Origin of the sequence: Apilactobacillus pseudapinorum (assembly GCF_040369555.1) — a bacterium.
Lineage (GTDB): Bacteria > Bacillota > Bacilli > Lactobacillales > Lactobacillaceae > Apilactobacillus.
This window is the reverse complement of sequence record NZ_BAABVU010000036.1, coordinates 1-48277: the sequence shown is the minus strand read 5'-3', so window position 1 is coordinate 48277 and position 48277 is coordinate 1. Positions and strand designations below refer to the sequence as shown.

Genomic DNA, 48277 nt, shown 5'->3' with positions numbered 1-48277 from the left:
GTTCGACTTGCATGTATTAGGCACGCCGCCAGCGTTCGTCCTGAGCCAGGATCAAACTCTCATCTTAAGATGAAAAGCTTAACTTAGCTCTTCTGAATAAATTGTTATTTTATAAGCGAATTGACTTCGCAATGTTTAATTCTTACAAACTTCGTTGTAAGATTCCTTACACATCATCGATTATCAATCTTGTTCAGTTTTCAAAGATCTACCATTTTGTCTTTTTGACGACTTAATAAGTATATCAAAGTTGTGAAACATAGTCAACAACTTTTTTATTCAATTTATAAGTCGTTTTCCTTAACGACAACAATAAATATTATGCCATCTAATGACTGTAAAGTCAACATGTTTTTATATTTATTTTTTCGTTTTGTTTTTTCAAACAACATTTAATATATTATCAATTTTGTGGAACATCGTCAACCGATTTTACAAAAAAAGAACTTTAAAAATTGAAATTCAATCTTTAAAGTTCTTTTAAAAAAATTATTCTTCTACAGAGTTGTCTTCTGGTCTCATAGTTGGGAACAATAGAACGTCTCTAATTGATTCTGCATCAGTTAATAGCATTACCAGACGATCAATACCGATACCTAGTCCACCAGTTGGTGGCATACCGTATTCAAGAGCTTCAACGTAATCTAAATCGACTGGTTGAGCTTCATCGTTACCGTTTGCTTTTTCTGCAGCTTGTGCTTCAAATCTTTCCTTTTGATCGATTGGATCGTTTAATTCAGAGAAGGCATTAGCGTATTCCATTCCTTCTACGTATAATTCGAAACGATCAGTAAATCGACCATCTTCTGCATTCTTCTTAGCCAATGGAGAAATTTCTACCGGGTGACCGTAAATGAATGTTGGGTTGGTAATCTTAGGTTGAACTTCTTCTTCGAAGAATTCGTTAATGATGTGACCAACAGTCCAGAAGTCTTGGTATTGAATGTGATGTTTATCAGCAAGTTTTCTTGCTTCTTCTAAACTCATTTCTTTCCAGAAATCAATTCCAGTTTCTGCTTTAATTGCATCTACCATGTGTAGTCTTTCAAATGGCTTGTTGAAGTCAACTTCATCCCCACGGTATGAAATAATTCCATTATCAGTAACTACTTTAGCAGCTGTCTTAAAGATACCTTCTGTTTCATCCATAACATCATGGAAATCAAAGTATGCAATGTATGATTCTAATTCAGTAAATTCTGGGTTATGGTTTTGGTCCATCCCTTCATTTCTAAATACTCTACCAATTTCGTATACTCTTTCCATTCCACCAACGATTAGTCGTTTTAAGTGAAGTTCTAGGGCAATACGTAGGTATAAATCAATATTTAATGCATTGTGATGAGTAATAAATGGACGCGCACTAGCTCCACCGGCTTGGTTATGTAGCACTGGTGTTTCTACTTCTGTACAGTCCATTTCATTATCTAGATAATTTCTAATTGCTGAAATAATCTTGCTACGTTTTTGGAAACGGTTAAAACTATCTTGGTTAGAAATTAAGTCCAAGTATCTTTGACGGTATTTTTGTTCTTTGTTTTGTAGTCCATGGTATTTATCAGGTAATGGACGAAGTGCTTTTGATAAGAAAGTAACGTGAGTGGCTTTAACTGTTAGTTCACCCATGTCTGTCTTAATTAAGTCCCCTTCAATTCCTAAATGATCACCTAAATCGGCACGTTTGAAGAAGTGATAGTTATCTTCTCCAACTTCATCTTTTCTTACGTAAAGTTGAATTCTACCAGTACGGTCTTGTAGGTCACCAAAACCTACCTTACCTTTACCACGTTTAGCAACCATACGTCCTGCAATAACTACCTTAATGTCTTTTTCTTCAAGCTCTTCTTTTGAGCAATCCTTGTAGTTATCGTGTAATTGTTTAGCTAAATGAGTACGTTCAAAACGGCTACCAAATGGATCTACGCCTTCTTCTCGTAATTCATTCATCTTTTGGCGACGAACTCGCAATTGGTCATTCATTTGCTTTTCTTGTGCCACAGTAAAACCTCCATCAGAATAAATTATTATATCTATTTACATAATACCATAAAATATATCAAAAAATTAGATTTCACTTAAATCTGCATTTTTTGCTTGTCTTTTATGAGTCTTTTCAACAAATTCGTCGAAAATATCAATCATTTCTTGTTCTGTTTCTGCATTGTTTAATGCTACCTTAGCTCTAGCAGAATGTGAAATTCCCTTTAGGTAGTATGCAGCTTGTCCTCTAAATTCACGAGGACCTGTAAAGTCACCTTTAACCCCTACTAAACGGTGTAAATGTTCCTTAGCAGTTTCGATTCTTTCATCTACTGAAGGTTCTTCTAGCAATTCACCAGTTTCTAGGTAATGTCTAGTTTGTTCTAGCATCCAAGGGTTTCCTTCTGCTGCACGACCAATCATAACAGCATCAGCACCAACTTCGTCTAACATCTTTTTAGCTTCTTGTGGTGTTCTAACATCCCCATTACCCATGAAAGGAATTGTTAATGCATCCGCAACTTGTTTTAAAACGTTCCAGTCAGCATCACCAGTGTACATTTGTTTTCTAGTACGACCGTGCATAGCGATTGCAGATGCGCCGGCTTTTTCAGCCATTAAAGCATTTTGAACAGCGTAAACGTGGTCTTCATCCCAACCAGTTCTCATCTTAACAGTTACTGGTTTCTTAACAGCATCAGTAACGTATGAAACCATTTCATATACCTTGTTTGGGTCTAGTAACCATTTTGAACCTGAATCAGATCTAATTACCTTGTTTACTGGACAACCCATGTTGATATCAATAATGTCTGCTTCAGTTTCTTGGTCGATAAACTTCGCACCTTCAACTAAAGTTTCCTTAGTACCACCAAAGATTTGAATACTCATTGGGTGTTCCTTAGGATCGATATCTAACATACTTAAGGTCTTCTTATTCTTGTGCATTAGTCCACGGTCAGAAATCATTTCACAGACTACTAAACCAGCACCAGATTCTTTACAAATCATTCTAAAAGCAGTGTTAGTTACCCCCGCCATGGGTGCAACTACAACTTGATTAGGGATTGTAACGTCTCCTATTTTCCATTCCATTTTATTCACCTCTATTAAACACATCTAATATGATAAATATAATATCACACTAATTAATAAACTACCTAACAACAATTACGCATCTTTATTACTACTTAAAAGCGCTCTTAAATCATCTTCAGTATAATTATATTCACTTTGACAGAAATTACATACTACTTTTGCACCATGATCTTCATCAATCATCGCTTGAATTTCGTCATCGTTAATTCCTGAAATTCGATCAGCAAATTTTTCTTTTGAACAATCACATCTAAACTCAACTGGCATGTTTTGTAAAATATCGATGTTATCTTCACCAAAGATTAATTTCAAAATATCTTCTGGTTTTTGTTTAGATAAGAATAATTCTGAAATCATTGGAATTGATTTTAATCTTTCTTCCAACTTCGCAATTGCATCTTCAGATGCACCTGGTAATACTTGAATTAAGTATCCACCAGCAGCACCAATTGTACCATCTTCATTTACGTATACAGACACGCCCACAGCTGATGGGATTTGTTCTGATTGAGCAAGATAGAAAGTAAAGTCGTCACCAATTTCTCCAGAAACTAATTGAACGTTACTTACGTATGGTTCGTCACCACCTAGGTTCTTCATTACTTCAAGACTACCTTGACCAACAGCTCCACCTACGTCTAGTTTGTGGTGGGCATTTAATGGTAAGTCCACACGAGGGTTGTGAATGTATCCTTTCACGTGACCGTTGGCGTCAGAATCAATCACGATGCCACCAGCGGGTCCATCGCCCAAGATTTTAACGGTCATTGTTTCTTTCCCTTTAAGCACAGAAGTTGATAGTAATAAACTAGCAACCAATGAACGGCCTAATACCGCTGATGATACTGGCCATGTTTGGTGATCCTTTTGGGCTTCACTAACAACGCCAGTAGCTTCCATGGCATATGCTCTAAACATTCCATCTTTAGTTACACTTTTAGTTAAATAATCAGTCAATTTTATTCCTCCTAATCACCTAAAAAAGCGTGAGTCAAATAAATTCAACCCACGCTTTTATTAGTTAGTCTTCATCATTGTTTTCTTGATGTTGATTTTCTTTTTCTTCTAGTTTTGCTTTGCTTTCTTCAAAAGAAGAATCTTCGTTAGTTTCTTCTTCTTCAGGCATCTTACCTGTACGGTATAGACTTAAGATTTGCTTTTCGTCTAGAGTTTCGTATTCAAGTAATGCATCAGCAATTGCCTTATGTTGTTCACGGTGTTGTTCAATAATATCATGAGCTTGACCATGTGCTTCATCAATGATGCGTTTGATTTCTTCATCAATGATTGCGGCAGTCTTTTCAGAGTATCTTCTTGCGTATGGGTCATCACTTGGGTTAACTAATTGAACAGTTCCTAGTTTTTCACTCATACCATATTGAGTAACCATTGAACGGGCTAAGTTAGTAGCTTGTTCAAAGTCATTTGAAGCACCTGAATCTAGAGAGTCGAAGACGATTTCTTCAGCAGTTCTACCACCCATTAAACCAGCAAGTTGTTCCATTGCATTCTTCTTAGATAAGAAGTATTGGTCTTCTTTAGGTAGCATAATTGCGTATCCTCCAGCACGTCCACGAGGTACGATAGTTACCTTATGAACGACACGGGCATCGTTTAATACTAAACCAACAATCGCATGTCCTGCTTCGTGGTTAGCAACGATGTTTCGTTCTCTCTTACTTACCGCTTTATCCTTCTTAGCAGGACCAGCGATTACTCTATCTTCAGCTTCATCCAGTTCAGCTGGGCCAATTTCAGACTTGTTTCTTCTAGCAGCTAGTAAAGCAGCTTCGTTTAACAAGTTAGCTAAATCAGCACCTACGAAACCAGGTGTTTGTTGAGCAATTGCGTGTAAGTCAACGTTATCAGCGATTGGCTTGTTCTTAGCATGGACCTTAAGAATTGCTTCTCTACCTTTAACGTCTGGATAACTAACAAGTACCTTACGGTCAAAACGACCTGGACGAGTTAACGCAGGATCCAATACATCAGCACGGTTAGTAGCAGCAATTACGATTACACCATCATTACCTGAGAAACCATCCATTTCAACCAATAGTTGGTTCAATGTTTGTTCTCTTTCATCATGGCCACCGCCCATACCGTTTCCACGTTTTCTACCAACAGCATCAATTTCATCAATGAAAATGATGGCTGGAGAATCTTTCTTAGCTTGTTCGAATAAGTCACGAACACGGCTGGCACCAACCCCGACGAACATTTCAACGAAGTCAGAACCTGAAATTGAGTAGAATGGTACGCCTGCTTCACCAGATACGGCTTTAGCAAGTAAAGTCTTACCAGTTCCTGGAGGTCCTTCTAATAGGACACCATGTGGAATCTTAGCGCCTAACTTAGTGAACTTCTTAGGATCTTTTAGGAATTCAACAACTTCAACAAGTTCTTGTTTTTCTTCCTCTTCACCAGCAACATCACTAAATCTAACATCACTCTTAGTTGGCTTAGCTTTTGACTTACCAACACCCATGATGCCACCTTTACTACCATTCTTACCACCCATTTGGTTCATCATAATAAAGAAGAACACGATGATAATTAACATTGGTAATAATGAGAAGATTAGGTTTGACCAAAAACCGCCATCGGTATCTGCACCCTTAGCGCCCATCTTAACGCCGTTCTTCTTCGCATATTCAGTGATTTCATTGATAGTACTATTGTTCTTCAATACCTTAGTCTTGAATGAAGAAACTTTAGTTTCACTCTTAGCACCAGTAAATAAAATACTGCTGTTAGAGTCTGATTTCACGCTTTGAGCTTTTCTGTATTCACCAGAAACGGTGTATACACCATTTTCAGGTTGAATTGAGAAACTCTTAATTTTATTATCTTTTAGTTCTTGAACAAACTGGCTTGATTGTAGTTCTTGAGTTTGAGGTTGACCATTCTTAGATGTAACAAAGAAGGTAACTCCCAAGACTATTAAGAAACAAACAATGTAAAACAGGCTGTTCTTGAATAATCCTTTGTTGTTATTATGCATCAATTGCCTCCTGTGTTTAATGCTTGTCTATGTATTAAAAATTACGTGGTGAGACCGCCACTTTCTTCAATACATTACATGAAACATATATTATCATTTTTCAAACAAATACTCCATTTATTTGTCTGAATATACTTCTGGTTTTAGCACACCAACATATGGAAGATTACGATACATTCCTTTGTAATCCAATCCGTATCCAACAACGAATTCATTTGGTACTTCTAGACCAACATAATCAGCCTTGGCATCAACTACACGGCCTTCTGGTTTATCCATTAAAGTACATACCTTAATTGATTTGGCACCACGTTCAGCCAATAGATCTTCTAGATATTTTAGAGTACGACCTGTATCAATGATATCTTCCATAAAGATAACATCACGTCCTTTAACATCAAGTTCAACATCTTTAACTAGTTCAATTGATCCGCTAGATGCTGTTCCTCCGTGATAACTTGAAACATCGATAAAATCGATATCAATGTATACGTCCATTTCTCTTACAACATCAGTCATGAAGAAAATGGCACCCTTTAATACACCTATTACAATTGGCTTTTTCCCTTTATAGTCTGAAGTAATTTGTTGTCCTAATCTGCGACAAGCGTCTTGAATATCTTCTTTGCTATACAAGGTTTTTAGAATGTCGTTGTTCATTAGCTGCTCCTTCCACATCGTTATTATTTAATTATTAATGCATATTTTTGTTTCTGCACATCCGTCTTAAAAACTGACTCACGATAGCCTAAGATAGCTAATACTTGTCCATTACTGTCTACCAGCGTTTGGGACATTTTGCGATCTTCAAACGGGACTTTACTATTAATAAAGACACGTTTGGCTGCCTGATGTCCACCATTTTTAAGCGTGACTTTGTCATCGTTTTTGGTTGGCTGTACATTGATTGGAAACTGTTCATCACTAAGATAAATAGTCGCCTCTCGTTTGTTTAATTCATCATGGTAATCTGACTTATCAGTAAGCATCCACTTAAATTGATTAGCAGAATACCATTGATTCAATGTTACCACAAATCGCTCATTTTTTAATCCTGATATTTGCTTTTTAACCATTTTTTCGACAAAAAAATAGTTATATTGCTTTTTCATGACAAAATTCTGTGCTAATTGCACCTCACCCTGTGGTTTAGTTCGGTTATTGAGCAACTGCATAATTTGTTTAATTAACGCTAAATTAAATTGATTAGGAATATTTTCATTCAAAATCAAATCAATTACACCCTGCTGAATAAACTCTGGACAACTTAATAATTGATTTAAGTCATACTTATTTTCCATATTAATTTCTTGCACAATTTGCTTAATTAAGTACTCATTTTGTTTATGCATTAATTCGACTTGATTGGCAAAACTTGCGATATGGTCGACCCCCTGTGGATTTTCCATTTCAATCAGAGGCATTAGTTGGTGTCTCATCCGATTTCTCGTGATTTCTAAATCTTGATTAGTCTCATCTTCATACCATTTAATTGAATTATCGATGGCGTATTGTTTTATTGCTTGCTTCTTAAAATGCAATAACGGTCTGACTAATTGATAGCCATGAAAATCTCTAACTTCCTTAATCCCACTTAAATAATTGATAAAAGTTCCACGAATTAATCGCATCAATACCGTTTCAGCTTGATCATTTTCGTGATGCGCCGTAATTAAAGCATCTGCATCATATTTTTGTAAAACTTGTAAAAAGAAATCATATCTAAACTTGCGCGCTGCTTCTTCCACTCCGGTTTGTGGATGTTTGTTTACATCCCAAGCACTCACCTCAAGCGTTAAACCGTGTTCTGCACAAAACGTTCTAACATATTGTTCCTCTTCATCACTGACGGATCGTAACTGATGATTAACGTGGGCAACCACAATCTGTGGGCGATTCTCAGTTGGTAAGTTCATCATTAAGTTCAATAAACTCATCGAATCCACCCCAGCTGAAACACCAATTACGACGGTTTGTTTGGGAGTAAACCAATGATGATTTTTTAAATGTAAATTAAATTGTTGCTGTAATTTTTTTGGCTCATCCATCCCAAACTCATCCTCCTTTACATTTTTAGGTAAAAATAAAATGATTAAGGTTTCCCCCAATCATTTTTTATGATTAGCTACGACGACCGCCACGGCCTCCGCGCTTACCTTCTGTATTCTTCTTGATTGTTGCTAAACGACTTTCACTTTCCTTTAAGAAACTGTCCATTAAGTCGTCAAAATTAGCTTTATTATTTTTATGGTTATCATTATGATGACGATTATCACCGAACTTACCATGAGTTGAACGATTGTTGGCCATCTTAGGTTGTGCTGCTGGCTTTTCTTTTGGTGCCGGTTTATCAGTAGCTTGTCTGATTGATAATGCAATCTTACCATCATCGCCTACGCTTAAAACCTTAACCTTAACGTCGTCGCCAACCTTTAATACATCTTTAATTTCTTTGATATAGCCATCAGAAATTTCACTAATGTGAACCAATCCTGTTTTGTGTTCGCCTAGATCAACAAAAGCACCAAAATTAGTGATTCCTGATACTTTGCCGGAAACTTTTGCTCCAACTTCAATTGCCATAAAAAAAATGTTCCTCCTAGAAATGATTAGTAATTTAAGTATAGCACCATTCAAATGATAATTGTATAAAAAAAACGGTATTTTTTCATACCATTTTAATTTTGGGTTACATCTTTTGAAACATCCCCTGGAAGGCTATATACCGTTTCTCCAGGCTTCGTGTAATAGTATCTTTCGCGAATGATTTTTTGGATGTAATCATTATCATGCAACTGCTTAATATTTTCTTTTAATTTCTTATTATCAACTTTACTCTTCTTTAGTTCTTGTTGAGATTGGACTTGCTGCTCAGAAATATTTCTCACCTTTTGTTTAGTTGAGATAATTTGAAAGGTTAGAACCGCAAATATTAAGAGGAATGTTGACACTAGAATAATTCCACGTTTTTTTCTACTTTTTAGAATTTCTTTGTGTCTAGACTGTTTCATTCTAGTATATTGATTATCTAGTTGATGAACGTTGTTCACAGCCATATCGATTCCTCCTCTCAAATTACTATTTATTAGTATAATTGATTCCTTAAAAAAATAAACAAACAATTAGCTTTTTTAATGTAAATTTAATTATTCTTCAAAAAAGTCACGTTCATACTTTTCATCCAAGACAGTGTACATTCTATCGGCATCTGCTTTCTTGGTTGTTTCAAATAATTGATTTACTTGAACCGTTAAGGTTTTGTTACCAAATTTAATCACTAACACATCGTTAGACACCACATTAGATGATGACTTAGCGACACGGTCATTGATGGTAATTCGACCTTGATCAGCGATATCTTTCGCTACTGTTCTTCTCTTAATAATTCTTGAAATCTTCAAAAATTTATCTAATCTCATTTTTTAATCCCCACTTATCTATAAACTTATTTATTACTGGGACTGATTGCCATTCTTGATAAGTTAATAATTTCATCTTGATTGCGAGTCCACCAAATACTGCTGCCCCAACTGGGATAAATAATACTAACCAGATGATGGCTTGTAATCTACTACTATGGATAAATACGTATTGTCCTAGTAATTGCATTAATCCTAATTCAATTACCAACATCGTAATCGCCATAATGGCTAGTTTAAACATAAATGACCATTTTTGTTCGATATTAACAATTGTCTTCGGCGCAAATTTAACGGTGAATATTAGCATAATCAATAAACTAACCACCGTTGAAATACTTGCTCCACTAATTCCCATATAGATTACCATTGTTTGCGTGATTAATAATTTCAACGTTAAACCAATTATAATCGATATAATCGTCACCTTAAAATGATTAGCACTCTGCAAAATACTACTATAAATGGTAATCATTGTAGTTAAAATGACACTAATCATAAAAATACTGATGGTTGTATTTTGTTGAACACTGTTGAACAACAAACGATTAATCAGTGGCATTAAACTAATCATCCCTACTGCTACTCCCACTGTTAAAAACATGCTAACGCGGAGCATTTCTGATGCCAAATGGTGAAATGATTTCAGTTCCTTTTTTCTGTATGCCAAACTTAATGACGGTAAAATGGCCGAAGCAAATGATGTTGCAATCACTAATCCTAATTGAACTAGTGGTTGGCCACGATCATAAATTCCCTTAACCACCTGTGAGTCTAACATAGATAAACCATTCATAATTAATCCCTTTCGCACAGTAAAGGAATCAATTAACTGCATTAATACCATCAAAGATGATAGTAAACAAATGGTTCCCCCTTCAAATACCATTCGTTTGATTAATACTCGATAGGATAAGACCTTGATTTTCGGTAATTTTTTAATGTCCTTAACATAGTACTTAACTAAAATTGCGACCGAGAATAATTCGGCTACCGGCGTTGCAATCATTGCATACGTTCCAATTGTATATGGATCAATGCCATGATGAACTCCAATGTAGGCTGCCAAGATAATCAATCCCACTCGAATGATTTGTTCAATCACTTGAGAATACGCGGTTGGTTTCATGACTAAGGTAGCCTGAAAGTATCCCCTTAAACAAGCTAGAATTGGCATCATCAGAAACATCCAACTAACCGCACGAATCAAACTATCTAATCGAATGTCACCCATCATTGCCGCAATTGATGTCGCTTTAAGCTGAGCGACCAAAAAGACGACGATTCCAAAGATTGCCAATACAATAAAGATTTGGCGTAATAGCCCCTTTTGCTGTTCGATTGAATCTTGTTCTGATATCACTTGTGAAATCAGCATTGGCATTCCACTTAACGCAAACACCATTCCAATTCCATAAATTGGATAAACCTGTTGAAAAACATAAAAGCCCACATCTCCGACTAAGTTTTGAAACGGTACTCTGTATACGGCACTTAAGATCTTACTGATTAAGGATGCAATTGATAAAATCATTGCACCCTTCATAATAATCGCTAATTTATTTTCATTTTTCATTATTTAAGTTTCCTGTGTGTTCTTTATCTAATGCCACGACGAATTTAGTTAATTCAGCTAACCATTCTTGTTCTTCCATATTTGGTTGAATAATCAATGTCACCTGCATCTTATTGTTGGCAGTTCCGACCATTGATCTAAAGTTAGTTTGGGCAATCGCTTTTAAAACTTGTTTACTATCATAAAATTCTGTTCCAATTCTCGATAGTGTAATCACAATTTGTTTTGGTACTTGGCGAATCTTTTCAATTAGTGATGCATCTGCATACATTTTAATTCGACTAATCGTTAATAGATTTTCGACTGCCACTGGGTAGTCACCAAAACGATCAATTAAATCAGATTGTAATTCACGGTATTGGTCATCATTTTGCATTTGACGAATTCGTTTATACAATTCGATTTTTTGTTGCGAGTCATCAATGTAGTCACTAGGTAAGTACGCTTCGACATCCATTTCAACGGTTGTGTCGACACGTTGTTCTGCTCGTTTACCACGTTTAGTGGCGACCGCATCCGCTAGCATTTGAGTATACATATCATAACCGACTGAATCGACGAATCCTGATTGTTGCTTCCCTAATAGGTTTCCTGCCCCACGCAATGATAAATCACGCATCGCAATCTTAAAACCAGATCCCAATTCGGTGAAATCACGAATGGCTTCCAATCTGTTTTCAGAAACTTCGGTTAACACCTTATTTGGTTTATACATAAAGTAAGCATAGGCAACGCGATTGGAACGACCAATTCTTCCACGAATTTGATACAACTGAGATAATCCCATGTGGTCAGCATCTTCGACGAATAACGTATTCGCGTTTGGAATATCGACCCCGGTTTCAATAATGGTAGTGGTTACTAACACATCATATTCCCCGTTGACGAAATCATATAGAATCGTTTCTAATTGGTTTTCAGTCATTTGACCATGAATATAACTAATTCGTGCATCTGGTACCAACGCTTGTAGTTTCATCACCGTTTCTTCAATATCAGAAACTCGATTATGCATGAAGAAGACTTGCCCACCACGATGCATTTCACGCGTAATGCCTTCTCGAATTGCACCGGCGTTTTCTTCCATTACATAGGTTTGAATTGGATAACGGTTTGCTGGTGGAGTTTCAATAACTGATAAATCACGTACTCCCATCATCGACATGTTTAATGTTCGAGGAATTGGAGTCGCAGTTAAGGTTAAGACGTCCACGTTGGAACGTAGTTGCTTAATCTTTTCTTTGTGTTTAACCCCAAATCGTTGTTCTTCATCGACCATTAATAGTCCTAAATCCGAAAACTTAATATCATCTGATAATAAACGATGGGTTCCGACAACGATATCGATTGAACCTTCCAGTAAACCAGCTTTAGTTTCTTCAACTTGTTTTTTAGTTCTAAATCTTGATAGCACTGCTACCGATACTGGGAAGCCTTCAAAACGATTGACCATCGTTTCATAGTGTTGTTGTGCTAAAACCGTTGTAGGAACCAAAAAAGCGACTTGTTTGCCTGCTTCGATTGCCTTAAAGGCAGCATGCAATGCTACTTCGGTTTTTCCATAACCAACATCTCCGACCAATAATCGATCCATTGGGTGTGGTTGTTGCATATCACGCTTAATTTCTTCGGAACTCTTCACTTGATCAGGCGTTGGTTGATAAGGAAAGGCTGCTTCAAATTCTTCTTGGTATTCATCATCTTCTGGGAACGCATATCCTTGTTGATTAGAACGTTTGGCATATAGTTCAATTAAGTCATCGGCAATATCTTCAATCTTGCCTTGTACTTTTGACTTCGTCTTTTGCCATTCACTTCCACCCAGTTTGTTCACTCTTGGATGTTTATCTTCGGATGAAACGTACTTTTGAATTAAGTTTAACTGTGTCACCGGAATAAATAACTTGGCATTATTTTGATAAGCAATTGTCATGTAGTCTTGGTGCTTACCATCGACTTCCATTGTTTTCATACCTTCATACTTACCAATCCCATGGTTAGCATGAACAACGTAGTCGCCCGGTTTTAAGTCGGTATAACTCTTAATTCTTTCCGCATTCGAGAAAGTTTGACGACGAGCCCTTTTTTTAAGCACGGTTGTAAACATTTCTGATTCAGTAATTACCGCTAATTGCTTAACCGGTAATTCAAACCCATTTTTCAAACGTTCGTTAACCACTTGCACCTGGTGTTCTAAAATTTCATCGCCATTGGTTTGCGTTGCTTTAATTTCAAAGTCTGCAAGCGTTTGCGTCACCTTTTGCATTCTTGCTTTGTCTTTAACCAAAATAACGACAGTGTCATCTTGTCTGTGCCAACGATCAATTTCGGTCTTCAACAATGGCATTTGACCAAAGAATTTTTGCATTGGACGGACTTTAATATCATTTAATTGCGTTAGTTTTAAGTTTCCTAACCCTTTTTGGAATAATGATAATAAGATTTCTGCTTGTTTAATTTTATGGAAATGTTCTCTAAAATCGACCGTGTATAAATCATTGGCCACGATTTCACCATGTTCAAACTTATCGTCTGCCCATGCTTGTTCTTCTTCGACTAATTGTTGGTTATTTTCTAAAATACGGCTGTAGTCATCAAATAAGACCACGCCATCTTCATCTAAATAATCAAAAATAGTGGTTTCATTATCATAAATTAATTTGGCATACATTAACCAATCAGGTGTGATGACTCCTTGACGGGCATCAGAAAGTAGTTCTCCCACCGTATTCGATAATCTTAGTTGTTGTTCTTCATCTAATAATTGTGGTTGGCGTTTTGCCAATAATGCAGATAGCTTTTCAATCGCTTCATTCTTTTGATCCGAAGTTAACACCATATCGGTTGCTGGTAAAATACTAATCGATTCGATATTTTCCACACTTCTTTGGTTGGAAACATCAAAGTAACGAAGTGAATCCACTTCAGTATCAAATAAATCAATTCGGACCGGATAATCTGAGTTCAGTGGATAAATATCAATAATTGATCCACGGAAAGAGAATTCACCTGGTGCTGCAACCATTTTTTCTGGGACGTATCCCATTTGATAAAGTTGATTTCTGACTTGATCTAAATCAATATCATCTTCAACTTTAATCGTTAAATTAGCAGCTAAAAAGTCATCCGCCGATGGCAAAATCCGCTTAGTTCCAGACACTGAAGTCACGACAATTTTCGGTTTATCACCCAATAAATCTGCCAATGCTTGCACACGGGTAGCTTTATATTCAGGTGAACTAGTTGCGACTTCGGCGGCTAACACTTCTTCGACTGGAAATTCAATTACATCATCTTCATCGATAACGTTTTGTAAATCTTCTACGATATCATCACATCTGGAAAGCGTATCTGTCACAATTAAGATATTCTTTTTAGTTGCGTTAAATAAAGCCGCAATCATCATTGTCTTAGCTGAACCGGATAATCCAGTTACTAACTGACGATGCTTCGGCTGTAAATCTTCTACAACTGTTTCAAACTGTGGTAATTGTGTAAAAAATTGACTTAATTCCAAAACCGTTATCCCCTCTGATTAATTAGTTATACTTATTTTCCAACTTGTTAAAGTCGACTCCATCAATAAATTCTTCGATTGCGTCGACAGTTCGATCTAATGCTGGATCTAAATCGATTCTTTGGTCTTTAGTAAATTGACCTAATACGTAGTTAACGACACTTTCGTTAGTTGGGTGGTCAGTTCCCACTTTGATTCTGTTAAACTTATCAGTTTGTAGGTGCGCAATTAAACTCTTAATTCCGTTGTGACCACCAGCTGACCCATGAGTTCTCAATCTAATTTTGCCGACCGGTAAATCCATGTCATCATATATTACTATTAAATCGCTTAAATCTAACTTAAAGTATTTCATTAATGGTCCGACTGAACGACCTGATTCATTCATGAAAGTTAGTGGTTCAACCAACATTACTTTTTCACCATTAATAGTGGTAGTTCCAATTTTAGCTTCCATCTTTTGAGTATTTAATTCTACTCCATGTTTTTCAGCAAATGCATCGATTGCCATAAAACCAGTATTATGTCTGGTTTCTTTATATTGTGGTCCCACATTTCCTAATCCCACAATCATCTTCATAAAAAAACGCTCCTTTTTCGTAACTATAATATGTAAATTATATCATAGTCTGGACCCTATTATCGGGAGGAAAACCTATCGAAATCTGGAAAAACCTTATATTTTTTCATGCTTTGTAATTACTATTTTCCAAATTAATGATATAATTCAGTTGTAGATTTAAATATGTTTTTGAAGGGATGATTATTGTGGCTTTAAAACATCAAAAAGTTGTTTTAGTTGGTGACGGTGCCGTTGGTTCTTCATACGCATTTGCAATGATGCAACAAGGACTAGGCGAAGAATTCGTCATCGTTGATATTATTAGAGATCGTATCGAAGGAGACGCACTTGATTTAGAAGATGCTCAAGTATTTACTGCTCCTAAGAACATTTACGCTGGTGATTACAGTGACTGTGCAGATGCTGACTTAGTTGTTATCACTGCCGGTGCACCTCAAAAACCAGGTGAAACTAGACTAGATCTAGTTGGAAAGAACTTAAAGATTCTTTCATCAATCGTTCCTGAAGTTGTTAAGTCAGGATTTAAGGGTATTTTCTTAGTTGCTGCTAACCCAGTTGACATCTTAACTTACGGTGTTCAAAAACTTTCAGGTTGGCCAAAGGAAAAGGTTGTTGGTTCTGGTACTTCACTAGATACTACTCGTTTCCAAGTTGCTGTTGCTAAGAAGCTAGGTATTAACCCTGCTGACGTTAACGCCTACATCATGGGTGAACATGGTGACTCAGAATTTGCTGCTATTGACGAAGCAACTGTTGGTTCACGTCCATTACTAGACGTTGCTAAAGATGCTGGCGTAAGCAAAGATGACTTACTACAATTAGAAGATGAAACTAGAAACAAGGCATACACAATCATCAACAAGAAAGGTGCTACTTTCTATGGTGTTGCTACTGCTCTAATGAGAATTTCTCGTGCTATCTTACGTGATGAAAACTCTGTATTACCTGTTGGTGCTCCAGTTAATGGTGAATATGGTCTAACCGATATTTACATTGGTACACCTGCCGTAGTTAACGCTTCAGGTATCAAACAAGTAATCGAAGTTCCACTAAGTGACGAAGAAAAAGCAAAAATGCAAGATTCAGGTAAGACCTTAAAGGAAACTGCCGAAAAAGGTATGGATGCTTTAAAATAATCTAATTTATAAATTAGATTATTAAAGTCGAGGTGCATTGCGCCTCGACTTTTTCTTTGGAATTAAATCATATTTGTCAACACATTAATTTAGTTTTATGTTAGAATTAGATTATGAGAAAAATTCTAATAAATAAAAGGGAGGTCTCAATATGCTTTTGAAGTCATTAGTTAAGCCTAAAGGGAGTTTAGTTACTGTTTCCGAAAATGTTTCATTAGAGGAAGCGTTAAAAACATTAGAAGATTCAGGATACAGATGTATCCCTATTCTAGATGAAACTGGAACCATTTTTAGAGGTAACATCTATAAAATGCATATCTACCGTCACAAATCACGAGGTGGTGATATGTCACAACCTGTTACTACACTATTAAAGAATGCTACTAAGTTTATTAACGTGAACTCAGCATTCTTCCACATTTTCTTTTCAATCAAAGACTTACCATACATTTCTGTTTTAGATGATAATAATCGTTTTTATGGTATTTTAACTCATACTCGATTATTGGATATGCTATCACAATCATGGAACATCAACGTAGGTAGTTATGTGGTCACAGTTTTAGCTCCAGGTAATCGTGGCGATCTTGAAGCAATGTCTAAGATCATTACTAAATACACTGCAATTGCCAGCGTTATCAGTTTAGATGCGCAAGAAGGCGAACTAGTTCACAGAGTTATGTTCACCCTCCCTGCAGATGTTAATTTAGAGTTACTAAAACGTATTACTGCTGCTCTAGAACGTAAAGGTTTTAGAGTTGCTGAAATCGAAGATTTAGCTGACGAAAAATAATCATCACCAAAACAAAAAGGATGCGAATAATTCGCATCCTTTTTTTATGTATATTATTACTGAACACCCACACTTAATTTCAGCGCTTCGTCTACCCGTTTCATAAACTTATCACTTAAATGATCAACTCGATCATGTAATCGTTGCTTATCAATTGTTCTAATTTGCTCTAATAAAATGACTGAATCTTTTTCAATTCTAGTCTTATCAGCGCTAATTGCCACATGAGTAGGCATCTTTGGTTTTGAAATTCTAGCAGTAATTGCGGCTACAATCACGGTCGGACTATAGTGGTTACCGATATTATTTTGCACAATCAATACCGGTCTCATCCCACCCTGTTCTGAACCAACAACAGGTGATAGGTCAGCATAAAACACATCGCCACGTTTAATTTCAACGTTAGCCATTGTAAACATCCCCTATCCATTCTTAACTTCATAAAAAACAATCTAATCTATCGTAATGCTTCTAAAGATCATCACATAATGTGAACTCTTCAGATATTTCACGGTTAATTTCGGTCATCTCAGTATATCCAGCAATTAATCCCTTAATGATCATATAATCATTGAAGTAAGGACTAATCACAACCTTACTTTGACTTAATTTTAAGTCATTACAAGTATGATTGGAACTGGCTTTTAAAACAGAAATACGATTTACTGAGTAAACAAATTGATTTTTTGCTGGCATTTTGATCTCCTCAAAATCATTATTTGACAATAATCCGTGGGAGTCTGTTTGTAAATAAGCAAGCTACCTCATAATGAATTGTATCACAATATGTGGCAATATCTTGCAAAGAAATATTTTCTTCACCATCTTGACCCACAATTGTAACCTTCGTTCCAACAGGAACCGGTTCATCTAAACGAATCATTAGCTGATCCATACAAATTCTTCCAACAATTGGACAAAACTTACCGTTTACCAATAGTTTGAATCCTTGCAATTTTCTCACAATTCCATCGGCATAACCAACCGGAACTGTGCCAATCCATTCAGCAGCCGGTGCCACATAAGTTGCACCGTAGCCAACAGCTCTACCCGCTTCAATCTTCTTACAATAAACAATCTCACTAGTTAAGCTCATTGCTGGCTTTAAATAAAATGGTTCCGTTAATTCTCCACCTGATGGATTTAATCCGTATGTTGCCACCCCAAAGCGAATCATATTCCCATTGCAGCTAGCATGCCATAAACTAGTAGCAGAATTAGACACATGTACATATTTAGGTAATGTATCTATAACAGAAATTAAATCATTAAATCGTTCAACTTGCAAATTAAAATATTCTTCATCTTTAGAATCTGCTTTAGAAAAATGGGTATAAATCCCTTCGAAACACAGATTTGGCGAAGTTTTTAAGTAGTCCATAACTTCTGATAATTCATCTTTAGTTTGGAAACCAATTCTGCCCATCCCGGTATCTAGACCGACATGCACATTTAATTTTGGTAAATCTTTATGTGCTAATAACTCATCAGCCTCTTTTAACCATTCCAAAGAAGAAATGGTCAATGAAATATTATTTTTCGCCATAATGGATACATATTGGACATCGGTTAATCCTAATACCAACACTGGCTTTTCAATCCCAGCTTCTCGTAATTCCAATGCTTCATCTAAAATCGCGACACAAAAACCATCCGCACCCGCATTTTCAGCGATTTTGGCAATATTAACGGCGCCATGTCCGTATCCATTTGCCTTGACTACCACGAATAAATTATCTGAATCTTTTAAACGTTTTCTTTCTTGGTTTATGTTATGTTGCACAGCACTTTCACTAATTAAAAGCTGTGCATTTCTGTGATTTCCTACAACCATATTAATCTTTCCCCCAATTAATAATGGAATATTTATTTCATTGTAAGTCTTTATGTACAAAAAAGCCATTGACTATATCAATATCAATGGCTTTTTTAATTAATCTTTGTTTTTAATTGTAAATGATTTGTTAGGACGTTTGCCGTTTGATGAACGACCACCATTCTTGTGATCATCTCTGTGGTTACCGTTACCACTGTAACGACGACGGTTATTACCATTGCCACCACCACGGTTCCCACGGTATCCACCACCATTACGACGATGGTTACCGCCACCACGGTTACCACGATAGCCACCACCATGACCACGCTTGTTCTTGTTAGGTAATGGTTTTTCAGCAGAGATATGAACCTTAACTTGGTTTCTAGTCATCTTACTTAGTAATACTGATACTAAGTCTTTTGCATCGTATTGTGCTAATAATTCTTCAGCAGAATCAGCAAAAGCATCCATCTTAGTCTTTTCAATTAGTGAACCAATTTCTTTAGTCGCTACTTCTAATTGACCCTTTAGAGCTTCATCAGCCGAAGGTGGTTTTAGAGGTAACATTCTAACCTTAGTTAACTTTTCGATATCTCTTAAGTAACTAGTTTCGTTTGGTTCCACAAAAGTCATTGAAACCCCATGACGTCCAGCACGTCCAGTACGTCCAATTCTGTGAACGTAACTTTCTGAGTCTTGAGTAATGTCATAGTTGTATACATGAGTAACACTTGAAATATCAATTCCACGGGCAGCGACGTCAGTGGCAACTAATACATCAATTTTGTCATTCTTAAAGTCTTTCATGATTTGTGAACGACGGTTTTGTGTTAAATCACCATGAATTCCGGCAGCACGGTAACCGCGTAATAGAAGTCCCTTAGAAACTTCATCAACACGACGCTTAGTACGACAGAATACGATAGTAACCTTTGGTGCTTGAATATCAAAGAAACGAGTCATGATATCAAACTTTTCAAATTGTTTTACACGAATGTAGTATTGATCAACTAAATCAGTGGTTAATTCTTTGGCTTTGATAGTAACTTGTTGTGGGTCTTTCATAAATTGAACCCCAACACGCTTAATTTGAGCAGGCATAGTTGCTGAGAATAGCAATGTTTGTCTGTCTTCTGGAACTTGTTTGATGATACTTTCGATATCATCTAAGAATCCCATGTCTAACATGTCATCAGCTTCATCTAAAACCAATGTCTTTACATGATCTAATTTCAAAGTCTTTCTGTTAATGTGGTCTAATAAACGACCTGGAGTACCTACCACGATTTGTGGACGGCGTTTCAAACTTTGAATTTGTCTTCTGATGTCAGAACCACCAAAAACTGATACAGCCTTAACGCCCTTTTCTTTTCCGAAGCGACTAATTTCGCTTTGTGTTTGAATAGCTAGTTCACGAGTTGGTGAAATAACTAAAGCTTGAACATTCGGATTGTCTAAATCAACATGTTCAATAATGGGAAGAGCAAAAGCGGCAGTTTTACCTGTACCTGTTTGTGCTTGTCCCAAAACATCCTTACCTTGTAAGGTCAAAGGAATTGTTTCTGCTTGGATTGGAGTGGCTTCCTTAAAACCCTTGTCTTCAATCGCTTTTAATAGATCTTCTGATAGACCTAATTCTCTAAACTTCAAATATGTTTCCTCCTAAACGAAACATTTTCAATAATACCATCACTAGCTAAGGAAGAATCCGTTCCTGTTGGTGCGCTAATGACTTGATTAAAAAATTCCGTGTTCTAAAAAATGTAACTAGACTAATATAACTCTTTTACCATAATTAAGCAAATTAATTAATCAGTTAATTTAGCTAATAGTTGTTCTAAATGAATTCCGTGACTAGCCTTTAGTAAAACTTCGTCACCTTCATAGATTTCTGAGTTTAATTGTTCATATAAATCATCTAGTTGGTCAGCTTTAAAATAGAATAAATTTTTCGCTGGGTAAACATCTACTAATTTATCGTATAGCACCTTGATTTCATCCCCAATTAAATAAACACTTTGGACCTCTTCAGGGTTAAGTGAATCCTCTAAAGATGCATGCAATTGACTTGATTGATCACCTAGTTCTAACATGTCGCCTAAAACGGCGATTTTACGGCCGCTAATCTTTTCAGCAGTAAATGCCTTCAAAACTTCTTTAACCGCTGTAGGATTAGAATTATATACGTCTGACAGAATCTTTTCGCGCTTAGCTCCTTCAATCCATTCTGTACGGTTATTAGTAAGGTCAACTTCTAATAATGCTTTAGCCATATTTTCTTCACGAATTCTGAATAATGAACCAATCGCAATCGCTACTAACGCATTGTTAACGTTGTATGAACCTAGCATTGGAATCTTAAATTCAGTATCTTCGATTTGTTCTACTTTAAAACTAGTAGCTTGTGGAGTTGATGTAATGTCATATGCAGTAAAGTCATCAGCTTCATTTAATCCGAATGTTTTAGTGAATGGTAAGTTTTCACTACGTTGCACTAATAATGGTTCATCCCCGTTATAAACGAAAATTCCATCTTCTTTTAGTCCGTTCACGATTTCCATCTTTGCGTCAGCAATCTTATCACGCGTCCCGAAGAATTCGATGTGGGCTTCACCAATCATAGTGATTGCAGCAACATCTGGTTCAACTAAATGACTCAATAAATCTAGTTGACCTGGACGATCCATTCCCATTTCAACCACTAAAATTTCTGTGTTGGGTTCAATGTCTAAAATTGTCATTGGAACCCCAATTTCGTTGTTAAAGTTTGCGTTAGTCTTAGTAACGTTGAACTGGGTTGATAGTACTGATGCCACCATATCCTTAGTAGTGGTCTTACCGTTACTTCCTGTAATTGCAACTACCTTTGGATTAATCTTAGCTAAGTAATATTGAGAAAGCATTTGTAGAGCTTCCAACGTATTATTAACGATAATCACTGGAATATCAGTTGGGACATTTTCATGGTCAGCTTGCCAAAATGTAGCAACTGCCCCGTGTTCAATTGCGCTTTGGATGTAATCATGACCATCATTTTCACTGACTAGCGGTACAAATAAAGCGTCTGCTTCTAGTTGTCTGCTATCAAAAGCAACGCTAGTAATATCAATTCCTTCATATTCGCTAGAATCATTTTGCGCAGCAACTGCTCGACTTACTTCTGTAAGTGACATTTTCATATTAAATCGTTCTCCTATGTTTCTTTTTTTCGAATTAGTGTTACACATATTATAACATGAAACGCAAAATTGTTTTAATTGAGCTTGATTAGATAATGATATGTTTTTAATGAGGACTTATAAAAGCTATTAACTATTCCATCAAACACTGATAATATATTTTATATAATAAAATATTTGGGGGATGTGACTACATTGAAAAAAGTCTTATTTGTTTGCCACGGAAATGTTTGTCGTTCAGCAATGGCGCACGCTATTTTCAATCAATTAATTAAGAAAAGACATTTAGAAAGCGAAGTGTTAGTAGAATCTGCTGCCACTAGTACTGAAGAAATCGGTAATCCGCCACACCCTGAGGTTAGAAAAATATTAGATAACCTAGATATTAGCTATCAAGGTCAATCAGCACGCCAAATCGAATCTAGTGATTTCATTAAATATGATTTAATCATAGGGATGGATTATGAAAACATCAAAAGCTTACTGCACTGGTGTCCTAAAGATCAAGCCCATAAGATTCACTTATGCCTAGATATTATGGAAGACCAAAAAGGTGATGCGATTGCTGATCCTTGGTACACTGGAAACTTCGATTTAACATACAGTCAAATTAATGCTGCCATGCCAAAATGGCTGGATTATGTATTAAGCCTTTAAGATAAAAGCACAAAAAAAGAGATATCCGATTGGATATCTCTTTTTATCTTTACTTGAAACCATATTTCTTGTTGAAACGATCCACAGCACCATCTGCTTGAGTGAACTTTTCACGTCCAGTGTAGAATGGGTGAGAATCTGAAGAAATTTCAAGACGTACTAATGGGTATTCATTACCATCATCCATTGTGATAGTTTCAGCTGAGCTCATAGTTGAACCAGCCATGAATTTAAAACCAGTACTTGAATCTTGGAATACCACTTGGCGGTATTCAGGATGAATTCCTTGTTTCATTATAAATCGCTCCTTTGCCCTGTATCATATGTTGATTCAGAGATTATCGATTAGTCGACTTGATTATATTAACACTAAATAAGAGTTAATTCAACATAAAATTAACTTTCACGGTGCACCATTTCGACATCTGCATTCAAATTAGTAAGTTTATCGATAATGTTGTCATAACCACGTAAAATGTTATCTGCATTATCAATCACAGTGGTCCCTTCAGCCATTAAACCGGCAATCATTTCTGATGCTCCGGCACGAATTTCACCAGCTTCAATTTGAGAACCAACTAATTTGTCAGTATGACTCACAATGATTGTTCCATTACCATGATCATATTTAATCTTAGCACCCATCTTTTTCAATTCTTCGATGTGCTTGGTACGTTCCGGATAAATAGTATCGATAATGGTACTATCCCCCTTGGCCATCAATAGCAATGGTGTGATTGGTTGTTGTAAATCGGTCGCAAAACCAGGATATGGCATTGTCTTAATTTCAATATTATTTAGTTCATCTGTCTTAGGGACATAAATGCTGTCTTCATTGATTTCCAATTGAATACCCATTTCTTGCACCTTAGCAATAAATGATTCCAAATGTTCTGGAATGACATTCTTAATTGTAATCCCGTCACCATAAGCAGCTGCCATCGACAAATAAGTTCCAGCTTCGATTCGATCTGGAATAATAATGTGGGTATTCTTAGCTCGAAGAGATTCAACCCCTTCAATTCTAATGACATCGGTTCCAGCACCGCGGACCTTTGCCCCCATGTTATTTAAAAATGTAACGACATCAATAATTTCTGGTTCTTTAGCAGCATTTCTAATTACTGTGTGGCCATCAGCTTTAACAGCAGCTAAAATCGCGTTAATAGTTGCCCCGACTGACACAACATCTAGGAAAATTTGTGCGCCATGTAGACCATTTTCATCAGTAGTAATAATGATTTCATCCCCGTCATTAACTACTTTTGCGCCCATTGCTTGAAAGGCTTTAATATGTTGATCAATTGGTCTAGGTCCGATGTTGTCTCCACCTGGGAACGTAATTCTCGCACGACCAAAACGGCCTAATAATGCTCCCATGAAGTAATATGATGCTCTTAAACTTTTAATTGCTTTACTAGGTAAAGCACTTTCTACTATTTTTGTTGGGTCGACGTTTAGTATTCCATCGGCAAAATCTGATGAGACATTCATTGATTCCAAAATCACCATTAGATTATGTACATCTAAGATGTTTGGCACCATGTCAAATTGGACTTTTGTATCCGCTAAAATGGCAGCTGGAATTAATGCTACCGTACTATTTTTAGCTCCCCCAATTGTGACGCTACCAGTTAGTCGATGTCCGCCCTTTATTATCATTTTATTCATTAGTTAAAATTCCTCACTTACAGTTTCACCGATTTCAGTGAACAATAACCATCATAAATAATAAAAGTTAAAAATACAATACTTTGCATAAAAATAACTTTAGATTTAACAAATAATTAAAAAAGACTAGGACATTATCCTAGTCTTTTGATTAATTATTTGTTGTTTTCAACATGTTGGTCGTATGAAGCAGCAACGAAAGCCTTGAATAAACCTTCTGGTCTAGTTGGACGAGATAGGAATTCAGGATGGTATTGTGCAGCAACGAAGAACTTGTTAGTTGGAATTTCCACAACTTCAACCAAGTGATCATCTGGTGATGTACCAGCAATAACTAGTCCGTGGGCTTCCATTTCTTCTCTGTATTCGTTGTTGTATTCGTAACGGTGACGGTGACGTTCTGAAATTTCAGTCTTGTTGTCATATGCAGCAGCAGTTACAGTACCTGGTTTTAGCTTACATGGGTAAGCACCAAGACGTTGAGTTCCACCCATACCATCGATATCAGCTTGATCAGCCATTAAATCAATAATCTTGTGTGGAGTATCTGGGTCAATTTCAGTAGTGTTAGCATCTTTGTAACCTAATACGTCACGAGCAAATTCGATACTTGCAATTTGCATACCTAAACATACCCCTAGGTAAGGAACATCGTTTTCACGAGCATACTTAACAGCAGTAATCATACCTTCGATACCACGGTCACCGAAACCACCAGGAACGATAATACCATCAGCATCACCAAGTAGTTCATTAACGTTATCTTCAGTAACTAATTCTGAGTTAAGCATCTTTAGGTTCACTTTAGCATCAACTGGGTAACCAGCATGTTCTAGTGATTCAGTAATTGAGATGTAAGCATCCTTTAACTTAACGTACTTACCAACTAAAGTAATGTTTACTTCATTCTTCAAGTTTTGTACTTTTTGTTCTAGTGCTTTCCATTCAGTCATGTCAGCCTTAGGAGCATCAATACCAAAGTGGTCAACTACTTGTTGATCCATACCTTGAGCTTCTAGCATCAATGGAATGGTGTATAGAGTAGGTGCATCCTTTGATTCAACAACCGCTTCTGGCTTAACATCACAGAATAAAGCAATCTTTCTCTTCATTGCGTCAGTAACATCTTGTTCAGTTCTAACAACCAATAGGTTTGGTTGAATTCCAACAGCGCGTAATTCTTTAACAGAATGTTGTGTTGGCTTAGTCTTCATTTCACCAGCAGCACGTAAATAAGGAATTAAAGTAGTGTGGATGTAGAATGTGTTTTCATCTCCTACTTCACTCTTCATTTGACGAATTGCTTCTAAGAATGGAAGTGATTCGATATCACCAACAGTACCACCAATTTCAGTAATAACGATATCAGCATTTGATACCTTAGCGGCACGCATAATTTTTTCTTTAATCATTCCGGTAATATGAGGGATAACTTGAACAGTGGCACCTAGGTAATCACCACGACGTTCTTTTCTCAAAACTTCTGAATAAATTTTACCAGTAGTTACGTTTGAGTATTTGTTTAAGTCATTATCGATAAAACGTTCGTAGTGGCCTAAATCAAGATCAGTTTCAGTACCATCATTAGTAACAAACACTTCACCGTGTTGGTATGGACTCATAGTACCTGGGTCGACGTTTACGTATGGATCAAACTTTTGAATGGTAACGTTTAAACCACGGTTCTTTAGTAAACGGCCTAGTGATGCAGAAACAATTCCTTTTCCTAGTGAAGAAACAACCCCACCAGTAACAAAAACATATTTAGTCATGTGTAAAACTCCTCATAAAATCTATTAGGGTAAAAATTAAAAACTCCCTATTCATTTAGAATAGGGAGTCATTGATTACTATAATCGATCAATTGTCCTCACAAAAATACTCTTTTGTAAGGAGCCCAAAAATAATATTACATCGTTCCTAATATATAGTCAAGAAATATAATCATTATTTTCGAATTAATCTTTGTCGTCGTCTTCGTCGATGTCATCATCTTCATTTAATTCAGATAATTCACCTTCAATACCGTCAGGAACATCGTCTTCATCAACGTCATTTTCTTCGTCAATTTCATCTAAATCTTTGTGATACTTATCGGTTTCATCGACACCTTCATCAGCGTCTTCAAATTCATCGTCTTGGTCTTCTGGATCATCATCATCGTAATCGATAACGTCGTCATCGTCAGAAGCATCAGCTAAGAATGCGTTAACCTTACGACGCTTTTTCTTTCTAGGACGATCAATATCTTCATCTTCAGGATGAACAGTAGCTTCATCGATTGAATCGTATGGATACCATGTTCTTAGTCCCCAAAGATTATCACCTAAAGAAATAAAACTACCATCAACGTTCATATCTGTGTAGAATTGTACCAATCGTTTGCGGATTTCTTCATCAGAATCACCCAAATACTTTTGGATTTCGTTGGCGATATCAGCAAAGGCCATTACCTCACCATGTTCGGATAGAATTGCGTGAGCAACTTCGACCATTGATAATTCTTTTTTATCTTTACCTTCTAAGGCTTCTAATTTCAATGCGGTGCACGTCCTTTCAAAATACTATTAATATCATACCTTTTTAAGCAGAAAAATGCAATGTAATATTATATTCTCCGACAATCATTCCACCAGTATATAATTCATAGTCAATCATTAAGCTCCCAGAGTTGTCATCTTCAACGATTTTACAGTTAATCTCTTTGGTCTTCACTTCAATTTTAAGTGCGCCAAATTGAGTTTGGTAAGCTGTCTTATGAATCTTTTCTTCATTGAAAATCAATCTAGATTGATGGCCCATTTCATCTTTACGGGTTAATTGAACATGTTCGTCAGTAATCTTAATGGTTACTGCAGCGACTTCTTTGCCATCTTGATGTTCTTTAAAACGTAAGTATAAACCGTTGGACATCTTAACTAAATTACCCTGTTCCACGAATTCAAAATCTTGGCGTTCACCATCTTGAAATATGGTCGTCTTTAAGTTAACGGCGACTGGATTATTCTTTTCTTCCATCTAATAAACACCTCGTTTCATTTTCATCACAGGTTATCATTATATACGCAGACGCCAATAAATGCATTAATTAATAGTTGGAAATTAATTATTTAACAACAATCTTTGTTATAATAAGCTTAAATAAGTAAACATATCAAAGTAAGGAGGTAAGAATTTGGAATACCAAGAAAAACTACTGACTCGAGAAAAGGTTTTTCGAGATCCGGTTCTTAACTACATTTACGTACAACACCAAGTCATTTTAGACTTGATTAATACTAAAGAATTTCAACGATTAAGACGAATTAAACAACTAGGACCAGCATCATTTACTTTCCATGGTGCTGAACATTCCCGCTTTACTCACAGTTTAGGGGTTTACGAAATTACTCGTCGTATATGTGATGGATTTTTACGAAACTACCCGACTCAAGAAGCTAGTGATGGACTTTGGGATGATTCCCAACGATTAGTCGCATTATGTGCGGCACTCCTTCACGATATTGGACATGGTGCATATTCACACACATTTGAACACATCTTCGGAACTAACCATGAAAAAATTACTCAAGAAATTATTACTTCCCCTAAAACAGAAGTAAACCAAGTTTTGAGTAAAATGGGACCTAACTTTGCTAAAGATGTAGCGAGTGTGATTGACCACACCTACAGCAATCCGCAAGTGGTGCAAATGATTTCTAGTCAATGTGACGCTGATAGAATGGATTACCTGCTTCGTGATGCCTATAACACGGGTGCTAATTATGGTAATTTCGATTTAACTCGTATTTTGCGAGTAATGCGTCCATATGAGGGCGGTATCTGTTTTGAAATTAATGGAATGCATGCGGTTGAAGATTACATCATTTCTCGATTACAAATGTACATGCAAGTATATTTCCATCCCGTTTCACGTTCCATGGAAGTCATCTTAGATCACCTTTTAAGACGTGCGAAAGAATTATCAGCTAACTTAGATAAAAATGATAGTACTACTCCTTACTTATTGATGCCGTTCTTCAAAGGTGAATTCGACATTGATGATTATTTAAAACTAGATGATGGTGTTTTAAACACTTACTTCATTCACTGGATTGATTCAGATGATAAAGTACTCTCTGATTTGGCTGATCGATTTATTAATCGTAAGCCATTCAAGTCAGTTGAATTTAATGATGACACCAAAGACTTGATTCCAACCATGCGCGATTACATCAAACAAGCTGGTTTCGATGTCACTTACTACACAGAAATCAACAATAGTTTTGATTTGCCATATGATGCATACGATCCAAATAAAAAACATCACACTACCCAAATCGAATTGAGAAGGAATGACGGTTCTATGATTGAGCTATCAAAGATTTCTCAATTAGTTAGTGCCGTTACTGGTAAACACCTGGGGGATGAACGTTTCTTCTTTCCTAAGGAAATGTTATCAGTCGACAATAACGTTGATTTATTCGAACCCGTTTATCAAGAGTTTCAAAAACACATTAAAAATGATGAATTAATTAATTAAAGGAGTTTTCCCATGAGTGATATTAAATTAATTGCCATTGATATCGATGGTACCCTTCTAAACGAACAAAACATTTTAGCCCAAGAAACAATTGATGCAATTACCGAAGCACGTAATAACGGCATTAAAGTTGTGCTTTGCACCGGTCGCCCATTAACTGGTGTCAAACCATACTTAAAGGCATTAGGAATCAGCGGTCACGATGAATATGCGATTACCTTTAACGGTGCCCAAGTTCAAGATGCCGATGCTAACATCATCGAAAAATTCGATTTAGATCACAAAGACTTCGTTGAACTAGAAAAACTAAGTCACAAACTAAACACTAACTTTCAAATTGAAACAACTGACTTCATCTACACTACTAACCGTGACATCAGTCCTTACAGCGTGATGGAAAGTTACTTGGTTAACATGCCAATCAAAGTCAGAACGACTGAAGAACTTACTAAAGATATAGAAATAGTTAAAGCAATGCTAATTGCTGATCCAGACATTGTTGCTAAAGCCATTCCTGCTGTTCCAGAAAGTTTCTTAGACCACCTTTCAATGGTTAGAAGTGAACCTGTTTTCATCGAGTTCATGAATCAAAATGCATCTAAAGGAGCTGCATTAAGCAAACTAGCAACTCGCTTAGGTTTCACTGCTGATAACGTCATGGCCATCGGTGATCAAGGTAACGATATTAGTATGGTTACTTACGCTGGTCTAGGTGTTGCCATGGGTAACGCTGCTGATGATTTAAAAGCCGTTGCCAACAAGGAAACTAAGACTAACAAAGAAAATGGGGTTGCATACGCCATTAGAAACTTCGCGTTAAAATAAAATTAAATAAATAAAAAGAACTGATTTCAAATGAAATCAGTTCTTTTTTTTATAGCGTAATCACAATTGCAAATGCAATCCAGATTATTCCAATGATTAATGTTAATTGCGCTGTGGGTCTAATCATAATCTTGGCATTCTTAATGCCCCCGATTTTATCCGCAGGAATCTTTTCATTTTCAAAACGTTCTTTATCACCCTTACGATGAAAAATACGCCATCCAGTAAATAGATGTCCTTTTGATAAAACCGCGATTGTCCCAACTAGGAAAAATAATAATCCTACGAAGAAGAAATAGTTGCTAACCGTTACTACTTTGACATGTAGTAGTAAGGTTATTAAACCAACCATTACTCCAATCACAGAAATTAAAAATCCGTATAGCTTAGCTTTATTCATTATTCAGCGTCACTTCTGAAACGGTTACTAAATAATGGACTAACTGCACGGTCTTCATTAATACGTTTGATAGCATCCCCAATAAGTGGAGCAACAGAAATTTGTTCAATCTTGTCGATTTGTTTTTCCTTTGGTAAACGAATGGTATCAGTAACCACTAGCTTAGTGATTGGTGACTTGTCAATTCGTTCAATGGCTGGACCAGATAATACTGGGTGGGTACAGCAAGCGTAAACTTCTTTTGCACCAGCATCCATAAGTGCTTGTGCACCTAGTGTAATGGTTCCGGCAGTATCAATCATGTCATCAACCATTAGACATGATTTACCTTTAACATCCCCAATGATGTTCATGATTTCAGCAACATTTGCTTTAGGACGACGCTTGTCGATAATCGCAATTGGTGCTTTTAGGAATTCAGCTAATGCACGAGCACGTACAACTCCACCATGATCAGGTGAAACTACAACTGCGTTTGAATCCCAGCCTTTGTTAATAAAGTGATCTGCTAATAATGGTGCACCCATCATGTGATCAACTGGAACATCAAAGAATCCTTGGATTTGAGCAGCATGTAAGTCAAGAGCAACAACACGGTCAATTCCAGCAGTTTCTAGCATGTTCGCTACTAACTTTGCAGTGATTGGTTCTCTTGAACGCGCTTTACGGTCTTGTCTAGCATAACCGTAGTAAGGAATCACTACGTTAATAGTCTTTGCACTTGCACGTCTTAGTGCATCAATCATAATCATTAGTTCCATTAAGTTATCATTAACAGGAGCTGATGTTGATTGAATAATGTAACAGTTATCCCCACGGATACTTTCTTCAATGTTAATTCTAATTTCGCCATCGCTAAATCTGTCTACAGATGTTTTACCTAAGTCAACACCGACACGGTCAGCAATTTTTTCTGCCAATGGGATGTTTGAGTTTAAAGCAAAAATCTTTAATTTAGGATCAGAATATCTTTCAGCCATAAAGTCCTCCACCTAACAATCAATTCTATATTCGTTTCTAATTCACAATTAATTTTACACTATAATTCGATTTATTTCATTCAAAAATTATAGAAATAATAAACAATAATTCATCTATCCAATACTAATCAGCGTATGGAAGCTTTTTAAAGTATCCCGGTTTATTAGTTTGTCTTTGACGAGCAATTGCCATTTCATATTGTTTAACATCATCTGTGATGGTTGAACCAGCAGCGATAAATGTATGATCATCAATATGCAATGGTGCAATTAAGTTAGCGTTGCTTCCGATAAAGGAATCATCCCCAACTTCAGTGTTGTGTTTATTTTTACCGTCGTAGTTCGCAAAAATAACTCCACAACCAACGTTGATGTTCTTACCAAGATGAGCATTACCCACATAAGTTAAATGACCAACCTTAGTACCTTCATCAATTTGAGCCTTCTTAACTTCCACAAAATTACCTAAGTGAACGTTCTTACCAATAACTGCTTCTGGTCTTAAATGACTGTATGGTCCGATATTGGAACCTTCTAGCATTTCTGATTCTTCTAATAGTGATGAAGTAACAGTCACGTTATCATGAATGATACAATCTCTGATTTCAGAGTTAGCACCAATCTTACAGTCCATTCCAATCTTAGTATTACCAGTGATGTGCACCCCTGGTTCAACGATGGTATCTTGACCAATTTCAACACCGAAATCAATGTAAGTATCAGTTGGGTTCACCATGGTAACACCATTACGCATGTGATATTCGTTGATTCTTTGTTGCATAACTTGGTTAGCTTTAGATAAGGCAACACGGTCGTTTACACCCATAGATTCATCAAAATCATCCATTTGGTAAGCGCCAATCTTCTTGCCTTGATTTTTAAAGATTCCAATAACATCAGGTAAGTAGTATTCACCTTGCGCGTTATCGTTGTTAACTTGTTTTAATGCTTCAAACAATTCATGATTATCAAACACGTAAACCCCTGTATTGATTTCATCGATTGTTTGTTCAGTCATAGAAGCATCTTTTTGTTCAACAATCTTGTTAACGTTACCCTTTTCATCTCTAACGATACGACCATACCCAAATGGGTTTGGTGCCTTTGAAGTTAGAACGGTCGCAACGGCATGGCTTTCTTCATGTTGATCAAATAAGTTTTTAAATGTTTCTGCGGTAAATAATGGTGTGTCTCCACTAACTACCATGGTTGAACCTTCGACATTTTCTAGAATGCTAGCAGTCTTTTTAACCGCATCTCCAGTTCCTAGTTGTTTTTCTTGTAATGCATATTGGCTTCTATCACCTAATTGTTTTTCGACATCTTCAGCACCGAAACCAACAACGGTAACAATGTTGTCCATTTCGATTTTTTCAACTTGTGACAAAACACAATCTACCATTGTACGACCACAAACTCGATGCAAAACTTTGTATAGTTTTGACTTCATACGAGTTCCTTTACCGGCCGCTAAAATAATTGTATTTCTAGTCGCCATGATTAATCCTCCTTGGTGTAATCACTAAACTTGTCATAGGTGAAGTTACCTAATTCAACTTTAATGTCCCCATTATTAGTATCAATTTTGAATAATGATGTGTAATCATTATCATTAATCTTGCGTTGACCTTCGTAATCACGTTCGGCAACAAACGCAATTCCGGCCACTTGGCTATCAAATTCACGAATTAAACTACATAGTCCATCAGCTGAACCTCCACCACGTAAGAAGTCATCTACGATTAACACGTTTGAGTTAGCTGGTAAACTACGTTTTGATAGTACCATCTTTTCAATTCTCTTTTGAGATCCTGAAATGTAGTTCACACTGATAGTAGAACCATCAGTAATTCTAGAATCATGTCTAGCAATTACAAATGGCACATTTAACAATGTCGCTACACTTTGCGCAACGGGAATTCCCTTTGTTGCGACAGTTAAAACAGCATCGATTTTTTTATCACTGTATAAAGTTGTGATCACACGACCAATTTGACGTAAAATTGATGGTCGGTTTAATAAGTCATTCATATATACATATCCACCAGGTAATACTCTGGTGTTATCAGCTAATGCTGATTGTACTTCATCGATAAATTGACTGGCTTCAGCTTTTTGAATACCAGGCATAAACATGCTACCGCCAGCAGCGCCCGGAATTGTTTCCAAGACACCAGTACCGGTTTCCATAAATGTATTTCTTAAAATGGTTAGGTCTTCACTAATAGATGACTTAGCAGAACCATAACGGTTTGCAAAAAAAGTCAATGGTACTACCGTATTAGGATTCTCCATTAAGTAACGAGTCATATCTACTAGACGCGCACTACGTTTTGCTTTCATTCTTTCACCTCATTAAGTAAAAACTACATCTAAATTTTATCATAATGTTCGGATTTTAGACACTTTTTTATTGAAATAAATAAAAAATATCCGTTTAGGTTCATCCCTAAACGGATATTTTTAGACTGGTCGCACAATGTAAACCTCTGAACAGAACCCGCGAATACTGTTAAAGATGTGTTTAGCTTGGCTCTCGGTCTTACAAATGCCAAATACGGTTGGCCCGGTTCCACTCATTTGAGCGCTGTCGGCGCCGTATTTTTCAAATTTTTCTTTGATACGTTTTATTTCTGCATGATGCTTTGAAGACAATGGCTCTAACACATTGCCCATGTGTGAAATGATATCGTCGTAATCCTGCGTTGATACGGCGTTGGCTAAGCCATCGATATCAACGTGTTTTAACTTATCATAATTAATCTTATTAAGTATTTCTGGTGTCGAAACGCTTACTTTTGGTTTGACCACCACGAAATACATTTTAGGCAACTTCGGCATTAATTCAATGTCGTCACCCTTTCCGGTTACCATTGCGGTTTGACTATACACGCAATATGGTACATCGGAATCTAACTGCAGACCAAAAGTGGCCATCTCTTGATCAGACATATGTAAATCCCATAGTCGATTTAATCCGCGAATCACTGCTGCAGCATCGGATGATCCACCACCCATTCCAGCCGCCACTGGAATGTTTTTCTTGATATTAATCTTGACTTTTTGATGAACATTAAACTTCTTTTTAAGTAGAAGTGCCGCTTGATACGCCAAATTACGTTGATCTTGTGGTAAAAATACACGATTACAATGAACGGAAATCCCATTACCTTTGCTGGTAATAATTTCGACATAATCAGCCAAATCAATCGATGTCATTAACATCTCCCATTCAATTTCACCATCATCATGACGAAACGGTGTATCCAACCCTAGGTTAAGTTTGGCGCATGCTTTCTCAACAGTCTTCAAGTATCACACCTCCAATTCAACTTAATAGTTATTAACATTATACTAAAGTTAAATTAAAAAGTCAGTGTATCTTTTACTTTTATTGTGTCAGTAAAAAATAAAAGAAGCTAATTAAAATAATTAGCTTCTTGTTTGATTTGCTTATTCATTAACTTCTTCAGCGAAGTCCATTTCGATGTTTTTTGTTAGGATATCGGTGTAACTATATGACACACGCTTTAGATTTTCATCTTCTTCTAACTCAACAACAAAAACTGCAGGGAATGTTTCAGCTAACATTCCATGGCGTTCAAGTGTTTTGTTTCTACCGACTTGAACAGTTACAATAACCTTTTCGCCTAAGCGATTGTCCAAGTGGTTCTTAATGTCTGTCAAACTGGTTGGCATAATATTCACCTCTCTAGGATTCTTATTATACCATAAATTTATTAGAATTCAAAATTATATCACATACTTTTTTAATATTCAATCATTTTATAACATATTTTTTTCATGGAAACGATTAGTTAAATCTACATATTGATCCACTGTAAGTTTTTCAGGTCGAATACTTGGCGCGATATTAAATTCTTCTAATACAGATTGAACGTTAGCCTTAGTTTCTTCATCTTTGCCAAAGACACCTTGTAAATTATTCCAAAGGGTCTTACGACGATGATTAAAACAACCACGAACAAATCCAGCAAAAGCAGCTTCATCGTAGACTTCATTTTCAATGCTTTCACGTTTTTCTAAAGTCACGATTGCAGAATCAACTTTCGGTGCTGGAATAAATGCCTTTCTAGATACTTCAAAGGCAATCTTAGTGTCATTTAAATATTGAATAATAACAGATAATGAACCGTAATCTTTAGTTCCCGGTTTGGCTTCGAGACGTTGAGCAACTTCTTTTTGCATCATCACGGTAATGTTGTCAAATTCAGCATTTCCCTTTAATAGATCCAAAATAATTGGAGTGGTGATGTAATAAGGTAAGTTCGCCACTACCTTAATTGGGCGTTCATTATTGAATTTTTCTTCAATAATCGCAGGTAAATTGGCTTGTAAGATGTCTTGATTGATCACTTCGACATTATCATATGGGCTTAGTGTTTCGGCTAAAACAGGTAATAAACTTTGGTCAATTTCAAAAGCTAATACTTGTTTGGCACTTCTGGCAATGTATTCGGTTAATCCACCGATACCAGGACCGATTTCAATTACATTATCGTCTTTCGTTAAATGCGCAGCATCAACAATCTTTGATAGTACGTTTAAATCGGTCAAAAAGTTTTGTCCTAAGCTCTTCTTAGCTGATAAGTGGAAACGATTTAAAATCGCTTGGGTTCTTGCAGGACTGGCAATATCTGGGTTATTTGGCATAATTTACTCCTTAATTTGGTTAACAGCGTTGTCAAAATCAGTTTTAGTAATGGAAAACATTTCTAAACGTTTGTGTAGTTGTTTCCCATTAACATAACCAATTTTCAAAATATCACAAAGTTGCGTACGGCGTGTCTTCGCATATGGATCATTTATCACTCTAGCGTCTTTTAAATCGGCTAGGGTAATTTCCCCCGCAGCATCGTCACTAGCAGTGTAAACGTTCATTAGCGCTTCTCTGATGGTTTCCACACTCGCATGTTCAACCCCCAGTGAACCGTCACTTTTAGTTGGTACTGATTTCTTGCGATCAACAAAGGCATGTTTGGCATTAGGTACCGCTTGGGTAATAATCTTGCGAATTCGTTCCCCGTTAAAATCAGGGTCAGTAAACACAATCACACCCCGTTGTTGGTCTAGTTTTTTTATTAATGCAATCGTGTCATCATCAATCGCTGATCCTCTTGTCTCAATTGTGTCACAATCGACTGCTTGTTTGATTCTTTTGGTATCGTCGCGGCCTTCGACCACGATTACTTCTTTAATCTTATCCATTAATCTTCCAATCCAAAAATTCTCAATGCATTTTGATATGTCATCTCGGCGATTTTATCTGGAGTAGTATCGCGGAAACGAGCGACAGCTTCTACGGTGTATAAAGTAAAACCTGGTTCATTTTGGTGACCACGTAATGGTTCCGGCGCTAAGTAAGGGGCATCGGTTTCCACTAGCATTTTATCACTTGGCGTCTTTTCGACCGCATCATGAATTTCCTTGGTCTTTTTAAAACTAGCTACACCTGAATAGGAAACATACATCCCTAAATCAATGAACTTATTTAACCATTCAGCATCCCCATTAAAACTGTGAATAATTCCGTTATTAACTCCACACTCTTTTAAAATGGCGTAAGTATCTTCAAACGCATCACGGTTATGCACAGAAATTGGTAAATTCATTTCTTGAGCAATTTTAATTTGACGTTTAAACACATTAAATTGTGCTGCTTTAGGGGCTTGGTCTTGATAATAATCTAAACCAATTTCACCTAAACCAATGACCTTTTCATCAGCTAATTGTTGATGTAAGATAACTTCTTCTTCGTCATTATAATTTAGTGCTTCTTCGGGGTGAAAACCTACGATTGCATATAAATTATCGTATTGATGAGCTAATTGAATTGCCTCTTCGTTCATAGCACGGTTAGAACCGACAATTGCCATCTTAGTAACACCTAATTTGGCAGCATGATCGATATATGCTTGGACGTTATCACGAAACGCGTCATCATTTAAATGAGTATGGGAATCAAAAATTTGCATTATTCTACTCCTATTCCGTAAAAATAGCCATCAATTCAATAGAATCAATGGCTATCTTGATTTATGACTATACCATTATTCCAAAGTGGCTCCGTTTTCGAATTGGCTACCAATTGTTACTAGTTCAATACTACCGTCATCATGTTCAACAGACAATAGCATTCCTTGGCTTAATTGGCCACGCATCTTTCGAGGTTTCAAGTTGGAAACAATGATTACTTTTTTACCGACTAATTCAGTATATTCTGGGTACCACTTGGCAATTCCAGATAGAATTTGAGTGGTTTCAGTTTTACCAGCGTCTAAAGTGAACTTCAATAGCTTGTCGGCACCTTCAACGGTTTCAACATTCTTCACTTCAGCTACCTTTAGTTCTACCTTTTCAAAAGTATCGAATTTGATTTCTTTCTTATCAGCAGCACTTTCAGCGCCATCTTCAGCTACTTGAGCTTGTTTCTTAGCTTCTTCTTTCGCTGCACGACCCTTTTGTTTGTCAGACTTAGTCATTTGGTTCTTGATAAAGTCGACTTCTTCTTCCTTGTCTAAACGAGGGAAGATGGGAGTTCCCTTTTCAACAACCTTAACACCCGTTGGTAGATCCTTGATTGAAATGTTAGTTAAGTCCAATTGTTGGTCGTTTAGTCCTAATTGAGCAAAAATTTGTTGAGGTGCTTTCGTCATAATTGGGCTAATTAATAGACCGATTACACGTAAACTAGCTGCTAAATGAGCCATTACATCAGCTAATTTTTCGGCATCATCATCATTTTCAAGTTTTGCTAATACCCATGGGGTAGTTTGATCAATGTACTTGTTAGTTTGTGATACTAATTGCCATACAGAAGCTAAGGCATCTGAGAAACGAGATTCCTCCATCTTAGTCTTGTATTCAGCAATTACTTCATCACTTAGAGTTTCTAGTTCTTTATCAGCATCTAAGAAGCCTGGTTTGAATTCAGGAATTACTCCACCTTCGTACTTATTAATCATTGAAACAGTTCTATTTAATAAGTTCCCTAAGTCATTCGCTAAATCGTAGTTGATACGATCAACGAAGTCTTCTGGAGTAAAGATTCCATCATTACCAAATGGTACTGCTTTTAGTAAGTAGTAACGAACAGCATCTAAACCGTAACGGTCTGCTAGTACTTCTGGATAAATAACATTCCCCTTAGACTTAGACATCTTACCGTCTTTCATGGTTAACCAACCGTGACCAATCACATGTTTTGGTAATGGTAATCCTAATGCATGTAATATGATTGGCCAGTAAATAGTATGGAAACGAACAATTTCTTTTCCAACCATTTGGATATCTGCAGGCCAGAACTTCTTAAATAATGAATCATCATCAGTGTCGTAACCTAGTGCAGTAATATAGTTAGATAACGCATCAATCCACACGTATACAACGTGTTCTGGATCTGATTTAACTGGTACTCCCCAGTTAAATGAAGTTCTAGAAACGGCTAGGTCTTCTAGTCCAGGTTTGATGAAGTTATTAATCATTTCGTTCATTCTTGATTCTGGTTGAATAAAATCAGGATGTTGCTTGTAGTAATCTAACAACCAATCAGCATACTTGCTCATCTTGAAGAAGTATGACTTTTCGTTTACTAGTTCCACTTCATGTCCAGATGGAGCTTTTCCACCAATCACATTACCATTATCGTCTTTGTAAACTTCTGCTAGTTGTGATTCAGTAAAGTATTCTTCATCAGATACTGAATACCAACCACTGTATTCACCTAGGTAAATGTCTCCTTGGTCTAGTAGTTGTTGGAAGATTTTTTGCACCACTTCTCTATGTTGTTGATCAGTAGTACGGATAAACTTATCGTTAGAAATATCTAAAGTCTTCCATAAATCCTTAATTTGTGCAGCCATTTGGTCCACATAAGCTTGTGGAGTCATCTTTAGACTTTCTGCTTTTTCTTCGATTTTTAATCCATGTTCATCTGTCCCTGTTAAGAAAAACACATCGTATCCTTCTGCACGTTTATAGCGGGCTAGTGCATCACACGCAATAGTAGTGTATGAATTCCCAATGTGTAAACGTCCAGATGGGTAATAGATTGGCGTTGTAACATAAAATGTTTTGTTATCTGCCATTTTTATCATCCTTTCAACCAGTAATCTTAATATTAATTAATAGTATATCATAATTAATTTAGCAATTATATTGATGTTAAAACAAATCTAATTGCATCGGTGCTAAATCGTTAAACGAAACGTGCAGTAATTCTTGTAGTTGTAGTGCATTTGGCGCTGCATCCCTACCCGAATTATTGTTGAAAATAACACATACTTCCTCCACTTGTTGATTTAACTCTTGCACCGTTTTAGCGAATGCTTGTAGTTCTTCTTTGCTGTAATTATAAAGTGTTCTTTGGCTTCGCCAGTTCTTATCCTGGTTAAACCAACCTTGTGCATTCCGTCCATGCAGCCTTAAAAACGCTAGTTTATTGGTTGATACTAGTGGTAAGAATTCAACCCCATTATTGACGTTATGTGGTTCATCGGCAATCACAAAGGTAATCCCGAGGCGTTTTAAATAATCATCCATCGATTGACGTAGACTAACTTCTGTCCAACTGGGATTGCGAAATTCTACCGCAATTGGTGTTTTTGGTCCCATCAATTGACGGATTTCCATTAAGTAGCGAATGTTTTCATTACTTCTTTCAAAATATGGCGGGAATTGAAATAAAATCGTCTTCAACTGATTAGTTGCTAAAAGCGGTTGAATCATCTTTCGATAATCGCTAAATACTTTTTTTCTTTCATCATCATCGGCCGCCAAATTCGAACGCATGTCATGCTTCGTCATTAGTTGATTGGCTTTTAAAATGAATTGAAACGAGTCTGGAACTTGACGCATCCATTGTTGCACTGTCTTGGTTTGTGGGATTCCGTAAAACGGATTATCGACTTCGACCACTGGAAAATGAGCAGCGTATTCGTTTAACTTCACTGGTCGTTCTTCTCCATTAATCAGTGCTGGATGTTCACTCCAAGTAGTCACACCTAAAGTTATCATTTCCTCATCTGCTTTCTAACAATTTAAGTCGTTAAAGAATTCAGTCGCATCCCCTTGAATCATTTCAAAATCGATGCCTAAATTCAAACGTTCTTGATTGACCGCAATCACTTTCGCATTTGGATTACGATAATCGAGTAACCCTGCAAACGGATAAACACGCATTGAAGTTCCGACAATCACGACTAAATCGGCTTGTTGCATTAAATCAATGCTATCGACGATATTCTTTTGATTTAAACCTTCATCGTATAAAACAATCCCCGGTCTAAGTCGTCCACCACAATCATTGTGTACATCACTTTGCATGTATTCATGCCAATCAACTGATTGATGACACTTTTGGCAAATTACATTGTATAAAGTACCGTGAAACTCTATTAAGTTCTCAGTCCCACAGACTGAATATAACCCATCAACGTTTTGTGTGATCACACTCGCCTTACCTTGTTGGGTTAACTGTGCTTGTTTTTGATGAATAATGTTGGGCTTCGCATTTGGATAATACATATTTTCTTTTACAAAAGTGTAAAAGACTTCTGGTTCATTCACTAAGCAAGAATGGCTTAAGTAATACTCTGCTGGTTTCCCAGTCGTATCAGTCGCATACAAGCCGTTTTTCGAACGGTAATCTGGAATCTTAGAAGCTGTTGAAACCCCTGCTCCAGTTAGAAATACAATATGTTTAGCTTCATCAAATAATAATTGAATTTTACTATCCAAAACAATCCCTCCCTCAAAAACTATTTTCTAATGATGTATGGCATCTTTAGTTCTTTAAATAGGTCTTTAACAGTCATTGCGTATAACTTCTTAAAGTATTCAGGACTATCATCCATTCCGGTGGGTGCTGGAATTACAAATGAATTTTGATCATCAGACTTATTAAATCCAACGTATGCACGACGGTTAGTTTCCTTATCGTGTAATTCTGAATGGAAGATTTCAAATTGTTGTTTAACGTTTAAGTTCAATTGACGTTCTGAAACAACACTAGAAATAGTAGCGTATTCATTGTTGTGTAGTGCTGGTAAGCCCCACTTAGCTAGTTGTTCATCAAATACTCTGAATAACTTAACTACGTTTCTTCTGAAACCAAATGGTGAATCAGTTGGCTTTTCAGTAATAATATCGTAAATCTTGTCAGCTGCAGCAAGTGCAGTTGGGTAATCCTTTTCTAAAGTCTTACGAGCTAGTTGATCAAACTTGTCGCCGAAGAAGACACGCGCGTCAATTAAAGTTAATAGACGTAATTCCATTTCATTATCTAATTCTTCTGGTTCTGGCTTGATAGTGTTTTGAATTCCCTTTAGATACATTTGTTCGATTTCATCATCGATTAAACCGTGTTTGCGTTGTTCTGATACGACAACGAAATGAGCGATGATGTCGAATAATTCAGTTCCCATTACTTCTAGTTGTTCATCTAATTCATCTTGACCGGTTGATAAAGTGAAGAAGATTTGTGGGAAACCACGAAGGGTCATTAATAAATGAATCAATTCGTGAGATGCGGTGTAGTTTGGTGCTGACATATCTGAGATTTGGACATATAGGTTCTTACCATCTTGAACCACTTGAGCTTGATCATGACGTACATATCCTGATTGCAATTGACCGATAAATTGTACTTCGATTGTTCCTGGGAAGAACTTATTAACCACGTTAATTAAACTTTGGGTGTCTTGATTTAATTCGATTTCCATATTTATTCACCTTCATTATTTCTAATTAATTTTAAGATTTTTTCTGCTGACGCTAAATCAGCTTGATGTTGTTCTTTTAGTTGTTGAACCACTTGGCGAACTTCATCTTCAGTTGCACCAGCAGTGATTGCTAGTGAGTTAAGTTGTAGTCCCATGTGGCCTTTTTGAATTCCTTCTGAAACGAGTGCTTTTAAGGCAGCTAGGTTTTGGGCTAATCCAATTGCTGCTACCACTTCGCTAAGTTCTTCTTTAGAACTGACTTTGGCAATTTGTTGATTGATTTTAACTTTATCAAACACCTTGGTAGCTCCACCAATGAATCCTAATGACAATGGAATCGTTAGTTTACCTACTAACTTATCACCGTCAATTTGCCAATCTGACAAACCACGGTATTGACCATTTTGACTAGCAAATGAATGAACGCCAGCTTCCACTGCCCGCCAGTCATTCCCCATTGCCATAACAACGGCATCAATTCCGTTCATAATCCCCTTGTTATGCGTTGCTGCACGATAAGGATCAATTTGGGCTATGTGGGAAGCTGCTACAATTTGGTTCGCAACAGTTTCCCCATCAATTCCAGCCGTCGCTAGTTTAGTAACTGGTACAACCCCTTGCACTTGGACTAAACTGTCTTCACCGTAATTAGAAAGGATACTCATTAAAATGGTACCCTCAATATTATCAGTGATAAAAGCAGCTAGTGCTTCTAGCATGGTGTTCATCATGTTCGCACCCATTGCCTCACCTACATTGACGAATAAATCAATTGAGCAATACGTTGCATCTAGTTGGCGGACACGTACTTCTTTCGCACCTCCACCGTATTTTAATATTGAGGGATGGGCTTGATTAGCCACTTCAATCATCTTATCAAAATGAGTATTTACAAAACCTGTTAATAGATTAACGTTATCCGTCTTAACAACGATTTGTCCCATTAAGTTATGTCCTAATACTTTGGCTTCAATGCCGTCACCACGACTTAATAAGCGGGAACCATTACTAGCAGCCGCAATCACTGAAGGTTCTTCAGTCACCATCGGAACTACCTTTTCATCCCCATTAACCACTAAATTAACCGCCACGCCTTCTGGAAGAGCATAATCAGTTAAATAGTTTTCAATTAGATGATCATTTCTTTTTTGGTAGTCTGATGTTAATTGTACTTGTTGGTCTTTTGATAATTGAGCGAATTCACTAACTAAGTCGGTTCGTTCTTGATAATCACGATGATAAAAATGCTTAAATGTGCCCATTGATTTCTCTCCTATTCAATGATCATGATAACACGCATGCTTCAATTTAGATTTAAAGAGGTTTTCAATCCCGTTAAGGATTAAAAACCTGATTAATAGTGTCGATAATGTTTCTTTAGATATTCAGCTATTAATCCTTCACGTACGCCACCTTCAGAGAAAACGATTCTTCTAGAATCGATTTCATCGATGACAGTAATTAATGGTAGTAGCCCACCTAAGATAATATCTGCACGTTCATTTTCTAATCCGTGAATTTCTTTTCGATTGTGTAAATTCTTTCTTAATAACAATTCATAGGTTCCCATGACTTGTCGTTGATTTAAATGATAACCATTTAAATTATCTGAATTTGAAAAGTGTTGGTAGCTGCGGTTAATTCTCGCAAGACTGCGTGCAGCCCCACCTAATACAACTAATTGATAATGGTCCGCTTTTTTCAACCATGGAACACGATGAATATTTTCCTTTAAGAAACGTTGGGCGTTAAATAAGTCTGCAGCGTGAACAGAATTATTTAGTTTAAAACGTTCTGAAATATTAACCGCTCCGATTGGTAAACTGATTAAATCGCGGCGTTTCTTGCCTTGGACACGCACTAGCTCAATACTAGCCCCCCCAATATCCATTACCATATAATCATTCATTTTAATCTTATTAACGACACCTAAATAGTCATAATAAGCTTCTTCTCGACCTGAGAGAACACGAATGTCTAATCCAACCTTCTTGCGTACTTTTCTGATAAAGGCCTTTTGATTTTCTGCTTGACGAACAGCAGCGGTCGCAATTGTGATTACAGTTGTATTATTCATTACACTATAAATGCGTTTAAACGATTTTAACGCATTGATTGTCCGATTAATTGCAACCGGTTGTAACATCTTCTCTTTACCCATTCCCTCTGAAAGTCGGCTATCGCTTTTACTACGTTTTATTTCAACACAGTATCCATCACTTTCAATTCGGTAAATAGACATTCGAGCAGAATTAGAACCGATGTCAACAATTACTAAGTTTTCCATCCGATTCACCCTAAACTATAAAATAATTTGCATTACTTGAAGTAGTTGATACCAATAGCATCTCTAACTTCGTCTAGAGTTTGGTTGGCTACCTTGCTAGCTTTTTCACTACCATCTTTTAGAATATCATAAACGCCTTGTGGATCCTTTTCAAATTCCATACGACGTTCTCTGATTGGTGCTAATTCGGCTTGTAGGACTTCGTTTAGATAACGTTTAATCTTCACGTCACCCAAACCACCATGTTCATATTGTGCCTTTAAGTCAGCCACTTTTTCTTTATCTTCAGCGAAGATATCTAGGTAAGTGAAAACAGTGTTTCCTTCGACTTGACCTGGGTCCTCAACATGAATATGGTTAGGATCAGTGTACATTGACATAACTTTCTTTTGGATAGTGTCTTCGTCATCTGATAAGTAGATACAGTTATTTAGTGATTTACTCATCTTAGCGTTACCATCTAAACCAGGAATACGTCCCATTCCCTTTGGTGGGAAGTAACCTTCTGGTTCAACTAAAACGTCTTTACCGTAGATACCGTTAATACTTCTCACGATTTCTCTAGTTTGTTCTAGCATTGGTTCTTGGTCTTCACCAACTGGAACTGTATCAGCCTTGAATGCTGTAATATCAGCTGCTTGGCTAACTGGGTAAATTAAGAAACCAGCTGGCACACTTTCACCGAATTTTTTTTGTTGAATTTCAGTTTTAACAGTTGGGTTTCTCATTAAACGATTAACTGAAACAATGTTTAAGTAGTGCATAGTTAATTCGTTTAAAGCATCGATTTGTGATTGAACTAAGATAGTTGACTTCTTAGGGTCAATTCCGACTGCTAAGTAATCAAGTGCTACTTGTAGAAGTGAATTTCTGATTTTTTCAGGATCACGCGCATTATCAGTCAATGCTTGCATGTCCGCAATCATGATATTAGTGTCATATTCTCCTGAATTTTGTAGTTGAACACGGTTCTTTAATGAACCAACGTAATGTCCAATGTGTAGTTTTCCTGTTGGTCTATCACCAGTTAAAATTACTTTTTTATCTGTCATTTTGAAACTTCCTTTCTAGAAAAAAAGCGTCCCACTGTTAAAAAACAATAGGACGCTTTAGCGCGGTACCACCTAACTTGCAAATGTAATTTCATTCGCCACTCTGCGATAAGGGTGCATTCCCATTATTCATCCATTTCGCTAGTCGTGATTACTTTCACTACATAATAATCTCTCTGTAAATGACATCGCTACTTACTTTAATATTACTTATATTTTACTGGATTTAATAGGGCATGTCAAAAAGGATATTAATTGACACAAGCCTAAAATCTCATTAGAATTGTAAAGCATAAATGAACGGATTTTGTGTTCGAGCGAGGAGGAAATAATGGGCAATAACGATTTAAATAATGAGCAAAAACGTGTCGATGAAGTTGTTGAAAAATTATACCATCGCATTGATACGACTCAAATTGAATACGATAAAGCACATAACGAAACAAAACGTGTTCAACAGAACTACGGTAATAATACCTCCGTTAACTACGTCGAAGTCGATGATAGAATTGAAACCTCTGCGGATTTACAACAACAAAGAGGATTAGTTAATAAAGTAGTCCAAAGCGAAGCCATCATTAAGAACCAACTAGAAACTTACAAAAAGCTAGCTGATTCGCCCTACTTTGGTCGTATTGATATTCAAGACGAGGATGAAGTGGATTCTGACAGTCTCTACATTGGAACTGCTTCATTCGTTGACGACGATGATAACTTTTTAGTTTATGATTGGCGTGCACCAATTTCTAGTATCTACTACAACGGAACGTTGGGAAAAGTTAAATATCAAACTCCTGCTGGAACCCAATCAACTGAATTAATCAAAAAGCGTCAATTCCAGATTAGTAATGCCCATATTGATAACATGTTTGATACCAATGAAACCGTTGGTGATGAAATGTTGCAAAATGTTTTAGGTCAACGACACGATGAAGTGATGCAAAACATTGTTTCCACAATTCAAAAAGAACAAAACGATATTATTCGCGATACCTATAATGACTTACTAGTTGTCCAAGGAGTTGCCGGCTCTGGTAAAACTTCTGCGATTCTTCAACGAATTGCCTTCTTGTTATATCACAGTAGAAGTTCACTAGAAGCCGATCAAATTATCTTGTTCTCACCGAACCGATTGTTCTCCCATTATATTTCAGATGTTTTACCTAGTTTAGGTGAACGCAATATGAGACAGGTAACATTACAAGAATTTATTGATCACCGATTAGAAGGAATTAAAGTCCAAAGTCTCTTTGATCAATACGAATTAGAAACTCAATATAGTGATGATGATAAAGCCATCCAATCTTTTAAACAAAGTCATGGTTATATGCAGCTAATTGAGAAATATATTCAAACCATATTGAATGAAGATATTGCCTTTCAAAGTATTTTAGTTGATGGAAATATTTTCTTTGACAAAGACGTAATCAGAAATATTTACGCTGAACAACCTAAGTTAATGAAACCAGCTGATAAATTCTTAAAAACGAAGAATCGTTTAATTGAAATTTTAAAGAAACGAATCGAAGTTGAAGTTTATAAACCATGGGTCGATGAAGAAATTGATCAACTTAGTTCAGAGCAATATCACGATTATATGACTGGTAAACAATTAGGTAGCTTCCAAGACCAAGATGATGAACGTTACTACATCGCTAAACAGATTGTTACTAAAAAATTCAGAAAAGTTTATGATGCGCTATACAATAATTCATTCTTTGACGCCTATCGTCAATATGAAAAATTCATGCAACAAGTATCATTATCAGAACAACTAAATGTCGACAAATGGAATCAAGATGAAAAAGACTTTGAAGATAAGCTAGAGTTACATCAAGTCCGTTTAGATGACGCTGCTCCCCTATTATATCTACGTGATTTAATGGTCGGTGGCGGTCAAAACCGTAAGATGCAATACCTATTTGTTGATGAAATGCAAGACTACTCAATTGCACAATTAATTTACATTAAGCATGCTTTCCCTGAAACCAAGATTAATTTAATTGGTGACAGTGAACAGGCATTGTTTAAGGAAGTCGAAGCACCACAAGCGTTATTGAATAAATTAAACGAAGCTTTTTCAACTAAGAAATCTCGTTTAGTAACATTAAATCGTTCCTATCGTTCGACTTATCCAATCACCAATTTTGCGAAGTCATTCTTACCTAATGGTGATGATATTGAAGCATTTAACCGTCCTGGTAAAAAACCAGAATTATTCATCAGACATAGTACTGAAGAAAGTCTGAATGCTTTAATTAACTGTGCTAAACAGGAATTAACTGAAGAAGGAACAGTCGCAATTGTTACTAAGAACTTAAAGCAAGCTAAGGATTTGCATCAACATATTTATAAACAATTAAATCCAACTCTACTAGCTGATACTGATAGATCATTACCTAAAGGGGTTATCGTAATGCCAATTTATTTAGCGAAAGGATTGGAATTTGATTCCGTAATTGCTTGGGACGTTTCTAAGGATAACTTTCCTAACAACCAATACATTGGAACTTTATATACGATTGCCACTCGTGCAATGCATCATTTAACATTAATTAGTAATGGACCAATTTCACCAATTATTGCGAATGCTAATATTCCAATTAATGAAGTCAAAATTGACCATCAACAATAATCAAAAAAGCCATCTTCATTTATGAAGGTGGCTTTTATTATTTATTCAATTATTATTAAGCCGTTTCCGGGATTTGAACCCGGGACCTCTTCCTTACCATGGAAACGCTCTACCTCCTGAGCTAAAACGGCATTATTAAGAAAAAAAGCCTTCGATTATTCATCGAAGACTTTTTTAGTTGCGCGGCAACTTCCTACCCTCGCAGAGGGCGATCCCTCAACTACTCTTGGCGTTTAGAAGCTTAACTTCTGTGTTCGGCATGGGAACAGGTGTATCCTTCTAGCTATCGCCACCACACTATTTATCTGAAAGAACTTCGTTCTCTCAAAACTAGATATTATTTATTTCTTCCGATTACTACCTTACTTGGTTAAGTCCTCGACCAATTAGTACTAGTCCGCT

The 48277-nt window shown here is 36.5% G+C and carries 44 protein-coding genes, 1 tRNA gene and 2 rRNA genes; 6 read left to right on the top strand and 41 right to left on the bottom strand.

Going from position 1 to position 48277, the window contains the following annotated elements:
- The 13 genes from ABWU86_RS06290 to pth form a co-directional block, all read right to left on the bottom strand.
- Window positions 1-67: ribosomal RNA gene (locus tag ABWU86_RS06290) — 16S ribosomal RNA — on the bottom strand; the annotation flags it as partial.
- Between the two features lie 422 nt (window positions 68-489).
- Complete coding sequence (lysS, locus tag ABWU86_RS06285; RefSeq protein ID WP_353322046.1) at window positions 490-1998, bottom strand: lysine--tRNA ligase; 1509 nt, start codon at window positions 1996-1998, stop codon at window positions 490-492.
- Window positions 1999-2064: 66 nt separating this feature from the next.
- Window positions 2065-3075 carry a tRNA dihydrouridine synthase DusB gene (gene dusB / locus ABWU86_RS06280; RefSeq protein WP_293793621.1) on the bottom strand — a complete coding sequence of 337 codons (1011 nt, stop codon included), beginning with the start codon at window positions 3073-3075 and terminating at the stop codon, window positions 2065-2067.
- A 75-nt stretch (window positions 3076-3150) separates the two neighbouring features.
- On the bottom strand, window positions 3151-4035 hold the full coding sequence (gene hslO, locus ABWU86_RS06275; RefSeq protein WP_293793620.1) for an Hsp33 family molecular chaperone HslO: 885 nt from the start codon (window positions 4033-4035) through the stop codon (window positions 3151-3153).
- A gap of 64 nt (window positions 4036-4099) precedes the next feature.
- The gene (gene ftsH, locus ABWU86_RS06270; protein ID WP_293793618.1) at window positions 4100-6082 is read right to left on the bottom strand and encodes an ATP-dependent zinc metalloprotease FtsH; all 1983 of its coding nucleotides are present in this window, start codon (window positions 6080-6082) and stop codon (window positions 4100-4102) included.
- Window positions 6083-6199: 117 nt separating this feature from the next.
- Complete coding sequence (gene hpt / locus ABWU86_RS06265) at window positions 6200-6742, bottom strand: hypoxanthine phosphoribosyltransferase (RefSeq protein ID WP_053949694.1); 543 nt, start codon at window positions 6740-6742, stop codon at window positions 6200-6202.
- Between the two features lie 23 nt (window positions 6743-6765).
- On the bottom strand, window positions 6766-8130 hold the full coding sequence (gene tilS / locus ABWU86_RS06260) for a tRNA lysidine(34) synthetase TilS (protein ID WP_293793614.1): 1365 nt from the start codon (window positions 8128-8130) through the stop codon (window positions 6766-6768).
- Window positions 8131-8203: 73 nt separating this feature from the next.
- Window positions 8204-8665 (bottom strand): S1 domain-containing RNA-binding protein, encoded by a 462-nt coding sequence (locus ABWU86_RS06255; RefSeq protein WP_293793613.1) that lies wholly within the window; start codon window positions 8663-8665, stop codon window positions 8204-8206.
- A 95-nt stretch (window positions 8666-8760) separates the two neighbouring features.
- Complete coding sequence (locus tag ABWU86_RS06250) at window positions 8761-9138, bottom strand: FtsB family cell division protein (protein ID WP_293793611.1); 378 nt, start codon at window positions 9136-9138, stop codon at window positions 8761-8763.
- Between the two features lie 90 nt (window positions 9139-9228).
- Complete coding sequence (locus ABWU86_RS06245; RefSeq protein WP_293793610.1) at window positions 9229-9501, bottom strand: RNA-binding S4 domain-containing protein; 273 nt, start codon at window positions 9499-9501, stop codon at window positions 9229-9231.
- Window positions 9488-11077, bottom strand: coding sequence for a putative polysaccharide biosynthesis protein (locus ABWU86_RS06240; protein WP_293793608.1), 1590 nt, complete (start codon window positions 11075-11077; stop codon window positions 9488-9490). Before ABWU86_RS06240 ends, ABWU86_RS06245 begins: the two co-directional genes overlap by 14 nt.
- Entirely contained in the window at window positions 11067-14594 is a 3528-nt protein-coding gene (gene mfd, locus ABWU86_RS06235; RefSeq protein WP_353322040.1) for a transcription-repair coupling factor, read from the bottom strand. The genes ABWU86_RS06240 and mfd overlap by 11 nt, the downstream gene beginning before the upstream one ends.
- A gap of 22 nt (window positions 14595-14616) precedes the next feature.
- On the bottom strand, window positions 14617-15174 hold the full coding sequence (gene pth / locus ABWU86_RS06230; protein ID WP_053949687.1) for an aminoacyl-tRNA hydrolase: 558 nt from the start codon (window positions 15172-15174) through the stop codon (window positions 14617-14619).
- Window positions 15175-15362: 188 nt separating this feature from the next.
- Here pth and ABWU86_RS06225 point away from each other — a divergent pair, with 188 nt between their 5' ends.
- Entirely contained in the window at window positions 15363-16313 is a 951-nt protein-coding gene (locus tag ABWU86_RS06225) for an L-lactate dehydrogenase (RefSeq protein ID WP_293793605.1), read from the top strand.
- A 151-nt stretch (window positions 16314-16464) separates the two neighbouring features.
- Complete coding sequence (gene cbpA / locus ABWU86_RS06220) at window positions 16465-17106, top strand: cyclic di-AMP binding protein CbpA (protein WP_353322038.1); 642 nt, start codon at window positions 16465-16467, stop codon at window positions 17104-17106.
- A 56-nt stretch (window positions 17107-17162) separates the two neighbouring features.
- Here cbpA and ABWU86_RS06215 read toward each other — a convergent pair whose 3' ends face one another.
- The 5 genes from ABWU86_RS06215 to ABWU86_RS06195 form a co-directional block, all read right to left on the bottom strand.
- The gene (locus ABWU86_RS06215; RefSeq protein ID WP_293793602.1) at window positions 17163-17516 is read right to left on the bottom strand and encodes a type II toxin-antitoxin system PemK/MazF family toxin; all 354 of its coding nucleotides are present in this window, start codon (window positions 17514-17516) and stop codon (window positions 17163-17165) included.
- 61 nt (window positions 17517-17577) lie between these two features.
- Window positions 17578-17802, bottom strand: coding sequence for a hypothetical protein (locus tag ABWU86_RS06210; protein WP_293793600.1), 225 nt, complete (start codon window positions 17800-17802; stop codon window positions 17578-17580).
- 19 nt (window positions 17803-17821) lie between these two features.
- Window positions 17822-18940 carry an alanine racemase gene (alr, locus tag ABWU86_RS06205; protein ID WP_353322035.1) on the bottom strand — a complete coding sequence of 373 codons (1119 nt, stop codon included), beginning with the start codon at window positions 18938-18940 and terminating at the stop codon, window positions 17822-17824.
- A 99-nt stretch (window positions 18941-19039) separates the two neighbouring features.
- A complete protein-coding gene (locus tag ABWU86_RS06200) occupies window positions 19040-20575 on the bottom strand; it encodes a DEAD/DEAH box helicase (RefSeq protein WP_353322033.1) in 1536 nt (511 codons plus the stop codon).
- Between the two features lie 158 nt (window positions 20576-20733).
- Entirely contained in the window at window positions 20734-22104 is a 1371-nt protein-coding gene (locus tag ABWU86_RS06195) for a UDP-N-acetylmuramoyl-tripeptide--D-alanyl-D-alanine ligase (protein ID WP_353322031.1), read from the bottom strand.
- Window positions 22105-22299: 195 nt separating this feature from the next.
- Here ABWU86_RS06195 and ABWU86_RS06190 point away from each other — a divergent pair, with 195 nt between their 5' ends.
- Complete coding sequence (locus ABWU86_RS06190) at window positions 22300-22761, top strand: low molecular weight protein-tyrosine-phosphatase (protein ID WP_353322029.1); 462 nt, start codon at window positions 22300-22302, stop codon at window positions 22759-22761.
- A gap of 49 nt (window positions 22762-22810) precedes the next feature.
- On the opposite strand, the gene ABWU86_RS06185 is transcribed toward ABWU86_RS06190, so the two are convergent.
- The 5 genes from ABWU86_RS06185 to ABWU86_RS06165 all read right to left on the bottom strand — a co-directional run bounded on the left by ABWU86_RS06185 (window position 22811) and on the right by ABWU86_RS06165 (window position 27450).
- Window positions 22811-23056 carry a type B 50S ribosomal protein L31 gene (locus ABWU86_RS06185; protein ID WP_053949678.1) on the bottom strand — a complete coding sequence of 82 codons (246 nt, stop codon included), beginning with the start codon at window positions 23054-23056 and terminating at the stop codon, window positions 22811-22813.
- Between the two features lie 101 nt (window positions 23057-23157).
- Window positions 23158-24432, bottom strand: a complete 1275-nt coding sequence (locus ABWU86_RS06180; protein WP_293793588.1) for a UDP-N-acetylglucosamine 1-carboxyvinyltransferase — start codon at window positions 24430-24432, stop codon at window positions 23158-23160.
- 155 nt (window positions 24433-24587) lie between these two features.
- Window positions 24588-26204, bottom strand: coding sequence for a CTP synthase (locus ABWU86_RS06175; RefSeq protein WP_293793586.1), 1617 nt, complete (start codon window positions 26202-26204; stop codon window positions 24588-24590).
- 186 nt (window positions 26205-26390) lie between these two features.
- On the bottom strand, window positions 26391-26972 hold the full coding sequence (gene rpoE / locus ABWU86_RS06170; RefSeq protein ID WP_293793584.1) for a DNA-directed RNA polymerase subunit delta: 582 nt from the start codon (window positions 26970-26972) through the stop codon (window positions 26391-26393).
- Window positions 26973-27015: 43 nt separating this feature from the next.
- Window positions 27016-27450: a YwiB family protein gene (locus ABWU86_RS06165; protein ID WP_293793583.1), complete on the bottom strand. Its 435-nt coding sequence runs from the start codon at window positions 27448-27450 to the stop codon at window positions 27016-27018.
- Window positions 27451-27607: 157 nt separating this feature from the next.
- On the opposite strand from ABWU86_RS06165, the gene ABWU86_RS06160 reads away from it, so the two are divergent.
- The gene (locus ABWU86_RS06160; protein WP_293793582.1) at window positions 27608-28954 is read left to right on the top strand and encodes an HD domain-containing protein; all 1347 of its coding nucleotides are present in this window, start codon (window positions 27608-27610) and stop codon (window positions 28952-28954) included.
- A gap of 12 nt (window positions 28955-28966) precedes the next feature.
- On the top strand, window positions 28967-29779 hold the full coding sequence (gene yidA / locus ABWU86_RS06155; protein ID WP_293793580.1) for a sugar-phosphatase: 813 nt from the start codon (window positions 28967-28969) through the stop codon (window positions 29777-29779).
- Between the two features lie 49 nt (window positions 29780-29828).
- Here the strand turns inward: yidA and ABWU86_RS06150 are convergent, their stop codons facing one another.
- The 16 genes from ABWU86_RS06150 to trpS all read right to left on the bottom strand — a co-directional run bounded on the left by ABWU86_RS06150 (window position 29829) and on the right by trpS (window position 45240).
- Window positions 29829-30179, bottom strand: a complete 351-nt coding sequence (locus ABWU86_RS06150) for a DUF3899 domain-containing protein (protein WP_293793579.1) — start codon at window positions 30177-30179, stop codon at window positions 29829-29831.
- Window positions 30179-31159, bottom strand: coding sequence for a ribose-phosphate diphosphokinase (locus ABWU86_RS06145; RefSeq protein ID WP_053949670.1), 981 nt, complete (start codon window positions 31157-31159; stop codon window positions 30179-30181). The genes ABWU86_RS06150 and ABWU86_RS06145 overlap by 1 nt, the downstream gene beginning before the upstream one ends.
- 124 nt (window positions 31160-31283) lie before the next feature.
- Window positions 31284-32657, bottom strand: coding sequence for a bifunctional UDP-N-acetylglucosamine diphosphorylase/glucosamine-1-phosphate N-acetyltransferase GlmU (gene glmU / locus ABWU86_RS06140; RefSeq protein WP_293793577.1), 1374 nt, complete (start codon window positions 32655-32657; stop codon window positions 31284-31286).
- Between the two features lie 2 nt (window positions 32658-32659).
- The gene (purR, locus tag ABWU86_RS06135) at window positions 32660-33502 is read right to left on the bottom strand and encodes a pur operon repressor (RefSeq protein WP_293793576.1); all 843 of its coding nucleotides are present in this window, start codon (window positions 33500-33502) and stop codon (window positions 32660-32662) included.
- 120 nt (window positions 33503-33622) lie between these two features.
- Window positions 33623-34471, bottom strand: a complete 849-nt coding sequence (ispE, locus tag ABWU86_RS06130) for a 4-(cytidine 5'-diphospho)-2-C-methyl-D-erythritol kinase (protein WP_293793574.1) — start codon at window positions 34469-34471, stop codon at window positions 33623-33625.
- Window positions 34472-34612: 141 nt separating this feature from the next.
- Complete coding sequence (locus ABWU86_RS06125) at window positions 34613-34858, bottom strand: Veg family protein (RefSeq protein ID WP_053949666.1); 246 nt, start codon at window positions 34856-34858, stop codon at window positions 34613-34615.
- 87 nt (window positions 34859-34945) lie between these two features.
- Complete coding sequence (gene rsmA / locus ABWU86_RS06120) at window positions 34946-35833, bottom strand: 16S rRNA (adenine(1518)-N(6)/adenine(1519)-N(6))-dimethyltransferase RsmA (RefSeq protein ID WP_293793571.1); 888 nt, start codon at window positions 35831-35833, stop codon at window positions 34946-34948.
- Window positions 35834-35836: 3 nt separating this feature from the next.
- Window positions 35837-36388 (bottom strand): ribonuclease M5, encoded by a 552-nt coding sequence (rnmV, locus tag ABWU86_RS06115; RefSeq protein ID WP_293793570.1) that lies wholly within the window; start codon window positions 36386-36388, stop codon window positions 35837-35839.
- Window positions 36388-37155, bottom strand: a complete 768-nt coding sequence (locus ABWU86_RS06110; RefSeq protein WP_353322022.1) for a TatD family hydrolase — start codon at window positions 37153-37155, stop codon at window positions 36388-36390. Before ABWU86_RS06110 ends, rnmV begins: the two co-directional genes overlap by 1 nt.
- 75 nt (window positions 37156-37230) lie before the next feature.
- Window positions 37231-39267, bottom strand: a complete 2037-nt coding sequence (gene metG / locus ABWU86_RS06105; protein ID WP_353322020.1) for a methionine--tRNA ligase — start codon at window positions 39265-39267, stop codon at window positions 37231-37233.
- A 76-nt stretch (window positions 39268-39343) separates the two neighbouring features.
- Window positions 39344-40195, bottom strand: coding sequence for a DUF72 domain-containing protein (locus ABWU86_RS06100; RefSeq protein WP_293793566.1), 852 nt, complete (start codon window positions 40193-40195; stop codon window positions 39344-39346).
- Between the two features lie 15 nt (window positions 40196-40210).
- Window positions 40211-40918, bottom strand: coding sequence for an NAD-dependent protein deacylase (locus ABWU86_RS06095; protein WP_353322017.1), 708 nt, complete (start codon window positions 40916-40918; stop codon window positions 40211-40213).
- 20 nt (window positions 40919-40938) lie between these two features.
- Window positions 40939-41901, bottom strand: a complete 963-nt coding sequence (locus ABWU86_RS06090) for an IpaB/EvcA family protein (RefSeq protein ID WP_353322015.1) — start codon at window positions 41899-41901, stop codon at window positions 40939-40941.
- A gap of 2 nt (window positions 41902-41903) precedes the next feature.
- Window positions 41904-43163: a hydroxymethylglutaryl-CoA reductase, degradative gene (locus tag ABWU86_RS06085; protein WP_353322013.1), complete on the bottom strand. Its 1260-nt coding sequence runs from the start codon at window positions 43161-43163 to the stop codon at window positions 41904-41906.
- A gap of 92 nt (window positions 43164-43255) precedes the next feature.
- Window positions 43256-44188 carry a Ppx/GppA family phosphatase gene (locus ABWU86_RS06080; RefSeq protein ID WP_353322011.1) on the bottom strand — a complete coding sequence of 311 codons (933 nt, stop codon included), beginning with the start codon at window positions 44186-44188 and terminating at the stop codon, window positions 43256-43258.
- A gap of 32 nt (window positions 44189-44220) precedes the next feature.
- Complete coding sequence (gene trpS, locus ABWU86_RS06075) at window positions 44221-45240, bottom strand: tryptophan--tRNA ligase (RefSeq protein WP_293793558.1); 1020 nt, start codon at window positions 45238-45240, stop codon at window positions 44221-44223.
- A gap of 331 nt (window positions 45241-45571) precedes the next feature.
- Between trpS and helD the strand changes: the two genes are divergently transcribed.
- Window positions 45572-47875, top strand: a complete 2304-nt coding sequence (gene helD, locus ABWU86_RS06070) for an RNA polymerase recycling motor HelD (protein WP_353322008.1) — start codon at window positions 45572-45574, stop codon at window positions 47873-47875.
- A gap of 58 nt (window positions 47876-47933) precedes the next feature.
- On the opposite strand, the gene ABWU86_RS06065 is transcribed toward helD, so the two are convergent.
- Together ABWU86_RS06065 and rrf are read right to left on the bottom strand one after the other, a co-directional pair.
- A tRNA-Thr gene (locus ABWU86_RS06065) sits at window positions 47934-48006 on the bottom strand.
- A gap of 49 nt (window positions 48007-48055) precedes the next feature.
- Window positions 48056-48172: ribosomal RNA gene (gene rrf, locus ABWU86_RS06060) — 5S ribosomal RNA — on the bottom strand.
- Window positions 48173-48277 lie beyond the last annotated feature (105 nt).

Coding starts and splice junctions, on each gene's coding strand:
- ABWU86_RS06080 (WP_353322011.1), bottom strand. CDS start 44,188: ATGGAAAACTTAGTAATTGTTGACATCGGTTCTAATTCTGCTCGAATG.
- purR (WP_293793576.1), bottom strand. CDS start 33,502: ATGAAAGCAAAACGTAGTGCGCGTCTAGTAGATATGACTCGTTACTTA.
- ABWU86_RS06150 (WP_293793579.1), bottom strand. CDS start 30,179: ATGAATAAAGCTAAGCTATACGGATTTTTAATTTCTGTGATTGGAGTA.
- rsmA (WP_293793571.1), bottom strand. CDS start 35,833: ATGCCAAATAACCCAGATATTGCCAGTCCTGCAAGAACCCAAGCGATT.
- ABWU86_RS06145 (WP_053949670.1), bottom strand. CDS start 31,159: ATGGCTGAAAGATATTCTGATCCTAAATTAAAGATTTTTGCTTTAAAC.
- ABWU86_RS06110 (WP_353322022.1), bottom strand. CDS start 37,155: ATGCAAATTTTTGATTCCCATACTCATTTAAATGATGACGCGTTTCGT.
- glmU (WP_293793577.1), bottom strand. CDS start 32,657: ATGGCGACTAGAAATACAATTATTTTAGCGGCCGGTAAAGGAACTCGT.
- trpS (WP_293793558.1), bottom strand. CDS start 45,240: ATGACAGATAAAAAAGTAATTTTAACTGGTGATAGACCAACAGGAAAA.
- ABWU86_RS06240 (WP_293793608.1), bottom strand. CDS start 11,077: ATGAAAAATGAAAATAAATTAGCGATTATTATGAAGGGTGCAATGATT.
- ABWU86_RS06180 (WP_293793588.1), bottom strand. CDS start 24,432: ATGAATAAAATGATAATAAAGGGCGGACATCGACTAACTGGTAGCGTC.
- rnmV (WP_293793570.1), bottom strand. CDS start 36,388: ATGGATAAGATTAAAGAAGTAATCGTGGTCGAAGGCCGCGACGATACC.
- ABWU86_RS06185 (WP_053949678.1), bottom strand. CDS start 23,056: ATGAAACAAGGAATTCATCCTGAATACCGCCAAGTGGTATTCCAAGAT.
- ABWU86_RS06175 (WP_293793586.1), bottom strand. CDS start 26,204: ATGACTAAATATGTTTTTGTTACTGGTGGGGTTGTTTCTTCACTAGGA.
- ABWU86_RS06090 (WP_353322015.1), bottom strand. CDS start 41,901: ATGGAAATCGAATTAAATCAAGACACCCAAAGTTTAATTAACGTGGTT.
- hpt (WP_053949694.1), bottom strand. CDS start 6,742: ATGAACAACGACATTCTAAAAACCTTGTATAGCAAAGAAGATATTCAA.
- ABWU86_RS06165 (WP_293793583.1), bottom strand. CDS start 27,450: ATGGAAGAAAAGAATAATCCAGTCGCCGTTAACTTAAAGACGACCATA.
- ABWU86_RS06125 (WP_053949666.1), bottom strand. CDS start 34,858: ATGCCAACCAGTTTGACAGACATTAAGAACCACTTGGACAATCGCTTA.
- ABWU86_RS06195 (WP_353322031.1), bottom strand. CDS start 22,104: ATGAAAATGTCACTTACAGAAGTAAGTCGAGCAGTTGCTGCGCAAAAT.
- metG (WP_353322020.1), bottom strand. CDS start 39,267: ATGGCAGATAACAAAACATTTTATGTTACAACGCCAATCTATTACCCA.
- ABWU86_RS06245 (WP_293793610.1), bottom strand. CDS start 9,501: ATGAGATTAGATAAATTTTTGAAGATTTCAAGAATTATTAAGAGAAGA.
- helD (WP_353322008.1), top strand. CDS start 45,572: ATGGGCAATAACGATTTAAATAATGAGCAAAAACGTGTCGATGAAGTT.
- ABWU86_RS06250 (WP_293793611.1), bottom strand. CDS start 9,138: ATGGCTGTGAACAACGTTCATCAACTAGATAATCAATATACTAGAATG.
- ftsH (WP_293793618.1), bottom strand. CDS start 6,082: ATGCATAATAACAACAAAGGATTATTCAAGAACAGCCTGTTTTACATT.
- ABWU86_RS06100 (WP_293793566.1), bottom strand. CDS start 40,195: ATGATAACTTTAGGTGTGACTACTTGGAGTGAACATCCAGCACTGATT.
- cbpA (WP_353322038.1), top strand. CDS start 16,465: ATGCTTTTGAAGTCATTAGTTAAGCCTAAAGGGAGTTTAGTTACTGTT.
- ABWU86_RS06085 (WP_353322013.1), bottom strand. CDS start 43,163: ATGGGCACATTTAAGCATTTTTATCATCGTGATTATCAAGAACGAACC.
- yidA (WP_293793580.1), top strand. CDS start 28,967: ATGAGTGATATTAAATTAATTGCCATTGATATCGATGGTACCCTTCTA.
- ABWU86_RS06255 (WP_293793613.1), bottom strand. CDS start 8,665: ATGGCAATTGAAGTTGGAGCAAAAGTTTCCGGCAAAGTATCAGGAATC.
- ABWU86_RS06215 (WP_293793602.1), bottom strand. CDS start 17,516: ATGGCTAACGTTGAAATTAAACGTGGCGATGTGTTTTATGCTGACCTA.
- alr (WP_353322035.1), bottom strand. CDS start 18,940: ATGGTTGTAGGAAATCACAGAAATGCACAGCTTTTAATTAGTGAAAGT.
- ABWU86_RS06210 (WP_293793600.1), bottom strand. CDS start 17,802: ATGCCAGCAAAAAATCAATTTGTTTACTCAGTAAATCGTATTTCTGTT.
- pth (WP_053949687.1), bottom strand. CDS start 15,174: ATGAAGATGATTGTGGGATTAGGAAATGTGGGACCACAATATAAAGAA.
- tilS (WP_293793614.1), bottom strand. CDS start 8,130: ATGGATGAGCCAAAAAAATTACAGCAACAATTTAATTTACATTTAAAA.
- dusB (WP_293793621.1), bottom strand. CDS start 3,075: ATGGAATGGAAAATAGGAGACGTTACAATCCCTAATCAAGTTGTAGTT.